The organism is Neorhizobium sp. DAR64860/K0K1 (genome assembly GCF_050500205.1).
GTDB classification, from domain to species: Bacteria; Pseudomonadota; Alphaproteobacteria; order Rhizobiales; family Rhizobiaceae; genus Neorhizobium; species Neorhizobium soli.
Window position 1 is genome coordinate 568917 of record NZ_CP191459.1, and the last position, 57671, is coordinate 626587.

44 protein-coding genes and 1 tRNA gene (2 of these 45 cut by a window edge) are annotated in these 57671 nt (G+C 61.4%); 21 read left to right on the top strand and 24 right to left on the bottom strand.

The window, feature by feature from the left end; all coding sequences use genetic code 11:
• From ACQY1J_RS07315 to ACQY1J_RS07335, 5 genes are all read left to right on the top strand, one after another.
• On the top strand, positions 1-451 hold the end of the coding sequence (locus tag ACQY1J_RS07315) for a sarcosine oxidase subunit beta family protein (RefSeq protein WP_430251079.1). It extends 803 nt beyond the left edge of the window; 451 of the gene's 1254 nt are visible here — the last part of the coding sequence; the start codon falls outside the window, past its left edge; the stop codon is at positions 449-451.
• Positions 452-470: 19 nt separating this feature from the next.
• Positions 471-827, top strand: a complete 357-nt coding sequence (locus tag ACQY1J_RS07320) for a sarcosine oxidase subunit delta (protein WP_062461058.1) — start codon at positions 471-473, stop codon at positions 825-827.
• A complete protein-coding gene (locus ACQY1J_RS07325) occupies positions 824-3799 on the top strand; it encodes a sarcosine oxidase subunit alpha (protein WP_430251080.1) in 2976 nt (991 codons plus the stop codon). Before ACQY1J_RS07320 ends, ACQY1J_RS07325 begins: the two co-directional genes overlap by 4 nt.
• The gene (locus ACQY1J_RS07330; protein ID WP_430251081.1) at positions 3792-4346 is read left to right on the top strand and encodes a sarcosine oxidase subunit gamma; all 555 of its coding nucleotides are present in this window, start codon (positions 3792-3794) and stop codon (positions 4344-4346) included. The genes ACQY1J_RS07325 and ACQY1J_RS07330 overlap by 8 nt, the downstream gene beginning before the upstream one ends.
• Positions 4347-4421: 75 nt before the next feature.
• Positions 4422-4742, top strand: a complete 321-nt coding sequence (locus tag ACQY1J_RS07335; protein ID WP_062461049.1) for a hypothetical protein — start codon at positions 4422-4424, stop codon at positions 4740-4742.
• Between the two features lie 27 nt (positions 4743-4769).
• Here ACQY1J_RS07335 and ACQY1J_RS07340 read toward each other — a convergent pair whose 3' ends face one another.
• From ACQY1J_RS07340 to ACQY1J_RS07405, 14 genes are all read right to left on the bottom strand, one after another.
• Positions 4770-5255, bottom strand: a complete 486-nt coding sequence (locus ACQY1J_RS07340; protein ID WP_062461045.1) for a MaoC family dehydratase — start codon at positions 5253-5255, stop codon at positions 4770-4772.
• A gap of 76 nt (positions 5256-5331) precedes the next feature.
• On the bottom strand, positions 5332-7275 hold the full coding sequence (gene glgX, locus ACQY1J_RS07345) for a glycogen debranching protein GlgX (protein ID WP_430251082.1): 1944 nt from the start codon (positions 7273-7275) through the stop codon (positions 5332-5334).
• 204 nt (positions 7276-7479) lie between these two features.
• A complete protein-coding gene (locus tag ACQY1J_RS07350) occupies positions 7480-9108 on the bottom strand; it encodes an alpha-D-glucose phosphate-specific phosphoglucomutase (RefSeq protein ID WP_062582176.1) in 1629 nt (542 codons plus the stop codon).
• Between the two features lies 1 nt (position 9109).
• Positions 9110-10555, bottom strand: coding sequence for a glycogen synthase GlgA (glgA, locus tag ACQY1J_RS07355; RefSeq protein WP_430251083.1), 1446 nt, complete (start codon positions 10553-10555; stop codon positions 9110-9112).
• 13 nt (positions 10556-10568) lie between these two features.
• Positions 10569-11831 (bottom strand): glucose-1-phosphate adenylyltransferase, encoded by a 1263-nt coding sequence (glgC, locus tag ACQY1J_RS07360; protein ID WP_062461037.1) that lies wholly within the window; start codon positions 11829-11831, stop codon positions 10569-10571.
• An 18-nt stretch (positions 11832-11849) separates the two neighbouring features.
• On the bottom strand, positions 11850-14057 hold the full coding sequence (gene glgB, locus ACQY1J_RS07365) for a 1,4-alpha-glucan branching protein GlgB (RefSeq protein WP_062582180.1): 2208 nt from the start codon (positions 14055-14057) through the stop codon (positions 11850-11852).
• A complete protein-coding gene (locus tag ACQY1J_RS07370; RefSeq protein ID WP_184654406.1) occupies positions 14057-16519 on the bottom strand; it encodes a glycogen/starch/alpha-glucan phosphorylase in 2463 nt (820 codons plus the stop codon). Before ACQY1J_RS07370 ends, glgB begins: the two co-directional genes overlap by 1 nt.
• Before the next feature lie 221 nt (positions 16520-16740).
• Positions 16741-17961 (bottom strand): vWA domain-containing protein, encoded by a 1221-nt coding sequence (locus tag ACQY1J_RS07375; protein WP_430251084.1) that lies wholly within the window; start codon positions 17959-17961, stop codon positions 16741-16743.
• Between the two features lie 136 nt (positions 17962-18097).
• Positions 18098-18976: a transglutaminase-like domain-containing protein gene (locus tag ACQY1J_RS07380; RefSeq protein ID WP_113109739.1), complete on the bottom strand. Its 879-nt coding sequence runs from the start codon at positions 18974-18976 to the stop codon at positions 18098-18100.
• Positions 18977-18995: 19 nt separating this feature from the next.
• Positions 18996-21452, bottom strand: coding sequence for a circularly permuted type 2 ATP-grasp protein (locus ACQY1J_RS07385; RefSeq protein WP_430251085.1), 2457 nt, complete (start codon positions 21450-21452; stop codon positions 18996-18998).
• Positions 21453-21491: 39 nt separating this feature from the next.
• Positions 21492-24851, bottom strand: coding sequence for a DUF2126 domain-containing protein (locus ACQY1J_RS07390; protein ID WP_430251086.1), 3360 nt, complete (start codon positions 24849-24851; stop codon positions 21492-21494).
• A 302-nt stretch (positions 24852-25153) separates the two neighbouring features.
• Positions 25154-25945: an ATP-binding cassette domain-containing protein gene (locus ACQY1J_RS07395; protein WP_062461891.1), complete on the bottom strand. Its 792-nt coding sequence runs from the start codon at positions 25943-25945 to the stop codon at positions 25154-25156.
• Positions 25945-27024 carry an ABC transporter permease gene (locus ACQY1J_RS07400; protein ID WP_062461017.1) on the bottom strand — a complete coding sequence of 360 codons (1080 nt, stop codon included), beginning with the start codon at positions 27022-27024 and terminating at the stop codon, positions 25945-25947. The genes ACQY1J_RS07395 and ACQY1J_RS07400 overlap by 1 nt, the downstream gene beginning before the upstream one ends.
• A gap of 190 nt (positions 27025-27214) precedes the next feature.
• Positions 27215-28240: a sugar ABC transporter substrate-binding protein gene (locus ACQY1J_RS07405; protein ID WP_062461015.1), complete on the bottom strand. Its 1026-nt coding sequence runs from the start codon at positions 28238-28240 to the stop codon at positions 27215-27217.
• Between the two features lie 243 nt (positions 28241-28483).
• Here ACQY1J_RS07405 and ACQY1J_RS07410 point away from each other — a divergent pair, with 243 nt between their 5' ends.
• From ACQY1J_RS07410 to ACQY1J_RS07430, 5 genes are all read left to right on the top strand, one after another.
• Entirely contained in the window at positions 28484-29707 is a 1224-nt protein-coding gene (locus ACQY1J_RS07410; RefSeq protein WP_062461012.1) for an ROK family transcriptional regulator, read from the top strand.
• 137 nt (positions 29708-29844) lie between these two features.
• Entirely contained in the window at positions 29845-31650 is a 1806-nt protein-coding gene (locus ACQY1J_RS07415; RefSeq protein WP_430251087.1) for an ABC transporter ATP-binding protein/permease, read from the top strand.
• The gene (locus tag ACQY1J_RS07420; protein ID WP_092659788.1) at positions 31643-32350 is read left to right on the top strand and encodes a DUF1003 domain-containing protein; all 708 of its coding nucleotides are present in this window, start codon (positions 31643-31645) and stop codon (positions 32348-32350) included. The genes ACQY1J_RS07415 and ACQY1J_RS07420 overlap by 8 nt, the downstream gene beginning before the upstream one ends.
• A 74-nt stretch (positions 32351-32424) precedes the next feature.
• Positions 32425-32688 (top strand): type II toxin-antitoxin system ParD family antitoxin, encoded by a 264-nt coding sequence (locus tag ACQY1J_RS07425; RefSeq protein ID WP_430251088.1) that lies wholly within the window; start codon positions 32425-32427, stop codon positions 32686-32688.
• Positions 32689-32709: 21 nt separating this feature from the next.
• Positions 32710-32823: a type II toxin-antitoxin system RelE/ParE family toxin gene (locus ACQY1J_RS07430; protein ID WP_280136960.1), complete on the top strand. Its 114-nt coding sequence runs from the start codon at positions 32710-32712 to the stop codon at positions 32821-32823.
• Between the two features lie 7 nt (positions 32824-32830).
• Here the strand turns inward: ACQY1J_RS07430 and ACQY1J_RS07435 are convergent, their stop codons facing one another.
• From ACQY1J_RS07435 to ACQY1J_RS07445, 3 genes are all read right to left on the bottom strand, one after another.
• On the bottom strand, positions 32831-33673 hold the full coding sequence (locus tag ACQY1J_RS07435) for a DMT family transporter (protein ID WP_174196783.1): 843 nt from the start codon (positions 33671-33673) through the stop codon (positions 32831-32833).
• Positions 33674-33844: 171 nt separating this feature from the next.
• Positions 33845-34585, bottom strand: a complete 741-nt coding sequence (locus tag ACQY1J_RS07440; protein ID WP_430251089.1) for a pentapeptide repeat-containing protein — start codon at positions 34583-34585, stop codon at positions 33845-33847.
• A 52-nt stretch (positions 34586-34637) separates the two neighbouring features.
• Complete coding sequence (locus ACQY1J_RS07445) at positions 34638-36707, bottom strand: ATP-dependent helicase (protein WP_430251090.1); 2070 nt, start codon at positions 36705-36707, stop codon at positions 34638-34640.
• Between the two features lie 221 nt (positions 36708-36928).
• Between ACQY1J_RS07445 and ACQY1J_RS07450 the strand changes: the two genes are divergently transcribed.
• From ACQY1J_RS07450 to ACQY1J_RS07465, 4 genes are all read left to right on the top strand, one after another.
• Positions 36929-37879 (top strand): iron ABC transporter substrate-binding protein, encoded by a 951-nt coding sequence (locus tag ACQY1J_RS07450; RefSeq protein ID WP_430251882.1) that lies wholly within the window; start codon positions 36929-36931, stop codon positions 37877-37879.
• Positions 37880-37951: 72 nt separating this feature from the next.
• Positions 37952-39532 (top strand): ABC transporter permease, encoded by a 1581-nt coding sequence (locus tag ACQY1J_RS07455; protein WP_430251091.1) that lies wholly within the window; start codon positions 37952-37954, stop codon positions 39530-39532.
• Complete coding sequence (locus ACQY1J_RS07460; RefSeq protein ID WP_430251092.1) at positions 39529-40590, top strand: ABC transporter ATP-binding protein; 1062 nt, start codon at positions 39529-39531, stop codon at positions 40588-40590. Before ACQY1J_RS07455 ends, ACQY1J_RS07460 begins: the two co-directional genes overlap by 4 nt.
• 100 nt (positions 40591-40690) lie before the next feature.
• Positions 40691-40864, top strand: coding sequence for a DUF1328 domain-containing protein (locus tag ACQY1J_RS07465; RefSeq protein ID WP_082471987.1), 174 nt, complete (start codon positions 40691-40693; stop codon positions 40862-40864).
• Between the two features lie 314 nt (positions 40865-41178).
• Here the strand turns inward: ACQY1J_RS07465 and ACQY1J_RS07470 are convergent.
• Together ACQY1J_RS07470 and cpdR1 are read right to left on the bottom strand one after the other, a co-directional pair.
• Positions 41179-41253: transfer RNA gene (locus ACQY1J_RS07470), tRNA-Val, on the bottom strand.
• A 97-nt stretch (positions 41254-41350) separates the two neighbouring features.
• Entirely contained in the window at positions 41351-41713 is a 363-nt protein-coding gene (gene cpdR1, locus ACQY1J_RS07475) for a response regulator CpdR1 (protein WP_062460988.1), read from the bottom strand.
• Between the two features lie 180 nt (positions 41714-41893).
• Here cpdR1 and ACQY1J_RS07480 point away from each other — a divergent pair, with 180 nt between their 5' ends.
• Positions 41894-42781 carry an N-formylglutamate amidohydrolase gene (locus ACQY1J_RS07480; RefSeq protein WP_174196122.1) on the top strand — a complete coding sequence of 296 codons (888 nt, stop codon included), beginning with the start codon at positions 41894-41896 and terminating at the stop codon, positions 42779-42781.
• 377 nt (positions 42782-43158) lie between these two features.
• Positions 43159-43935 (top strand): histidinol-phosphatase, encoded by a 777-nt coding sequence (gene hisN / locus ACQY1J_RS07485; protein ID WP_092659804.1) that lies wholly within the window; start codon positions 43159-43161, stop codon positions 43933-43935.
• Positions 43936-43941: 6 nt separating this feature from the next.
• On the opposite strand, the gene ACQY1J_RS07490 is transcribed toward hisN, so the two are convergent.
• The gene (locus tag ACQY1J_RS07490; protein ID WP_430251093.1) at positions 43942-44940 is read right to left on the bottom strand and encodes an alpha/beta fold hydrolase; all 999 of its coding nucleotides are present in this window, start codon (positions 44938-44940) and stop codon (positions 43942-43944) included.
• Between the two features lie 291 nt (positions 44941-45231).
• Here ACQY1J_RS07490 and ACQY1J_RS07495 point away from each other — a divergent pair, with 291 nt between their 5' ends.
• The gene (locus ACQY1J_RS07495; RefSeq protein WP_062460976.1) at positions 45232-45714 is read left to right on the top strand and encodes an Hsp20 family protein; all 483 of its coding nucleotides are present in this window, start codon (positions 45232-45234) and stop codon (positions 45712-45714) included.
• Positions 45715-45869: 155 nt separating this feature from the next.
• Here ACQY1J_RS07495 and ACQY1J_RS07500 read toward each other — a convergent pair whose 3' ends face one another.
• Positions 45870-46871, bottom strand: coding sequence for a bile acid:sodium symporter family protein (locus tag ACQY1J_RS07500; protein ID WP_062582327.1), 1002 nt, complete (start codon positions 46869-46871; stop codon positions 45870-45872).
• Between the two features lie 97 nt (positions 46872-46968).
• Here ACQY1J_RS07500 and ACQY1J_RS07505 point away from each other — a divergent pair, with 97 nt between their 5' ends.
• Positions 46969-47826, top strand: coding sequence for a LysR family transcriptional regulator (locus tag ACQY1J_RS07505; RefSeq protein WP_062460971.1), 858 nt, complete (start codon positions 46969-46971; stop codon positions 47824-47826).
• A gap of 3 nt (positions 47827-47829) precedes the next feature.
• Here the strand turns inward: ACQY1J_RS07505 and ACQY1J_RS07510 are convergent, their stop codons facing one another.
• A complete protein-coding gene (locus ACQY1J_RS07510) occupies positions 47830-48882 on the bottom strand; it encodes a threonine aldolase family protein (RefSeq protein WP_430251094.1) in 1053 nt (350 codons plus the stop codon).
• Between the two features lie 476 nt (positions 48883-49358).
• On the opposite strand from ACQY1J_RS07510, the gene gltB reads away from it, so the two are divergent.
• From gltB to ACQY1J_RS07525, 3 genes are all read left to right on the top strand, one after another.
• Positions 49359-54095, top strand: a complete 4737-nt coding sequence (gltB, locus tag ACQY1J_RS07515) for a glutamate synthase large subunit (RefSeq protein WP_430251095.1) — start codon at positions 49359-49361, stop codon at positions 54093-54095.
• Between the two features lie 176 nt (positions 54096-54271).
• Entirely contained in the window at positions 54272-55726 is a 1455-nt protein-coding gene (locus ACQY1J_RS07520) for a glutamate synthase subunit beta (protein ID WP_062582335.1), read from the top strand.
• 84 nt (positions 55727-55810) lie between these two features.
• Positions 55811-56269: a hypothetical protein gene (locus ACQY1J_RS07525; RefSeq protein ID WP_249407466.1), complete on the top strand. Its 459-nt coding sequence runs from the start codon at positions 55811-55813 to the stop codon at positions 56267-56269.
• Positions 56270-56290: 21 nt separating this feature from the next.
• On the opposite strand, the gene ACQY1J_RS07530 is transcribed toward ACQY1J_RS07525, so the two are convergent.
• Positions 56291-57211, bottom strand: a complete 921-nt coding sequence (locus ACQY1J_RS07530) for an alpha/beta fold hydrolase (protein WP_430251096.1) — start codon at positions 57209-57211, stop codon at positions 56291-56293.
• Positions 57212-57329: 118 nt separating this feature from the next.
• Positions 57330-57671, bottom strand: partial view of an SGNH/GDSL hydrolase family protein gene (locus tag ACQY1J_RS07535; RefSeq protein WP_430251884.1) — the 3' portion only. Its footprint extends 879 nt past the window's final position; 342 of the gene's 1221 nt are visible here — the last part of the coding sequence; the start codon falls outside the window, past its right edge — the gene reads right to left on this strand; the stop codon is at positions 57330-57332.

The following is a 57671-nucleotide window of genomic DNA, read 5'->3' on the forward strand; positions in this document are numbered from 1 at the left end:
GAAACCCATCTTCCCTTGCGTCGTCATGTCGAACACGGTGCATGCCTATATCTCGCAGTCCGACAAGGGCGAGCTGGTGATCGGCGCCGGTACCGACCAGTATAATTCATACTCGCAGACCGGCGGCCTGCAGATCATCACCCATACGCTCGATGCGATCTGCGAACTGTTTCCGATCTTCCGCAGGGTCAAGATGATGCGGCAGTGGGGCGGCATTACCGACAACACGCCGGACAGGTCGCCGATCCAGGGTGTCACGCCGGTTCCTGGACTTTTCGTCAACTGCGGCTGGGGTACCGGCGGCTTTAAGGCGACGCCCGGCTCGGCCAACCTGTTTGCGCATCTGATCGCCAAGGGCGAACCGCATAAACTGGCGTCGGGTCTCAATCTCGACCGGTTCCGCACGGGCCGGCTGATCGACGAGGCGGCAGCTGCTGCCGTCGCGCACTGATAGTGAGGGGATAGACCAGATGCTTTTGATCCACTGCCCCTATTGCGAAGAAGATCGCTCGGAACTGGAGTTCCGCTGGGCCGGCGAGGCGCATATCGCCCGGCCGGAGAATATCGCGGCAATTTCCGACGAGGAGTTCGCGGAGTTCTTCTTCCTGCGCAACAACGAGAAGGGTCTCACCTATGAACGGTGGCGGCATATTCACGGCTGCGGCCGCTTCTTCAACGCGGCCCGCGATACGGTGAGCGACAGGTTCCTGATGACCTACAAGGCAGGTCTGCCGAAACAGCCGATCCCGGTCGCAAGCAAGGCGGCGGCGATTGCCGAGGAAAAGACCGTCGAAACCTGGGAAGCTACGGAAGGAGACGCAAGATGAGTTCTTCCTCCAACTCGGGCGAATTCCGCATCAAGGGCGCCGGCCGTCATACGCCGGCCCGCACCGCGCGCTTCACCTTCGACGGCAAAAGTTACACGGCGCTGGAGGGCGATACGGTCGCGTCAGCGCTTCTGGCGCATGGCGTGCATCTGCTCGGCCGCTCGTTCAAATACCACCGCCCGCGCGGCATCCTGACATCAGGTCCGGAAGAGCCGAATGCGCTGCTCGACGTGTCGCGCGATGCTGCTCGCCGTCAGCCGAACGTGCGCGCCACGGTGCAGGAAGTGTTCGATGGCGCAAAGATCGCCTCGCAGAACCGCTGGCCGTCGCTTAAATACGATATCGGCGCGTTCAACGACATGCTGTCGCCGTTCTTTGCCGCAGGTTTCTACTACAAGACCTTCATGTGGCCGCGGGAAGCCTGGCACAAACTCTATGAGCCGATCATCCGTCGCGCTGCGGGTCTGGGCGAAGCGCCGAAGGAAGCGGATCCCGATCACTATGCCAGCCGCTACGTGCATTGCGACGTGTTGATTGCAGGCGCCGGTGTCGCCGGCCTGACGGCGGCACTTTCGGCGGCGGCGACGGGCAAAAAGGTCATTCTCGTCGACGAACAGCCGGAAGTCGGCGGTGCGCTGCATTTCGACAGTTCCACGGTGATCGACGGCCAGAACGGTTTCGACTGGGCACAGGCCATGGCTGCAAAGCTGAAGGCGATGCCCAATGTCACGGTGCTCACCCGCACCACTGTGTTTGGCTATTACAACCACGGTTTCCTCGGCCTCGTGGAACGGGTGACCGACCATGTGGCGCTGCCGGGCAGGGATCTGCCGCGTGAGCGTCTCTGGCAGGTGCGTGCCAAAAAGGTCGTGCTGGCGACCGGCTCGATCGAACGGCATATGGTGTTTGCCAACAACGACCGGCCGGGCATCATGCTGGCGTCTGCCGCGCGCAGTTTTCTCAACCATCACGGCGTTGCTGTCGGGCGTAATGTCGGCGTCTATACCGCGCATGACAGCGCCTATGAGGCGGCATTCGACTTGAAGCGGGCGGGTGTCTCGATCGCGGCGATCATCGACAGCCGCAGCCATCCGGGCGATGGTGTGCTGGCCGAGGCACGTGCGCTCGGGATCGACGTGCTGACAGGCCATGCCGTGACCGACACGTCCGGCCGGCTGCGGATCAACTCCATCACCGTCACCCGCAATGGCGGCGCCAATGTCCGCAAGATCAAGGTCGACGCGCTGCTCATCTCGGCGGGCTGGACTCCGTCCGTGCATCTGTTCTCGCAGTCGCGCGGAAAATTGCGGTTCGACGAGGCAAACCAGCGGTTCCTGCCGGATATCTATGCCCAGAACTGTATCTCGGTCGGGGCCTGCAACGGAACGGACGATCTGGCAGATATGATCGACGAGGCGATTGCCGCAGGCGGCGGTACAGCTGTGGTTTCTGGCGAAAACCGGTTCGAATGGACCGGCGGCATGATCGGCGCGGCGGAAGGGGCTGGACCTGATGATGCGGTCAAGGCCTTCGTCGATTTCCAGCATGACGTGACCGCCAAGGACATCCGTCTTGCGGTGCGCGAAGGCATGCATTCGATCGAGCATATCAAGCGCTTCACCACCAATGGCATGGCGTCCGATCAGGGTAAGCTTTCCAACATGCATGGCCTCGCCATCGCGTCGGAAATGCTCGACCGGCCGATCCCGCAGGTGGGCCTCACCACGTTCCGGGCGCCGTATACGCCTGTGACTTACGGCACGCTGATCGCCCATTCGCGCGGCGACCTGTTCGATCCGGCCCGCAAGACGCCGATGCATGCGCTTGAAGCTTCCGAAGGCGCCGAGTTCGAGGATGTCGGCAACTGGAAGCGCGCCTGGTATTTTCCAAAGCGCGGTGAAGACATGCACGCAGCCGTCAACCGCGAGTGCAGAACCGTGCGTGAGGTCGGCGGCGTGTTTGATGCCTCGACGCTCGGCAAGATCGAGGTGGTCGGCCCGGATGCGGCAAAATTCCTCAACCTGCTCTACACCAACGCCTGGGATACGCTGAAACCCGGCAAGAGCCGTTACGGCATCATGACACGGGAAGACGGGTTCATCTATGACGACGGCGTCGTCGGGCGCCTGGCGGAAGACCGTTTCCATGTGACGACCACGACCGGCGGCGCGCCGCGGGTGCTGCAGCATATGGAAGACTATCTGCAGACGGAATTCCCGCATCTCAACGTATGGCTGACATCGACCACCGAACAATGGGCAGTGATTGCGGTTCAGGGTCCGAAAGCGCGAGAAATCATTGCGCCCTTCATCGAAGGGCTCGATATTTCCAACGAAGCCTTCCCGCATATGAGCGTTGCCGAATGCACGATCATGGGCGTGCCCGGGCGGTTGTTCCGCATGTCGTTTACCGGCGAGCTCGGGTTTGAAGTCAATGTGCCCGCCGATTTCGGGGCGGCGGTTTGGAAGGCGATCTGGGAACGCGCGCAATCGATGGGGGCCTGCCTCTACGGCACGGAAACCATGCACGTTCTCCGCGCCGAAAAGGGCTATATCATCGTCGGCCAGGATACGGACGGCACGGTCACCCCTGACGATTCCGGTTATGGCTGGGCTGTCTCGAAGAAGAAGACCGATTTCGTCGGCATCAGAGGGCTGAAGCGTCCGGACCTTGTGCGCGAGGGACGCAAGCAGCTGGTCGGCCTGTTCACCAAGGATCCGAAGGATGTGCTGGAAGAGGGCGCGCAGATCGTTGCCGATCCGAACCAGCCGAAGCCGATGACCATGCTCGGCCATGTGACCTCGTCCTACTGGTCGGAAACTCTCGGCCGATCGATCGCGATCGCGCTGGTTGCCGGCGGACGCGCAAAGATGGGCAGCACGCTCTACGTGCCGATGGCCGACAGGACGATTTCGGTGGAAGTGACCGACATGGTGTTCTTCGACAAGGAAGGAGGCCGCATCAATGGCTGATTTTGCAATGGCTCAGCGCGTAGTCCCGATGACCGGTTTTCACGGCGGATCTTCCGTCGTCCGGCTCGAACCGGCAGCTCCGGCCGGCCGCATTTCGCTGCGGGCGAAGGCGGAGGATGTCTCAGCACTTTCAGGCTCGCTCGGCGTCGATCTGCCGACAAGGCCGAAGACGTCCGCATCCGCCAATGGCCGCACCGCGCTATGGCTCGGACCGGACGAGTGGCTGGTGATCGACGAAAGCGAAAGCGGCCTGATGACCGCTGCCGCAAATTCCGGCGTGCTGCATTCGGCGACCGACGTGTCGCACCGCAACACCGCGATCCTGATTTCGGGTCCGGGTGCGGAGGCCGCGATCAACACGGGTTGCCCGCAGGATCTGTCGCTTTCAGTCTTTCCGGTCGGTGCCTGCTCGCGCACGCTGTTTGGCAAGGTGGAAGTGGTGCTTCTGCGCACGGGCGAGGAGGCGTTCCGAATGGAAGTCTGGCGGTCGTTTTCCGACTACGCCTTCGGCCTTCTCTCGGAGGGCGCGAAAGACGCTGCGCTCTAGCTCTTCGACCATCGCCTCACTTGAACTGGGTTCGACAATACCGCACCCTCCCATTGCAGAATGGGAGGGTTTTTTATGGTGGACGCTGGTTGGCCGGATATTCAGTGGGTCTTGCTCGGGATCGCTGCCGCCATCGCCGGGGGCGCGGTGGCTGCAAAGCTTTCGGGGGTCGAGCTGTGGAAGGGCATTCTGGTCGGCGGAGTAGCGGTCATTGCGGCGCTACTGGCTTCGCTCGTGCCGGGGATCGACCGCAGTCTGTCGATGCCGATCGCCGGGTTGATCGCGGCCGGGGTTTCCGGTTCTGCGCTGGGGCTGACGGCATCCCGGACGGCGCCCCTTCTCATCGGTGCCGCCTTGCCGCCGCTCATCGGGTTGCTGATGCTGGAATTGGGATGACGCGACAGGAGATGAACGGGAGGTAACTCAGGCGTCTTCCGGCCGATCCTTCGGGTCGAACTGGACGATGGTGATCCAGGTGGCGGTCAGTGCCGGCTTTTTCTCGTTCTCGATCTCGATCGAAACCTCGTAGGTGGTCATCAGCATGCCGGCGCCGCGGAATCGGCTGTCGGCCAGCGTGAAGTGGCCGCGGACCCGCGCGCCGCTCTTGACGGGCGACATGAAGCGGACCTTGTCGAACCCGTAGTTGATCCCCATCGTCTGTTCGCGGATTTTCGGCATGGTCTCGTAGTTCATGGCCGACAGCAGCGACAGCGACAGAAAGCCGTGGGCGATGGTGCCGCCGAATGGGCTTTCGGCCTTGGCGCGCTCTGGATCCACGTGGATAAACTGGTGATCGAGCGTCGCATCGGCGAACTGGTCGATCATTGTCTGGTTGACGGTAATCCAGTCGGAAACACCCAGTTCCTGACCGACCAGTCCTGCAACATCGGCGAGGGAAATTTCACGCATGCGCTGCTCTTTCCGTTGGTTGTGATGCGGACTCTTACAGGCTTTGAAGGACTTGGCGACAGGTTTTTGCAGTGCATCAATTTTCGATGCAAAAGCGGACCGACCGGGGGGCAAGTGCCGTATCCCACGGCTGGTTATCAGGATAACAACGCCAGTTCGGGCCGGGAAGGCCGAAGGTTTGCGGGGTGTGGCCGCGGTTGATGATGATGGCGAGCCGCGTGGCTTTTCCGGTCGTTGCATCGTCGGTTTTGAGCATGAAACCGAGGACCTGATTAGCGGGGTTTTCCCAGTCGGACACCTGCATCGGCTGGCCGCTTGGCGAGATCCATTCGATATCGCCATCGCCCGTGAGCAGGCTGGTTTCGGAGAATACGGAGAACCGTTTGCGGAGGGCTGAAAGCATTGCCGTGTGCTCGACCAGCGCCTCGTCGAGCGTTGCCCAGTCCATCCAGGTGATCTCGTTATCCTGCGCGTAGGCGTTGTTGTTGCCGAGCTGGGAGCGACCGGCCTCGTCGCCCATCGTCAGCATGATCGTGCCTCGGCTGGCAAACAGCGTCGAGAGCAGGGCTTCGGCGTCCCTTCGACGGCCGGCGAGGATATCGCGGTCGCGGGTCACGCCTTCGGTGCCGTTGTTCCAGGACATGTTGTCGCCGTGACCGTCGCGGTTGTCTTCGCCGTTCGCCTCATTGTGTTTGTGCTCGTTGGACACGAGATCCATCAGCGTGAAGCCGTCATGGGCGGCGAGGAAATTGACCGTGCGCGTGTGTCCGGAGAAAAGGTCAGACGAGCCGGCAAGCCGGGTGGCGAGCGCGCCTATCGTCCACTCGTCGCCGCGCCAGTAACGGCGGATGTCGTCGCGGGCGCGGTCGTTCCACTCAAGGAATTTTTCCGGAAAATTGCCGAGCTGATAGCCGCCGGGGCCGATATCCCAGGGTTCGGCGATCATGACGCGGTCTTTCAGGACCTCGTCTTCGAGCATCGCGGTCAGCGTTTCGCTATCGGCGTCGAAACCGTTCGAGGTGCGACCGAGGATCGGCGCCAGATCGAAGCGGAAGCCGTCGACGCCTGCATGAATGACGAAATGGCGCAGCGTATCGACGATCAGGCGCCGGACTTCGGGATGGTCGCAGGCGAGCGTGTTGCCGGTGCCGGTGTCGTTGATGAGAAGGCCAGGCTCGTCCTGCGCATGACGATAATAGGAGAGGTTGTCGATCCCGCGCATCGACAGGGTTGCGCCGTAGCGATCGCTTTCGCCCGAATGGTTGAACACGAGATCGAGGATGACGCCGATGCCGGCCTCGTGCAGGGTGGCGACGGTGTCGCGCAGTTCCTCAACCCCGCCCGGGCAAAGGCGCGGGTCGAGCGCCATGAAGGCGATGGGATTGTAGCCCCAGCCGTTGGTGAGACCCAGCGACGGGAGGTGCCGTTCGTCGATCCAGGCGGTGATTGGCATCAGCTCGATCGCGTCGACGCCGATCCTTTTGAGATGGGCGATGATCGCTGGATGCGCGAGCGCCGCGACCGTGCCGCGGATATCTTCCGGCACGTCGGGGTGGAGAATGGTGAAGGGTTTTACGGCGACTTCGTAGATCAGTCCGCCGGCGTTAAACCGCGGCGCCTCGATCTTGGCTGCGACGTGCTCCGTGACGATCGCCTTGGGCACCAGGCCGGCCGTGTCGAAGTTGAACTTCGAGAGGTTCGGATCGTAGACGAAGGGGCGGTCGAGTTCTTTGGCGTAGGGGTCGACAAGCAGTTTCGACGGGTCGAACCAGAGGCCTTTATCCGGATCGTAGATGCCATGCGCACGAAAACCATAGCGCTGGCCGGGTCTGATCGAGGGAAGGTCGATGCGGTAAAGGTTGTCGTCGCCGCGCGTCATCGGGTGGCGGGCGGTTTCGGTCTCGCCATCGGCATCGAACAGGCAGAGTTCGATCTTTTCCGCATGCTGCGACCAGACCGAGAATTCCGCCATCTTATCCAGGAGAACAGCGCCGCGTCTTTGAGCGTGTGCGTGAGACATATCGGGTTCCTTATCGCTCATCCATTTCGCCAGCGACCCTGCGTTCGCGGCTGACAATCAGCCTGCCTTCTCTCCGCTTGGTGGGAAGAAGAGACGTGTCCTATGGAAGTAGGGTCCCGTGTCGCTGCGGCAAATCCTTCTCCCCGAATGCGGGGAGAAGGTTGCTGTCGCCGGATGAGGGGCAATGTCACCCGGCAGCCTCGATCAGGTGATCACCGTCGGGGCATCCCGGCCGGACCGCTTCTTGAGATCCGAAATCTCGTCTGCCACTGCGATCAGGTCGGCGAGCGCCGTCTGGGTCTCGATGTCGTGGCGGCTGGCATCGGGTTCGTAGCGCTCGACATAGACGCGGATCGTCGCACCCGACGTGCCGGTGCCCGACAGGCGGAACACGACGCGGGAGCCACCTTCGAACAGGATGCGGATGCCCTGGTTCTTCGAAACGGAGCCGTCGATCGGGTCGAGATAGGCGAAATCGTCAGCAAATTCGACCTTGAGTGCGCCGAAGGTCTGGCCGGGGAGCGTCGGGAGCTTTTCGCGCAGGGCCGCCACGAGAGCGTTCGCTGCATCCGAATCCACTTCCTCGTAGTCGTGGCGGGAATAGTAGTTGCGGCCGTATTCGGCCCAATGCGACTTGACGATTTCAGCGACGCTCTCGTTTCTGGCTGCCATGATATTCAGCCAGAACAGAACCGCCCAGAGGCCGTCCTTTTCGCGCACGTGGTCGGAACCGGTGCCGAAGCTTTCCTCGCCGCAGACGGTGGCCTTGCCGGCATCGAGCAGATTGCCGAAGAACTTCCAGCCGGTCGGCGTTTCGTACATGCCGATCTTCAGCTTTTCGGCCACGCGGTCGGCTGCCGCACTTGTCGGCATCGAACGGGCAATGCCTGCAATACCCTTGGCGTAGCCCGGTGCGAGCGTCGCGTTTGCTGCGATGATCGCCAGGCTGTCCGACGGTGTCACGAACATGCCCTTGCCGACGACCATGTTGCGGTCGCCGTCGCCATCGGAGGCGGCACCGAAATGCGGGCCGCTCTTACTCATCACGTCGTCATAGAGTTCCTTGGCATGGACAAGGTTCGGGTCCGGATGATGACCGCCGAAGTCGGGAAGCGGGATCGCGTTGCGTACCGAGCCCTCGGGCGCGCCAAGCCGGTTCTCGAAGATTTCCACGGCATAGGGGCCTGTGACGGCGCCCATCGAATCGATAGCAATGCGGACGCCGCTCGCAAGCAGGGCGCGGATTGCCACGAAATCGAATAGCTGCTCCATCAGTTCGGCATAGTCAGCGACCGGATCGATGACCTGGACTTCCATTCCGGAGATCTTGAACGTTCCGACTTCGTCGAGGTCGATATCGGCGGAGTCGACGATCTTGTAGGTGTCGATCACCTTGGTGCGGGCAAAGATCGCGTCGGTGATCTTTTCAGGCGCCGGGCCGCCATTGCCGGTGTTGTACTTGATGCCGAAATCTTCGTTCGGGCCGCCGGGGTTGTGGCTGGCCGACAGGATCAGGCCGCCGAAGGCGTGGTATTTGCGAATGATGTTGGAGGCGGCCGGCGTCGACAGGATACCGCCCTGGCCGACCATGACCTTGCCGAAGCCGGAAGCCGCGGCCATCTTGATCGCCTTCTGGATGACTTCGCGGTTGTAATAGCGGCCGTCGCCGCCGATCACCAGCGTCTTGCCTTCAAACCCCTCGAGGCTGTCGAAGATCGCCTGGATGAAGTTCTCGGCGTAATTTTCCTGAGCGAAGACGGGCACCTTCTTGCGCAGGCCGGAGGTCCCAGGCTTCTGATCCTGATAGGGCGTGGTCGATACGGTTTTGATCATCTCAAATGCCTTTTCTTGCAAGTAGGTCGGAATAGAGCGCGGCGTAGAGGCCAGCACTCCTGTTCCAGGAAACGTCGGATTTCATGCCCTGCTTCTGCATTTCCGTCCAGACATCAGGGTCCTTGTAGAGACGGATGGCGCGGCGCAGGGCGCGGCCAAGATTGTCGGCTGTTGCCGGGCCGAAGGAGACACCGGTTGCGGCCTTCGCAGCGAGTGCGGCGGGGCTAGCGTCGATTACCGTGTCGTTGAGGCCACCGGTGCGGGCAACGACCGGGATGCAGCCGTAACGCAGACCGTAGAGCTGGGTGAGGCCACACGGCTCGAACCGGGAGGGGATAATGATGGCATCGGAGCCGCCCTGAAGCAGGTGAGACAGCGGCTCGTCATAGGTAGTCAGAACCGAAACGCTGCCCGGATGGCGGCCTGCAGCGGCGTGGAATGCGGTTTCGAGTGCCTGATCGCCGGAGCCGAGCACCGCCAGCCTGCCGCCGGCTTCGACAAGGTTGTCGATCTCCTGCGCCAGCAGATCCATGCCCTTCTGCGAGGTGAGGCGGGAGATGACGCAAAACAGCAGACCGTCGCTTTCGACGAGGCCGAACCGCTCCTCGATCGCCCGCTTGTTGGCGGCGCGGCTCTTGAGGCTGCCGGCACCGTAGCGGGTGTGCAGGTTGATGTCGGTTTCCGGGTCCCAGATTTCAGCGTCGATGCCGTTGACGATACCCGTCAGATCCACGGAGCGGCGGGAGAGTAGACCCTCGAGCCCCATGCCGTATTCGCCGCTCAGAATTTCCTCGGCATAGGAGGGAGAAACGGTGGAGATTGCCCAGCTCGTCTCCAGCCCGGCTTTCAGATAGCTGATGCCGCCGAAATATTCGATCCCGTCCATGGCGAAGGCATGGTCAGGCAGGCCGAGAAAGGGGAAGATATCGGCGCCGAACATGCCCTGGAACGCGATGTTGTGAATGGTGATCAGCGTCGGGATTTCAGGCGTTTCCGAGTAGCGCATAAAGGCCGGAAGCATGGCTGCCTGCCAGTCGTGCACATGTGCGATGTCGGGCTTCCAGCCCGCGATGCCGTCCTGCGCAATGATCGCACCCGCCTTGGACAGCGCCGCGAAGCGTCTCCAGTTGTCGGGATGGTCCTTGCCCGTCTGATCGAGATAGGGGCCGCCCGGCCTGTCGAAGAACATGGGGCAGTCGAGCACCAGGAGGTCTAGCCCCTGGTGCGTGACTTCGAGGATATCGGCACTGGCACCGAGAAGGTCGTCGAAACTCATGACGAGTTTTGCATCCTTCAGCACCCGCATGACAGCCGGATAGCCCGGCATCAGGGTCTTCATCGAGACGCCCTGGCTCTTGAGTGCCAGCGGCAGTGCGCCGGCCACATCGGCGAGGCCGCCGGTTTTTACCAGCGAAAAGACTTCGGACGCGACCGACAGAACATTCATCGGAGGATCCCGTTCACAGCTCGAGCTTGTCGATCATCGCCTGGGTGATCAGGCAGATACCGCTCTCGGTGCGGCGGAAGCGCTTGGCATCGAGTTCGGGATCCTCTCCGACGATCAGGCCTTCCGGAATGGTCACGCCGTGGTCGATGATGACGTCGCGAAGCTGGGCGCGTCGTCCGATCCGCACGTTCGGCAGCACAACCGCGCCTTCGAGCTTGGAATAGGAATTGGCACGCACGCCGGTGAAGAGAAGGCTTCGGTTGAGCGACGAACCGGAAATTATGCAGTCGCCGGAAATGACCGAGGATGTTGCGGACCCGCGGCGGTTTTCGTCGTCATGCACGAACTTTGCGGGCGGCGTGATTTCGCCGAAGGTCCAGATCGGCCAGGACTTGTCGTAGAGATCGAGACCGGGGACGATTTCTGTCAGGTCGATATTGGCCTGCCAGTATGCGTCCACCGTCCCTGCATCGCGCCAGTAGGGCTCGCGCTCGAAATCGGACCGGACGCAGCTATCGGCAAAGCGGTGCGCGACGGCCTTCCCGTGCTCGACGATATAGGGAATGATATCCTTGCCGAAGTCCCGGCTGGAGCCTTCGGCTTCCGCGTCGCGCTTCAGCGCTTCGATCAGAAATTTGGTGTGGAAGACGTAGATGCCCATCGAGGCCAGCGCGAAATCGGGATTGCCGGGAATTCCCGGCGGGTCGGCCGGCTTTTCGACGAAATCGATGATCTCGTCCTTCTCGTTGACATGCATGACGCCGAAGCCCGTGGCTTCCATGCGCGGAACCTCGAGGCAACCGACGGTGACGTCGGCGCCGGAGTTCACGTGCTGCTGCAGCATGTACTCGTAGTCCATCTTGTAGACGTGGTCGCCGGCAAGGATGACCATGTATTCCGGCGCGTAGCCTTCGATGATGTCGATGTTCTGGAACACTGCGTCGGCCGTGCCTTCATACCATTGCGTTTCCGAAACGCGCTGGGAGGCGGGCAGGATGTCGAAGCTTTCATTGCGCTCTGAACGCAGGAAGTTCCAGCCGCGCTGCATGTGGCGGATCAGCGAATGCGCCTTGTACTGGGTCGCAACGCCGATGCGGCGGATGCCGGAATTCAGCGCGTTCGACAGCGCGAAATCGATGATGCGCGCCTTGCCGCCGAAGTAGACCGCTGGCTTTGCACGCCGATCCGTCAGTTCTTTCAGGCGACTGCCGCGGCCGCCGGCCAGTACATAGGCCATCGCGTCGCGTGAGAGTGGCTGTATGCGTTTGTCGTTCATGGTTCTCCCTCCCGGTCGTTATTGCAATTCCAGCATGATCGTCGCCAGAGGCGGCAACGTGATGTCGGCGGTGATCGTTCCTCCCGCATTCACCGCCTGCACGCGTCCGCCATTCCCCTTGCCGGTGCCGCCATAGATCTCGGCATCGGTGTTGAGGATTTCCCGCCATCTGCCCTCGCTTGGCAAGGGAATACGGTAATTTTCCCGGTAGACCGGGGTGAAATTCGTGATCACCGCCACCGGCTTTTCCCCCGGCGCCATACGCAGCCAGGCAAACACGGAGTTTTCGGCATCATCGGCAATCAGCCAGCGGAACCCTTCGCTCTCGCAATCGCGGGCATGCAGGGCGGGCTTGGAGCGGTAGCAGAAGTTCAGATCGCGGACGAGACGGCGCATGCCTTCGTGCGGGCTGTATTGCAGCAGGTTCCAGTCCAGCGACCGCTCCTCGCTCCATTCGCTCCACTGGGCAAATTCCTGGCCCATGAACAGCAGCTTCTTGCCGGGATAACCCCACATGAACCCGTAATAGGCGCGCAGATTGGCGAATTTCTGCCAGTCGTCGCCGGCCATCTTGGCGATCAGCGACCCCTTGCCGTGCACGACTTCGTCATGGCTGAGCGGCAGGACGAAGTTTTCGGAATAGGCGTAGACCATGCCGAAGGTGATGGCGCTGTGGTGATGCTTGCGGTGAACAGGCTCGCGCGCGAGATAGCTCAGCGTGTCGTGCATAAAACCCATGTTCCACTTGAACCCGAAGCCGAGACCGCCTTCGTGGACCGGCGCCGAGACTTTGGGCCAGGATGTGGATTCTTCGGCAATGGTCATCACACCGGGATGATTGCCGTAGGAAAGCGAATTCATCTTCTGCAGGAAGCGGACAGATTCCAGGTTCTCGCGGCCGCCATATTCGTTCGGCACCCATTCGCCCTCGCGGCGGGAATAGTCGAGATAGAGCATCGAGGCAACCGCATCGACACGCAGGCCATCGAGGTGGAATTTTTCCGACCAGTAGAGCGCGTTGTTGACGAGGTAGGACAGGACTTCCAGTCGGCCGAAATTGTAGATCGCCGTGTTCCAGTCGGGGTGGAAACCCTGGCGCGGATCTTCATGCTCGTAGAGTGCGGTGCCGTCGAAATGGCGAAGCCCGTGCGCGTCGACCGGGAAGTGGGCGGGCACCCAGTCGAGGATGACGCCGATGCCGACCTTGTGGCAGCCGTTGACGAAGCGGGCAAAGCCTTCCGGCTCCCCGAAACGCGCCGATGGCGCGTAGAGACCGGTGGTCTGGTAGCCCCAGGACGGATCATAGGGATGTTCGGTGATCGGAAGGAATTCGATATGGGTAAAACCCATGTCGGTGCAGTAGGGAATGAGTTCGGCGGCAAGTTCGTCCCAGGAGAGGAACGAACCATCCTGCTTGCGGCGCCATGACCCGGCGTGCACTTCGTAGATCGAGATCGCCTGACGGCGATGATCGGCCTTTTCCCAGAATTCGCGGTGGGCTTCGTCATCCCACTTCTGCACCAGTTCCGGCGTGGTGACGGACGCCGTCTTCGGGCGCATTTCGGCTCGCCGGGCGTAAGGGTCGGCCTTGAGGGGCAGGACCTCGCCGTCGCTGCCGACGATCTCGAACTTGTAGGGGGTGCCAGCCAGGATATCGGGCGCGAAGATTTCCCAGATGCCGGTGTCTTGACGCAGCCGCATGATGTGGCGGCGGCCATCCCAGGTGTTGAAATCGCCAACGACAGAGACGCGCTTGGCATTCGGTGCCCAGACGGCGAAGTGATATCCCTCTACGCCCTCGTGCTTCATCGGATGGGCGCCCATCTTGTCGAACAGGCGCAGATGCGATCCCTCGCGGACGAAATAATCGTCCATCGGTCCCAGAACCGGGCCGAACGAGTAGGGGTCCGTCACCGCCCACTCGTCATCACCGCGGCGGGCGCGGTAACGGACGGGCTGGCGTTGCGAGGCGGAGACGATGCCTTCGAAATAACCGGCTTCGTGGCGGCAGGTGAGTTCCCCCAGTTCCGTGCCGTTCAGCGCCGTGGCCGTGACGGCCTCGGCGCCGGGGATGAAACAGCGGACCCTGTAGACGTCCCCGACCTTGTGCAGGCCGAGAACGGCAAAGAGGTTTGTATGCCTGCCTTCCAAAATCGCCTCGATCTCGGATAACGGGATTTCTCCAGGAGCTCTCCCGTCATCGAGCGTACGCGGCGCTTTTGTCATCAGGCTCTCCAGATTTCCGACGCGTATTGGCGAATGGTTCTATCGGAGGAGAACCAACCCATGCGGGCGGTGTTGAGAATAGTCTTCGAATACCATGATTTAGGGTCCGACCAGATTTGGTCAACGCTGCGCTGCGCTGCTGCATAGGCATCGAAGTCGGCGGCAACCATGAACCAGTCGTGATTGTAGATCCCGTCCATCAGGACCGTGAAACGCGACCGGTCATCCGGCGAAAACACGCCTGTCGCGATGGCATTCAGGGCCTGTGCAAGTTCCGGAGACTGGTCGATAACGGCGCGGGGATCGTGGCCCTCGTCGCGGACCTTCTGCACCTCGTCGGCTTTCAGGCCGAAGATGACGATGTTGTCTTCCCCGACATGGTCGCGCATTTCGACATTGGCGCCGTCGAGCGTGCCGATCGTCAGTGCCCCGTTCAGGGCAAACTTCATGTTGCCGGTTCCCGACGCTTCCATGCCGGCCGTCGAGATCTGCTCGGAAAGATCGGCCGCGGGGACCATGATCTCGGCGAGAGACACGTTGTAGTTCGGCACGAAGACGATCTTCAGGAGGCCGCGCACCGACGGGTCGTTGTTGATGACGCGAGCCACATCGTTGGCGAGCTTGATGATCAGCTTGGCGTTGTGATAGCTCGGCGCCGCCTTGCCGGCGAACAGTTTGACACGCGGCACCCAGTCAAGTTCCGGATGCGAGCGGATCTGGTCGTAGAGCGCTACCGCCTCGATGATGTTGAGGAGCTGGCGCTTGTATTCGTGGATGCGCTTGATCTGGATGTCGAACATGGCCGACGGATCGAGCCTGATGCCCATGCGGCTGCCGACCAGATTGGCAAGTGCGATCTTGTTGGTGCGCTTGATCGCCGCAAACTTGTCCTGGAACGAGCTGTCGCTTGAGAATTTCTCAAGATCTGTCAGCGCCTCGGTGTCATCAAGGAATTTGTCGCCGATGGCGTCCTGGATCAGCGAAGTGAGGCCCGGATTGCACTGCATCAGCCAGCGGCGAGGGGTGATGCCGTTGGTCTTGTTGTTGATGCGGGTGGGATAGAGCGTGTGCAGGTCCTGGAACACAGTGACCTTCATCAGGTCCGTATGCAGGGCCGAGACGCCGTTGATCGAATGCGAGCCGACAAAGGCAAGGTTGCCCATGCGCACGCGGCGCTCGCCGCCCTCGTCGATCAGCGAGATCGAACGGATCTGGGTTTCGGAGAAATTCTTCAGCTTGCGCGCTTCGAGCAAGATCTTGGTGTTGATCGCATAGACGAGCTGCATGTGGCGCGGCAGCAGGCGCTCGAACAACGGTACCGGCCAGCTTTCCAGCGCCTCGGGCAGAAGCGTGTGGTTGGTGTAGGAGAAGGTCTTGCGGACGATTTCCCAGCTCTCGTCGAAATCCACGCCGTGGATGTCGACCAGAAGGCGCATCAGTTCGCCGATCGAGATCGCCGGGTGGGTGTCGTTGAGCTGGATCGCGACCTTGTCGGGAAGATTGGTGAAATCCGGATATTGCTGCAGGTGGCGGCGCAGGATGTCCTGAAGCGAGGCGGACGAGAAGAAGAATTCCTGGCGCAGGCGCAGTTCCTGGCCGGCCGGGTTGGCATCGGCCGGGTAGAGGACGCGGGTCAGGCTTTCGGCCTTGTTGCTCTCGCGCAGCGCGCCGATGTGGTCACCGGCATTGAAGGCATCGAGCAGGATCGGATCGATCGGCTGGGCCGACCAGAGGCGCAGCGTGTTGACGCGCTTGCCGCGCCAGCCGACGATCGGGGTGTCGTAGGCCATGGCGATGACGCGTTCGGCCGGCTTCCAGACATAGCGCGGCGCATCGTCGTAACCGCCGACGGTATCGACCGTGCCGCCGAAGCCGATTTCGTAGGAGCTTTCGCGGCGCTCGAATTCCCAGGGGTTGCCGTGGGCGAGCCAGGTTTCCGGCAGTTCCACCTGCCAGCCATCGGCCATCTGCTGACGGAACAGGCCGTGGACGTAGCGGATGCCGTAGCCATAGGCCGGGATCTCGACGGTTGCCATGCTCTCCATGAAACAGGCGGCGAGACGGCCGAGGCCGCCGTTGCCGAGGGCTGCATCGGGTTCGAGGCCGGCAATGACAGCCACATCGACGCCGAGCGATGTCAGCGCATCGCGAATTTCCGACATCAGGCCGAGATTGCTGACGGCATCGCGCATCAGGCGGCCGATCAGGAATTCCAGCGATAGATAGTAAACGCGCTTCTCGCCTGTCTTGTAGACCTTGCGGGTCGAATCCATCCACCGGTCGATAATGCGGTCGCGCACCACCAGGATCGTTGCTGTCAGCCAGTCATGCGGCTTGGCGACCTGCGCATCCTTGCCGATCCGATAGGTCAGGCGCTCGATGATCTCCTCCGCCATGATTTCAGGCCGGGAGCTGCGTGGTGCCGGAAAGGGGAGTTCGACGTTAGAAGAGGTCTTGTCCATGTCGCGCTAACTTTCTGGTTAAGCGTGAGAATTGCGTCCGATTCGGACCCTCGTTGAAGATCTGGGAAACCAGTTATGCACCGTTACGAAACGCTTGCAACGGGCAATGATATTGGTCTTGAAATATGTCATGGGCATGTAAAATCGCAAAAAAGCAAAACCCCGCCGGTTGGACGGGGTTCTGCAAATAATCAAACGTTCCGAGAGACTTAGACTGCCGCCTAGTTGGTGAGGCGAACCGCGGATTTTGCCGCCTTGTTGGCGATATCGCCGAACGCGTTGACGAGATCGGTCATGTCTTCGGGCTCGTAATAGTAGTCGCTGGCGCTTGCGCAGGTGCTCAGCAGCGACTTGCCCTTGTCCGGCGCCATGAAGGCAACGGTGAAGATCTTGATGCCATCAGCCTTGGCGGTTTCGCACTGGCTGCGCACTGTTCTGTCCAGCGCCGGATTCCAGTTGGCGCTTTTGCCGGTCATCTCGCCATCCGTCATCAGCACGATGTAGCGGTTGAAGGTGGCATTGCCCTTGGCCGTATGCGCCGTTGCCTCGGTCGTGTTGCTCGATTTCAGCGCATTCAGTGCGAGGGTCATCGCGCCGCTGGCATCGGTGCCGCCGGTCGGAACGCTTGGAAGCGCCGCCACGTACTTGGCAACCTCGGTCGTGCCCCATGTCATCGGTGTCGGAGACTGCGTCTCATCGGTGTAGGAAACCGCACCGACACGGATCAGCGTGTTTTTCGGGTCGGACGTCTTCAGCGACGTGAACAGCCCCGTTGCCGCCGTCTGCAGGGCCTCGATCTTGCGGATGTAGCAGGGCCAGTAGAAGGCGACCGACGGCCAGTCAGCGTTGGTGTAGTTGTCACAGTAGGACCGCAGTGTATTCCTGTCGCTGGTGACAAAGGACATCGAGCCGGACCGGTCAAGCGCCAGGTACATCGAGATGCCGTTGGTCGTTTCCGAACTGCTGGATGCCGTGGCCGCAATATTCAGCGTGATGGACTGGCCGCCGATCATGCTGGTGATCGGGTTCAGCTTCATCGTGTACTTGGTGTTGAGCGCCACCGTATAGCCCTTGCTGGAAGCGCTGTTGTTGGTGGTCTTGGCGCTGACGGCGGTGGCCTTGCGGATCGCCTCCTGCTGCGCTGCCTTTTCTTCAGGTGTGGCGTTCGCGTCTATGCCATTGGCAAGGATCTGGCCGGCAAGGTAGTCGGTCGCCAGTTCCTGGGCGTCCTTCTCGTTCATGCCTTTCTGGGCCATCGATGAGGCAGCTGCCAGTGCCGCGGAATCCGCCAGACCCTGCATCTTGCTCTTGATCTGCATGGCATTGGTAAAATCAAGCGCGACGCCCGCCGAACCCAGGAGGATGGGCAGGAGCACCGCTGTCATAAGGCCGAAATTTCCGTCGCGGTTCTTGGCAAACCGCGTCCAAATTGATGCTGTCATCGCACTTACCCCCGTGCCGTAACCGCGCAACTCATTTGCACTAACACGTGGTCTTGATAGCGCGGAGCGGGTGGAGGAACCGCTAAATCAACCCTTAAAAATTGAACCAACACGACGATTCAGCGCCAAAACGGGTCTATCTGACCGGTATCACATCAACCGCCTGGATGATCTTTCGATTTCCGTAACCTTTGAGCACGCCGATGACAGGTGCGATATCGGAATAGTCACGGCCGTAGGCGACGACGATATGGTCGGTGCCGGCCATGATGTCGTTGGTGGGGTCCAGTTCGACATAGCCGACCGCCTCGCCGCACCAGACCTTGACCCAGGCATGCATCGCGTCGGCACCCTCCAACCGCTCCTTGCCCGGGGGCGGGAGCGTGCGCAGGAAGCCCGAAACATAGCCTGCGGGGATGCCGAGGCTGCGCAGCGCGGTGATCATGATATGGGCGAAGTCCTGGCAGACGCCGCGCTTCAGCTTGAAGGCCTCGCGCGGGGTTGTGTCGACCTTGGTCGCCTTGGAGTCATACTTGAAATCGTCGTAGATGCGGGTGCAGAGCTCCTTTGCGATCTCCAGCACCGTCTGGTCCGGCTTCACGACGTCGCGGGCATAGGCGGCAATCTGCGGATCTTCGGGCAGGCGAGGGCTTGCGCCCGTCAGGTTGTGCGGCGAGCTGCCGTCGACGCTAAGATACGCTGCAAGCTCCCGCCTCAAGCCTTCAAGCCGTGGCGACAGATCCGCGGAGATCGTCGGGGTCTCGACCATGACGCGCGCCTGCATACGGATGTCGAACCGTTCATGCGGCGCGCGCAGCAGGATTGAGGTCGCCTGCTGGCCGAAGAAATCGATGAAGGTGGCTTTCTCCTCTGCGTTCGGCGTGACGGTGATCGTGCCTGCAATCAGCCGTTGGCGGCCGGGCAGCGACAGGGGCAGGACCCGGATCACATGCCGTGCGACCGAGGCCGGCTGGTCATAGACATAGCCCATGTGCATGGAGAGGTCGTAAAGCATGGCGTGTCCTCTCTCCCGCTCAGTTGAAATAGGTTCGGGCGAGAATATCGGAAAGCCGTTCAAGCTCTTGCTCGAGCTTGCGATAAACCTCCACATCCATGCCCTCGGGGGTCATGACCGCAAGGCCCGAATGCAGCCGCATCGCTTCCCGGTAGAAGGGCGACATCTGGCCGTTGAGAACGGCATTCGGCAGTTGCTCGACTTCGGTGCGGATCTCGGCCAGCTGGAACAGGATGGAGCGCGGGTTGAGCGGATCGAGCGCCAGGAGGTCGGCGACCGTCAGCCGCGCGGTGTTGACGTTGTAGCGGCGCCGGTGGGTCATGACGCTGTCGCCGATTTCAAGCAGCATGTCGAGCGAACCATCCGGTGCGTCCGGGCCGGACATATGGGCGAGCAGCCGCGTCATATGCAGGCCGCGTTCAAGGTAGCGGCCGATGGAAAGAAAACGCCAGCCGGTGAAACGATACATGTTCTCGTGCACGAGACCGGCAAAACCCGCCAGCTTGCGCAGAAGGATGGTGCTGGCATGGGCGGCATCGTCGCCCGGTTGTGCGGTTTCATGAAAGCGCTTGGTGGTCTTGGCAAGATCCGTGAGGGCCAGCCAGCCATCCGGCGAAAAGCGGTCGCGGATGTTGCTAGCCGAATAGATGGCGCTGTTGAGGTGGGACAGAAGCGGCGCCGGCACGGCCTTCGCCATGTCCATATCGATCGATTTCAGATAACCGGCGACGTCGACCAGAAGCGGCGCGTCGGGATCGGCGGATTCGGCGTATCGCAGGTGCCAGGAGCGCAGGATGCGCAACGCGCCTTCGGAGCGCTCGATATAGCGGCCAAGCCAGAACAGATTGTCGGCGGCGCGCGACGGCAGCGAACCCGGCATGTTGCGGGTAAAGCTTTCCTCCGGCGGCAGCAGCGTCGGCTTGTCGACGGGCTTGTCGGAAACGATCCAGACATCGGCCGCGGTGCCGCCGGCCTGCATGGCGATCGCGGCCACGTCGTCGCCCGAGCCGATACGGGCAAAACCGCCGGGCATGAGCTGCCAGCCATCTTCGGTGCGGGCGGCAAAAACACGTAGCGACATCGGACGCGGTACCAGCTTGCCGTCGACATAAGCGGGTGTTGTCGACAGTGTCACGACTTCCTGGCCGACGAGCTTGGCGCCTTCGCTCGACAGCCACTCGCCGATCGATTCTTTTGCAGTCTCTCTCAGAGCAGAGCCGAGAACCGACTGGCCGTTGTCGTCGAAGAAGGGCAGGCCGGAATAGGCCGGACCGATCACCATCCGACCGATATTCTTGGCCACATGGTCCCGCTCGGCCTTCTGGCCGCACCACCAGGTCGCGATCGACGGCATGATCGGCGCTTCGCCGAGAAGGCGGCGGCAGATGGCGGGCATGAAGGCGAGCAGCGCCCGGGTTTCGAGAATGCCGGAGCCGAGCGCATTGACGAGTGTCAGCGACCCGGACCGCAGCGCCTGCACCATGCCGGGCGTGCCGATATGGGAGCTCTGGTTCAATTCCATCGGATCGGCGTAGGATGCGTCGAGGCGGCGCCAGAGAACGCCGATGGGTTTCAGACCCGCAGCAGTGCGGACCATGACGCGGTTGTTGAGAACGGTCAGGTCCTCGCCTTCCAGCAGCATGAAACCGAGATAGCGGGCGATATAGGCGTGTTCGAAATAGGTTTCGTTGGCGGGGCCGGGGGAAAGAACCGCGATCCGGTCGTCGGGATATTGCTTGTGGCTCTGCAGCGCATCGCGGAACGCGCCGAAGAAGGAGGCGAGGCGGTGGACATGGCTTTCGGCATAGATATCCGACAGCGCGCGTGTGGTGGCGACGCGGTTTTCGAGAGCAAAGCCTGCGCCTGACGGGGCCTGCGTGCGGTCTGCCAGAACCCACCAGTCGCCATCCGGGCCGCGGCCGATTTCGAACGAACAGAAATGCAGGTAGTGGCCGCTGACCGGCTTTATGCCCACCAGCGGACGCAGAAACTCCGGGTTGCCGGCAACAAGCTGCGGCGGCAGGAAGCCTTCCTCGACCAGCTTGTTGTCGCCATAGATATCGGCAAGCATCGCTTCCAGAAGGTCGGCGCGTTGCTTGAGGCCACGGGAAATTTCTTCCCATTCCTTTTCCGCGATCAGGACCGGAATATGGCTGATCGGCCAGGCACGTTCGCCGCTGCCGCTTCCGGCCGTGGAGCCGGGTGCGGCATAGGTTCGGTAGAACACGCCGGCATCGCGCAGGTAGCGGTCGGCGCGGGCAAAGCGTTCATGCAGCTCGGCTTCCGAGAGACGGCTCAGATGCGCGATCAGGTTCTCCCAGACCGGCTTGATACGACCTTCGGCGTCCAGCATCTCGTCGGTGACGCCGGCCAAGGCCGCGTAGCCGAGGATCGGGTCAATGCCGATCTCGCCAACGCCTGTCTCGCCAACGCCCGCTTCCGCCTTGGCGCCCTCTGTTGCCGGTCCGTTGGACATGGCTTGCTGTCAACTCCAGTTAAAACCCAGGTGGTTCAGTTAAATCCCGGGTGGCCGGCGCAGATCGAGTGTCAGCGGAAATTCGGGCGATGGCATTTCCTGCATCAAAGCATAACTGCCCGCCGTGTGTCCCCACGGTTCGAACCGTGCGAGCCTTCGCGCTTCCGCTTCGTTGCCATTGACCGGAAAGGTCTCATAGTTGCGACCGCCCGGATGGGCAACATGATAAATGCAGCCACCGATCGAGCGGCTGGACCATGTATCATAGATATCGAATGTCAGCGGCGTATTGACCGGCAATACCGGATGCAGGCCCGATGACGGCTGCCAGGCCTTGAAGCGCACGCCGGCAACCGAGACCCCGGATATGCCCGTCGGCGTCAACGGCACGGCGCGGCCGTTGCAGGCGACGGTATAGCGCTGCGGATTGCTGGTTTCGAGCCGCACCTGCAGGCGCTCCACGGAACTGTCGACATAGCGCACCGTGCCGCCGATCGCGCCCTGTTCGCCCATCACATGCCAGGGCTCCAGCGCCTGGCGCAGTTCCAGCTTGGCGCCCTCGTACTCGACTTCGCCGAAGAACGGGAAGCGGAACTCGAGCTGTGCCTCGAACCATTCGGGCCTAAGGTCGAAGCCGTTTTCGCGAAGGTCCGCCAGCACGTCCATGAAATCGGCCCAGATGTAATGGGACAGCATGAACCGGTCCGCCAGCGCCGTGCCCCAGCGGGTAAACCTGCCCTGAACCGGGTTTTTCCAGAAGCGGGCGATCAGTGCCCGCACAAGCAGCTGCTGCGCCAGCGACATGCGCGCATTCGGCGGCATTTCGAAGCCGCGGAATTCGACAAGGCCGAGGCGACCGGTGGGTCCATCGGGGGAAAACAGTTTGTCGATGCAGATTTCCGAACGGTGGGTATTGCCGGTGACGTCGGTCAAGAGGTTGCGGAACAGCCGGTCCACGAGCCATGGCAGCGGTGCTGCACCCTGGCCCGGCATCGGCACCTGTGCCATCGCGATTTCAAGCTCGTACATCGAATCGTGGCGGGCTTCGTCGAGGCGCGGTGCCTGGCTGGTCGGGCCGATGAACAGGCCGGAGAACAGGTAGGACAGCGACGGATGGCGCTGCCAGTGCAGCACGAGGCTTTTGAGCAGGTCCGGGCGACGCAGGAACGGGCTGTCGTTCGGGTTGGCGCCGCCGACCACGACGTGGTTGCCGCCGCCGGTGCCGGTGTGGCGGCCGTCGATCATGAACTTGTCGGCGCCGAGACGGCTCTGGCGGGCCTCTTCATAGATCGCCGTTGTGGTCTCGACCGTCTCCTTCCAGCTTGCGGCCGGATGGATGTTGACCTCGATGACGCCAGGATCGGGCGCGACGCGGATGACGTTGATGCGCTCGTCATGCGGCGGCGCGTAGCCTTCGATATGGACCGCGAGACCGAGCTTCGTCGCAGCGTTTTCGGCGGCTGCGATCAGTTCGAGATAGTCCTCGATCTTTTCGACCGGCGGCATGAAGACGCAGAGACGGCCATCGCGCGGCTCGACGGAAATCGCCGTGCGCACCGCGCCGCCGATTTCACCGAGCGTCTGCTCGACGCGGCCGGGATTGACCGGGTCGCCGGCCGTGAACGACTGCTCCGGCATCGCGCGGCCTTCCGTCGCCTCGTCACCGGGCGGGACGATTACGTCGGGCAGGGCGGTGCGGGGGATCGAGGGATCGGCCTCGTGGATATACGGGAATTGCGATGGCGGGATATAGGGAAGCGTACCGAGCGGCAGGCGGTAGCCGACAGGGCTGTCGCCGGGGACGAGGAAGATCTTGCCGCGACGGGTGCTCCATTTTTCGCTGATCCAGCGCTTTGCGCCCATGCCGCCGCCTCTTGCGTGCGACTGCCAAGCCTGCACAGGCAGGATATAGCCGGACGGGTTGGTGAGGCCGCGTTCGAACACGCGGGCAATGCGGTTGCGCTCTTCGGGGTCCTTGAGTTTCGAATTGGACGGATCGACATTATCAGGCAGCGAGCCTTCCTTGATGATCCATTCGGCCGGATCCTCATAGGCTGGCACGACCATCTCTGCGCCGATATCGAGTTCCGCCGCGAGTGCGGTCAGGAACTCCTGCGAGTCCTGTTCGCCGCTGCCATAGTCGCGGCCTTCTTCTGCCACCAGATCCGGGTTGCTCCAGATCGGCTTGCCGTCCTTGCGCCAGTAGAGCGAGAAGGTCCAGCGTGGCAGGCTTTCGCCCGGATACCATTTGCCCTGGCCGTAATGCAGGAAGCCGCCAGGCGCGAACTTTTCGCGCAGCTTGCGGATGAGGACGTCGGCCTTTTCGCGTTTGGTGGGGCCGACGGCGCCGGTGTTCCATTCGTCGGATTCGAAGTCGTCGATCGACACGAAGGTCGGTTCGCCGCCCATCGTGAGGCGCACGTCCTGGGCTTCCAGCACGCGGTCCACCTGTTCGCCGAGATCGTTCAGCGCGTCCCAGCTGTCATCCGAGAATGGCTTGGTGATGCGCGGATGCTCGGCAACACGGGTGATGTTCATGGCGAAATCGAACGACGTGTTCGCCTCACCGAAGTAACCGCCCGATATCGGCGCGGCATTGCGGTAATGCGGCGTGGCGGCGAGTGGAATGTGGCTTTCGCCGGTCAAAAGGCCCGATGTCGGATCAAGGCCGATCCAGCCGGCGCCCGGCAGATAGACTTCGCACCAGGCATGAAGATCGGTGAAATCGACCTCGGTGCCGGAGGGGCCGTCGAGCGCCTTCAGGTCCGGCGTCAGCTGGATGAGGTAGCCGGAGACGAAACGGGCGGCGAAGCCCAGATGGCGCAGGATCTGCACCAGCAGCCAGCTCGAATCGCGGCAGGAGCCCATTGCCGAGGTCAGCGTCTGCTCGGGCGTCTGGACGCCGGGTTCCATGCGGATGACATAGCCGATCGCCTGCTGCAGGCGGGCATTGATGCCGACGACCATGTCGACGGTCGGCTGGCCGGGCGACATGTCCAGCGTCTTCAGGTATTCGACGAGGGCAGGTTCCGGCGGCTCGGGCGTGCGGTAGATCGACAGGTCTTCGATGAGATCGGCCGGGTAGGTGAACGGCCAGGCCTGCGCCTCTTCCTCGACGAAGAAGTCGAAGGGATTGTAGACCGTCATGTCGGCGACGAGGTCGACCTCGATCTTGAATTCGGTCACCGGTTCGGGAAACACGAAGCGGGCCAGGTAGTTGCCGTAAGGGTCCTGCTGCAGGTTGACGAAGTGATTCTCCGGCGTGACCTTCAGCGAATGCGACAGCACTTTTGTGCGGGAATGGGCGGCGGGCTTCAGCCGGATGATCTGCGGCCCCATGCGGACGGGCCTGTCATAGCTGTAATGGGTGAGGTGGTAGATGCTCGCCTTGATCGACATTATGCCCCTTGCCGGCCTTTTTGAACAGGCCGTTACGTCATCGTTGCCGCGAGTTTGTGCAATGCATGAAAAGAATGCAAGGCGGGGCAGGCTGTTTTCCCGCTCACGTCGAAAGGTGAGCTTCGTTCGGTTTTCGATCGTTGTGCCGGGTAAGGGTCATCCGGCTGAGATTGCCCCTTATCCGCCTACCGGCACCTTCTCCCCGCGGGCGGGGAGAAGGACGCAGGCTGCGCGCTCAGAGTCAGATCAGGGTACGTGCCCACTCCCCGCGAGCGGGGAGTGGGCATTCCCAGGTATTTCCGTTAGGCCGCGACGGCTTCCGTCGGGACCTTGGCGCCGGTCATGAAGGCGACGGCGTCGGACATCGTGTAGTCTTTCGGGTTGATGACGGTCAGTCGTTTTCCGAGCCGGTGGATGTGGATACGATCGGCCACTTCAAAGACATGCGGCATGTTGTGGCTGATCAGCACGATCGGAATGCCGCGCGAGCGCACGTCGAGGATCAGTTCCAGCACCTTGCGGCTTTCCTTAACGCCAAGCGCCGCCGTCGGTTCGTCGAGGATGATCACCTTGGAACCGAAGGCCGCAGCGCGCGCCACCGCCACACCCTGGCGCTGACCGCCCGAGAGTGTCTCGACCGCCTGGTTGATGTTCTGGATGGTCATCAGGCCGAGTTCGGAGAGCTTGCCGCGGGCAAACTTCTCCATGGCGCCATGATCGAGCTTGCGCAGGTATTTGCCCATGAAGCCCTTGCTGCGGATTTCACGGCCGAGGAACATGTTGTCTGCGATGGAGAGCGCCGGCGAGAGTGCGAGGTTCTGGTAGACGGTCTCGATGCCCGCATCGCGGGCCTCGATCGGCGAGCGGAACTGGACCGGCTTGCCTTCGAGCGTGATCTCGCCCTCGTCTGGACGGATCGCGCCGGAGATCGCCTTGATCAGCGACGACTTGCCGGCGCCGTTATCGCCGATGACGGCGAGGATTTCGCCCGGATAGAGGTCGAAATCGGCGTTGTCGAGGGCGGTCACGCGGCCGTAGCGCTTGACCAGGCCGCGGGCGGCCAGGATGGGTTGAGTGTTCGGATCGCGTGCCATCAGCCGGCTGCCTTTCTGATCCATTGATCGATTGCGACGGCGGCGATGATCAGCACGCCGATCAGGAGGTAGGTCCACTGGACGTCGGTGCCGAGCATTCGAAGGCCGAACGAGAACACGCCGACGATGAGGGCGCCGAACACCATGCCGAGGATCGAGCCGCGGCCGCCGAACAGCGATATGCCGCCGATCACAACTGCGGTGATGGATTCGATGTTGGCGAACTGGCCCACTGTCGGGGAAACCGAGCCATTGCGGCCGATCGAGACCCAGCCGGCAAGCGCGCAGATGGTGCCGGCGAGAACGTAGACCGAAATCAGCATGCGCTTGACGTTGACACCGGAAAGCTCTGCCGCTTCGGGATCGTCACCGACTGCGTAAAGATGTCTGCCCCAGGCGGTCTGGTTGAGCACGTACCAGAGGACGGCGACCAGCAGCACCATCGCGACAACGCCGAAGGTGAAGACGGCGCCGCCGACCTTGAACGTCGTGCCGAGGAACTGCAGAAGCGGAGCCGTCGCCTCGATTTCCTGCGAGCGGATCGTCTCGTTGGAGGAATAGAGGAAGTTGGTGGCAAGCACGATCTGCCACATGCCGAGCGTGACGATGAAGGGCGGCAGTTTCACACGGGCGATCAGGAAGCCGTTGATGAAGCCGCAAATCGCGCCGACCGCGAAGCCGCAGGGAATGGCGATCTCGACAGGAACCCCGTAGCGGAAGACCATCTGGCCCATGACGACAGAGGAAAGGACCATGATGGCGCCGACCGAAAGATCGATGCCGGCGGTCATGATGACAAGCGTCTGTGCCGCGCCGATAATGCCGGTGATTGCCACCTGCTGCAGGATCAGCGTCAGGGAGAAGGCGTTGAAGAATTTTCCGCCGAGAAGGATGCCGAACACCAGCAGGGCTGCGACGAGGACGATCAGCGAAACCGCCGACGGACTGGTGTGCAGGAAGTGCTGGAATTTCTGGACTGGCGTTTTCTTGTCGCCGTCGAAGGACGCGACGTCGGTCGAACTGTCCTTCAGAACCTTTTCGTAGTCATGATGCGGCGATGCCGCCGTTGGCTCGGTCATGGATGTTCCTCCGAGAAATTCCGTTGTCGCTCGACAGTGAGAGACCCTCTCCGGCCTACCGGCCATCTCTCCCACCCCGGTGGGAGAAGACTTGCGGCGGACGCAGGGATTGTCTGAGCGGTTGCCGCCGGATCAAGCCCTCCCCGTTGCGGGGAGGGTAGTGGTTTGATCTTTCAAATGCAGGTGGGGATCAGCCCCAGCACTTGTTCAGACCTTCCTTGGTGTCGATCGACTTGATCGCGGGAACCGGCTTGTCGGTCACGAGCGTCACGCCTGTGTCGAAGAAATCCTTGCCGGCAGTCGGCTTCGGCTTTTCACCGGTATCGGCGAACTTCTTGATCGCCTCGATGCCGAGCGACGCCATCTGCAGCGGATACTGCTGCGAGGTTGCACCGATGACACCGCCGGCAACGTTCTTGACGCCTGGGCAGCCGCCGTCGACGGAGACCAGAAGCACGTCCTTCTCGCGACCGACGGCCTTCAGCGCTTCATAGGCGCCGGCTGCTGCCGGTTCGTTGATCGTGTGAACGACGTTGATGGTCGGATCCTTCTGGAGAAGGTTTTCCATCGCGGTGCGACCGCCTTCTTCATTGCCGTTGGTCACGTCATGGCCGACGATGCGCGGATCGTCTTCGTCGCCGATCTTGTTCGGATCCTTCGGATCGATGCCGAAACCGATCATGAAGCCCTGGTCGCGCAGGATGTCGACGGAAGGCTGCGACGGGGTAAGGTCGAGGAAGGCCACCTTGGCTTCCTTGGCCTTGTCGCCGAGCGTTTCCTTGGCCCACTGGCCAATCAGCTTGCCGGCCAGAAGGTTGTCGGTCGCAAACGTCATATCGGCCGCATTGATCGGCTCCAGCGGCGTGTCGAGCGCGATGATCAGCATGCCGGCGTCGCGGGCCTTCTTGAGGTTCGGCACGATGCCCTTGGTGTCGGACGCGGTGATCAGAATACCTTTGGCGCCATCGGCGATGCAGGTTTCGATCGCGGCAACCTGGCTTTCGGAATCGCCATCGATCTTGCCGGCATAGGATTTCAGCGTGACGCCGAGTTCCTTGGCTTTCGCAGTCGCACCGTCCTTCATCTTCACGAAGAACGGATTGGTATCTGTCTTGGTGATGAGGCAGGCGGAGACGCCGGCTGCGTGCGCCGGAGCGGAAAACGCAACGCCGAGGACAAGCGCCGCAAAGGCGCCAGAAAGCACAGTCTTTTTCATGATATCTCCTCCCGAGAGATCTTTTCCCCAAGCCTGGGGCGATTGATGCAAATGTTCAGAAACACCGGGTGCCATCGAATTCGACGAGCGCCGTCTCCAAGCCTCCCATGTCCTCTGCAGCCCGGATTAAGACCAGTTTTCCATGAGCTGTCAATAATTAATTCCGATTGAATTATTTATCCACGGTGGCATATTCGGCGTGCGTGGAGCGACGATCCACGGCGAGTTTCGGGAGGAGTTCCAATGTCGATCGCGGGAAGTACCGCGACAGGGTCGATGCCGCTCGGCAGTTTTTCGGGCGGATCGAACCAGGTTCGCGTGCGTGCCTATAACGAGAGGCTGGTCCTTTCGCTTGTTCGCATGCACGGCGAAATGTCGAAGGCGGACATTACCCGCGCCAGCGGACTGTCGGCGCAGACTGTGTCGGTGATCATGCGATCGCTCGAAAAGGACGGGCTTCTGCTGCGCGGCGAACCGATCCGCGGCCGGGTGGGGCAGCCGTCGGTCCCGATGCGGCTCAATCCCGATGCCGTGTTTTCCTTCGGGGTGAAAATCGGCCGGCGCAGCGCCGATCTGGTGCTGATGGATTTCGTCGGGCAGATCCGGATGCATCATCACGAAACCTACGCCTACCCAGTGCCGCAGAAGATCATCGAGATCATCGGCAAGGGGATCGGCAGGCTCGAGGGCCAGCTCAGCATGGTCGAGCGTGAGCGGATCGCCGGCATCGGGATCTCGGCGCCGTTCGAACTGTGGAACTGGGCAGACGAGGTCGGCGCGCCTGCGGGTGCGATGGACCTCTGGCGCGATTTCGACCTGCAGCAGGAGGTCTCCGCCTCGACCAAGCATGCCGTCTACCTGCAGAACGACGCGACCAGCGCCTGCGGTGCGGAGCTGGTGTTCGGGATCGGTCCGTCCTATCCGGACTTTGTCTATTTCTTCATCGGGTCATTTATCGGCGGCGGCATCGTTCTGAACTCCGCGGTGTTTTCCGGCCGAACCGGGACTGCCGGCGCCGTCGCGCCGCTTCCGGTGCGCGGCAGGGACGGTTCAACCCGGCAGTTGCTCGACGTCGCTTCAATTTTCGTTCTTGAAAACATGCTGAAGGAAAAGGGGATCGATCCGGAGCCGCTGTGGTATTCGGCCGACGAATGGATCGATTTCGGCGCGCCGCTCGATCTGTGGATCGGCGAGACGGCGGCAGCGCTTGCGCAGGCGATCATTGCCAGCGCCTCGATCATCGATTTCGGGGCTGCCGTGATCGATGGCGGCTTTCCGTCCTGGGTGCGCAAGCGGATCGTCACCGAGACGATCGAGGCCGTCAAGCGGCTGGACCTGCAAGGTGTCATCATCCCCGATATCATCGAGGGCAAGGTCGGCAGCCACGCCCGCGCCATCGGCGGCGCCAGCCTGCCGATTTTTGCGAAATACCTCACCGATCCGAGTGTGCTGTTCAAGGCGATGTGACGAGCGGACGTCCGCATTCGATCGTGGGACGCTCGACGCTGTTTCCGGTCAGCCGTGAACGGCACGCCTTTCTCGCACCTTCGCAATTCCCTTGTGGTAGTTAGGACTCGACACAGACAGGCAGGAGCCGGCGGCAGATGGTGAATTCGCAAGATAAGGCGGAGCCCTATGAACTTCCTCTGTCTGGCCAGCTCAAAATGATGACAGGGGCGTTCTGGGCGTCCCCGGTGCGCAATCCCGTTCTCGCGCTCACGGCCGCGCTGCTCTGCGTCATCTTTGCGACCACCTACGCCACCTACCGGCTGAATGAGTGGAACGGACCGTTCTACGATGCCTTGGCGCGGCGCGACATGCCCGAATTCCTCCACCAGCTTGTGGTGTTCGGAGTTCTCGCCTCGCTCCTGACACTGCTCAACGTCATCCAGCAATGGCTGAACCAGATCGCCGCGATGCGGATGCGAGAAGGGCTGGCCCGCGATCTCGCCGATGTCTGGCTGACGCCGGGGCGGGCCCTGAAGCTTGCCGGTGCCGGTGCGATCGCCGACAATCCGGACCAGAGACTGCACGAGGACACCCGCATCCTGGCCGAGAACACGACGTCACTGTCGATCGGCCTCGTCAATTCGACCATTCTTCTTGCAAGTTTCATCGGCGTGCTATGGGCGATCTCGACTGATTTTGGCCTGCAGATCGGCGGTCGTACCATCGTCATTCCCGGCTATATGCTGTGGGCGACGATCCTCTACGCCCTTTTCGGATCCGTCATGAGCAACGTCGTCGGCAGCCGGCTGGCGCGACTGAATGCGCAGCGCTATGCCCGCGAGGCTGATCTGCGCGCGACCCTTGTCCGGGCGAACGAGAACATGAAGCCGATCACGCTTGCGCGCGGCGAGGAAAGCGAGCTTTTCCGCGTTCACACCGCAATCGATGGCGTGCTCGGCATGCTGCGCAAGCTTGCCTGGGCGCTCACTAACCTGACCTGGGTGTCGGCCGGTTTCGGTTGGCTGGCGTTGGTGGCGCCGATCATCATTGCCTCGCCGATGTATTTTTCCGGCAATCTTTCGTTCGGCGGTCTGATGATGGCGGTCGGCGCCTTCAACCAGGTCAACCAGGCGCTGCGCTGGTATGTTGCAAATTTCAGCGTCATCGCCGACTGGCGGGCGACGCTCGGCCGTGTCTCCTCGTTCCGCAACGCACTGGTTTCGATGGATACGCCGGCGATGGAAGGCTCCGTCCTCACCTACCGGAAAAGCGATGGGGAGGACGTGCTGTCCGTCACCGACCTTGCGGTCTTCGGCGAACCCGACAAGGGTGGGGACGGCCATGGCATCAGGGTCGCGGAAGGCGCCTTCACGATCCGGCCCGGCGAGCGGGTGCTGATCAACGGCAATCCGGGGACAGACCGGCACCTTCTGTTCCAGGCACTGTCCGGTATCTGGCCCTGGGGCAAGGGCGAGATCAGTCTGCCGGCCGCAGATCGGATGATCATGATGCCTCAGGAAGGTTATTTGCCGACCGCATCGCTGCGCGAGGTCATGACCTATCCGGCGACTGGGCCTGCTGGCATGCGCGATGGCATTCCCGACATGACCGACGCGGCGCTGGCGCAAGCGTTGGAGAAAGTCGGTCTGCATCGGCTCGTCGATAAACTCGACGAGGTGGAGCGATGGGACCGGCTGCTCGACAAGGACGAGGAAGTGGCGCTGCAGATCGCCAATGCCGTGCTTCGAAAGCCGGACTGGCTGATCATGGACGACGTGCTGGAAGGGCTCGAACCGGAGACGCAGGCGCTGTTGCTGGACGTGCTGGCCGGGCTTACCGGCTCGACACTCCTCTATATCGGCCGCTCCGACGTGTTTTCGGACAGATTTTCACCAAAGGTATTTCATCTGGCGCCGCTCCTGGCTGTCGATACGAAGAACGAGGCTTCAGACAATGGGTAAGCATGCTTCTCAAACGACCGGGAGAACCGGGCAATGCCTCATCTGCGGTCGCACGTTTGCGGTATCGAAGCTTCACAAGGCGGGCACTCTCAGGCCGCATCTCTTCGAGATGATCGCGGAGGAGGTAAAGACCTGTAGCGCCGACAGTCTGATCTGCGACGAGGATCTGGCGCGCTTCAGGCGGCGCTACGTGGAGGCACTGCTGGAAGAGGAGCGGGGCGAGATCACCGAGCTTGACGCCCGCGTGCTCGACAGTTTCGAAAAGGGAACGCTGACGGTTCAGGCGGGCGCGCCCGCCGCAATCGACCAGGCGGAAACGTTCGGGGAAAGGGTCGCCGACAGGGTCGCCGCCTTCGGAGGCTCCTGGACCTTCATCCTGTCCTTTTTAGCCGTGCTGGTTCTGTGGATGGCGCTTAACGTGGTTGGTTTGTCCGCCGATCCGTTCGACCCCTATCCGTTCATCCTGCTCAATCTCGTCCTGTCCTCGCTTGCCGCGCTCCAGGCACCCGTCATCATGATGAGCCAGAGGCGGCAGGAGGACAAGGACCGGCTGCGCAGCGAAAACGACTACATGGTCAACCTTCGAGCCGAACTCGAAATCCGCCAGCTGCATGAAAAGATCGATCACCAGATGGCCAAGCAGTGGGAACGGCTCGCGGAACTCCAGCAGATCCAGATCGAGTTGCTGGAGAAACGATGATTAGTCGGGGTGAGGGGTGAGAGGGGACACGCTCTACGTGGATCTCGAAGATTGATAATTTCGGGGAAACAAGGGTGGATCTTGTGCCTTCCAGTTATGAACTCGGCCCCCATTACGAAAGCTTCGTGCGCAGGCCGGTGGAAAGCGGACGCTATGCAAGCGAAAGCGACGTCATGCGCGATAGCCTTCGCCTGCTCGAAGAGATGGAGGAGCATGGCAAGGCCGGCTTCGACGCACTGAAGGCGGATATACGCACCGGGATCGAGAGTGGGCCGGGCATTCCGGCGGATGACGTCTTCGATCGGCTTGAAGCCAGATATGGCGGACGCCGCTCCTGATGCGCGACCGGGCTTCGTTGCATCCACTTCAAACGGTACGTGATGTTCTACACCGTGTCCCAGGATGGTGTGAGAATTGAGCGCATCCTGCACGGCGCGCGCGATATCCCCGCAGCATTCAAGGAACAAGACTAAACCGATCTCACGGCGGCGTCTGTTGGATTCTTCCGGCGTTCGGGCGTCGCAGGTTGAAGAGGTTGCCGGCGAGGATGAGGATTGCGCCGGCGGCGGTCAGGCCGTCGATGGCTTCGGCGTAGAGAAGGTAGCCGATGAGGGCCGAGGCCGGCACGCGGAGATAATCCATCGGCATCGCCACCGTCGCATCGGCATAAGACAGCGCCTTTGCCATGCAGTAATGCGCGAATGTCCCGGTGAACGCGATCAGGAAGATCCACGGCCAGATCCCCGCGGACGGCCAGGTCCATACCCTGATTGCCGGGATCAGCCCGATGATCGACTGGATGATCAGCATCCAGAAGATGATCTTGGTGGCGCTGTCGGTGCGCGTCAGGAGCTTGGTGGTGATGAAGGAGATGGCGAAGAAGAAGGCAGCGCCCAGCACGATCAGGTGGCCGGGGTTGAGCGGGGCGGCGCCTGGCCGCAGGATCAGAAGCACGCCGGCGAGCCCGAAGCCGATCGCCGCACCCTTGCGCCATGTCAGCTTCTCCCCGAGGAAAGCCGCTGCCATCAGCGCCGCCCAGATCGGGGCGGTGAATTCGATGGCGATCACCTGCGCGAGCGGGATCAGCGTCAGGCCCATCAGCCAGGCGAACTGGCCGATATAGTGGGCGACGTTGCGGCCGATATGGGCCGGCAGGATGGTCGTGCGCATGGCTTTGAAGCCACCCTCACGAAACACCAGCGGCAAAAGCATGAAGAAGGCGATGATCGAGCGCATTTCCATCACCTGGAAGACGTCGATCTCGCGGGTGATGATCCGGCCGGAAATCGCCATCAGCAGCAGCAGGCTGATCGACGTCAGCATCCACGCTGCAGCCTTCTTCGTCGACGGGGCCGGCTGGGCTGACGACGTCGCCCGCGAGGCCCTTGCCGATTGATTGCTGTCCACTTCAGTCTCCTTCGACGCAGAACGGTCGCTCTAATGCTTTTTCGGTTTGAAAGGAAAGCCTTTCCGCCCACCGGTTGTGTCTGCTGCTTATCCCGACGTCAGAATTCCCATCGAGCGGAGCAGGTTTTCGTGCTGGTCGCGGCTGACAGTCATGCCCTTGAACGACGCCATGGCTGCAAGATCCATCTCATCGAAGGTCGCCTGCGAGAGGTTGGCGAAATCCAGGGTCGCGCCGGTGAAATCGATATTGTTGAGGCTCGATCCCATCAGGCTGACGCGGCTGAGATTGCTGTCGACAAACGAGCAGTCTCTGAGATCGCAGCTCTCGAACCGGCTCTCTTCGTAGCTTGAGGCCGCAAACACCGCGTATTGCAGCTTGCAACGCTGTAAGACGACGCCGCCAAACATCATGCGCTTGCTGATCTTGCGATGAACCTCGGCATCGAACTGCAGACCGACAGCCGACGAGTCGGTGATCTCGAGCAGGAAGGCTTCGCTTTTGACGATGCGGTTGTTGGAAAGGTTGCAGGCCTTAAACTTCGCCTCGTTGAGGTCGCAGTAATTCCACGCAGATCCTGCCTGCGTTTCGCGATCGACGAAGATGCAGTTGAAAAACTCGGCTTCCTTGAAGGAGCAGTTGGAAAAGCTGCAGCTGATGAATTCGCATTCCCTGATCTTCGCGCCATCGAAGATGCAATCGTTGAACCGGCAATCCGAAAATTTCGATTCGGACGTGATGAAATCGGACAGGTCTTCGGATGCAAATCGGAGGCCGATGACCGGCTCCTTCATCGAGAATGCGGTTTCAAGCGACGATATTTCCAACACGCAATCTCCATTGTCAGGCAGCTTGCCTATACGTTCGCGCAACTTGTGACGGTCAGCGCCACATGCCGCGCATTCTTGCGGTTACGTCGATGCGGATCTGGTGGCGGGCTTGGCGTTCGGCTTCGGTCATTTGCGCCACCACCGGCCAGGCGGTGCTTTCGAAGAACTGCAGCAGCGTTGCCGGGATAAAGCGGGAGCGTGAGGCGTAGACGTGCCTGTCGCCTTGGGAATGCTGGCCGTGGGTAAAGAAACGCTGCGGCGTGATCAGGTGAAGGTGATCCTTCGCGCGCGTCATCGCCACGTAGAGCAGCCGCCGTTCCTCCTCGATTTCGGCTGTCGTGCCGGTGCCGAGATCGGAGGGAATGCAGCCGTCGACACAGTTGAGCAGGAAAACCGAGCGCCATTCCTGGCCCTTGGCGGAGTGGATTGTCGAAAGGATCAGGTAATCCTCGTCCAGCAGCGGCACGCCGGCCTGGTCGCTGGTGGCATCCGGCGGATCGAGCGTCAGTTCGGTGAGGAAGCGTTCGCGCGACGCGTAGCCGGAAGCGATCTGCTCCAGTTGCAGAAGGTCGGCCTTGCGGGTGTCGGCATCTTCGTGGATGCGGCTAAGATGCGGTTCGTACCATTGGCGGGCGAGCCCGATTTCGGAAGGCCAGCCTTCGCTTTTCCTGACGGCGCCGAGCATCTCGACAAAGGCCGGCCAGTCTTCGCCGGACCTTGGAGGCGAGGGAATTTCCTGCAGTGCGGCCAGCGGTTCCGGATCGGCCGCGATCGCATCGAGGATCTTCGCCGCCGTTTGCGGGCCGATGCCTGGAATGAGCTGCAGAAGCCGAAAACCCGCAACCCGGTCGCGCGGGTTCTGGGCAAAGCGCAAAGCCGCCAGCATGTCCTTGACATGGGCGCTATCGAGGAATTTCAGGCCGCCGAACTTGACGAAGGGAATGTTGCGGCGGGTCAGTTCCACTTCCAGCGGGCCGGAATGGTGCGAGGCACGAAACAGCACGGCCTGCTGTTTCAGCAGCATGCCGGTTTCGCGGTTCTCGAGGATCTTTTCCACGATATAGCTCGCCTGTTCGGTCTCGTCCTTGACGGTGACCAGACGCGGCCGCTCCTCCGACTGGCGGTCAGTCCAGAGGTTTTTCGTAAACCGCTCGCGAGCAAGTTCGATGACGCCGTTGGCCGCTGCCAGAATGGTGGTGGTCGAGCGGTAGTTGCGGTCGAGCGTGACGATGTTGGCGGGCGGATCGAAGGTCGCGGGGAAATCGAGGATGTTGCGGATCGTGGCGGCGCGGAACGAGTAGATCGACTGGGCGTCGTCGCCCACCACCGTCAGGCCCCGGCCGCCGGGCTTCATTGCCATCAGGATCGAGGATTGCAGCCGGTTGGTGTCCTGGTACTCGTCGACCATGACGTGATCGAATCGCTCGCCGACATCCTGTGCGATCAGCGGCTCGCTCATCATCTGCGCCCAGTAGAGCAGAAGATCATCGTAATCGAGCACGTTCTGCGCCTGCTTGGCGTCCACATAGGACGCAAACAGGTCGCGCAGCTGTGGTTCCCAGGCAAGGCACCAGGGGAAGGAGGTCTTCAGCACCTCGTCCAGCGGCGTCTCGGAATTGACGGCGCGCGAATAGATGGCAAGGCAGGTGCCCTTGGTCGGAAACCGGCTTTCCATCTTGGAGAAGCCGAGCTCGTGGCGAACGAGGTTCATCAGGTCGGCGGAATCCTCACGGTCGTGGATGGTGAATTCCTGGTCGAGGCCGATCTGTTCGGCATAGATCCGCAACAGCCTTGCGCCGATGCCGTGAAACGTGCCGGCCCAGGCGAGCGCATCGGTCATGACGCCGGACTTTGCACCCATCACTTCACGGCAGATGCGCTGGACGCGGCGGCCCATTTCGGAGGCCGCACGGCGGGAAAACGTCATCAGCAGCAGGCGGCGCGGATCGGCGCCCGACACGATCAGGTGGGCGACGCGATGGGCAAGCGTGTTGGTCTTGCCGGAGCCTGCGCCTGCAATCACCAGAAGCGGTCCCGCCGCGCCGCCATCCGGCACGTCCGAACCATGTTCGACCGCGCGGCGCTGGGCCTCGTTCAATTTTTCCAGATAAGCAACCGACATTCAGCTTCCGAGGCATGTTCTTGATGTGTTCGTTTCAGCTCTACCTGATTCGCCGGCATTTGCCGCAATCGGTCTCCATCCCCGTTCGATTCTTAAACTTGACTACGCAGGTCGGCTTTGGCTATCGATGCGATGACGCTTATAAATTGGAGGCAAACTTGAAAATTCTGTCTGCTCTTTCGGCCGGAGCTTCGCTCGCCGTTTCGCTACTCGCTCTGTCCATGCCGGCCAACGCGCAGGTCGCCGACAGCCTGACGATCTACAACGCCCAGCACGAGGGCCTGACCAAGGAATGGGTCGAGGGCTTCAAGGAAGAGACCGGCATCGTCATTACGGTGCGCAACGGATCCGACCTCGAAATGGCAAACCAGATTGTGCAGGAAGGCGCCAACTCGCCGGCCGACCTGTTTCTGACGGAAAATTCGCCGGCCATGGCGCTTGTCGATGGCAAGGGGCTGTTTGAGCCTGTCGACAAGGCAACGCTTGATCTCGTTCCCGAGCAGTTCCGCCCGGCCAACGGTCACTGGACCGGAATTGCCGCGCGCTCCACCGTGTTTGCCTATGACAAGACCAAGCTCACCGAGGACAAGCTGCCGAAATCGATGCTCGATCTCGCCAAGCCCGAATGGAAGGGCCGTTGGGCCGCATCTCCGTCGGGTGCCGATTTCCAGGCGATCGTCGGCGCGTTTCTGCAGCTGAAGGGTGAGCCGGAAACCGCTGCCTGGCTGAAGGGCATGAAAGAGAACTTCACTGCCGTGCGTGGCAATTCCACCGCCATGAAGGCCGTCAATGCGGGCCAGTTCGAAGGCGCGCTGATCTATCACTACTACTATTTCGGCGATCAGGCGAAGACCGGCGAAAACAGCAAGAACGTTGCGCTGCATTACTTCAAGAACCAGGATCCGGGCGCCTTCGTGTCGATCTCCGGCGGTGGCATTCTGGCCTCTTCCAAGCACAAGGAGCAGGCGCAGGCATTTCTGAAATGGCTTGCCGGCAAGGGCGGCCAGAAGATTCTGCGTGACGGCACCTCGTTCGAATACGCCGTCGGCAAGGACGAGGCTTCCAACAAGGCGCTCGTTCCGATTGCCGACCTTCAGGCGCCGAAGGTCGAGCCTTCGAGCCTCAACAATGCCAAGGTCACCGACATGATGACAGCCGCCGGCATTCTCTAAACACCATCGAATCCTGTTGCGCACGGACATCGCAGGGCGTACCTGCGATGTCTCTTCTTTCTTGAGCACGCGATGACGTTTACCACCGAGAGCATGGTTGCCAGCCGGCCGCGCCGGAAGCCTGCGGGGAAACCCCTTGCCGGATCGTCTTGGACGCTGGCAATCGCCGTTGCGATTGCCGCCCTGACGCTGACGCCGCTCGGGTTCGTGTTCTGGGCAACGGTTGCGACCGGCTGGGAAACGGCATCGCAGCTGATCTTCCGTTCCCGTGTCGGCGACCTCCTGTTCAATACCGTTGCGCTGATCGTCTTCACGGTGCCGATCGCGCTGGTTCTTGCAACGGCGCTTGCCTGGCTGACGGAGCGCACCGACCTGCCGGGTGCAAAGCTATGGGCCTGGCTTGCCATCGTGCCGCTCGCCATTCCCGCTTTCGTGCAGTCCTATGCCTGGATCGGTATGTGGCCGCGGCTGAACGGGCTTGGAGCGGGCGTCGCGATCTCGGTCGTGACCTACTTTCCCTTCGTCTACCTTCCCGTGTCGGCGGCCCTTCGGCTGATCGATCCGGCACTGGAGGATCAGGCGGCCTCTCTCGGTCTTTCGCCCGCTGCTGTCATGCGGCGTGTTGTGTTGCCGCAACTCAGACTGTCACTGTGTGGCGGGGCGCTGCTGATCAGCCTGCATCTCCTGTCGGAATACGGGCTCTATGCGATGATCCGGTTCGACACATTCACGACGGCAATTCTTGACCAGTTCCAGTCCACCTACAACGGCGTTGCAGCGCATATGCTGGCGCTGGTGCTGGTGGCCTGCTGCTTCGTGCTGATCGGCGTCGATGCCGCTGTGCGGGGCCGCCGTCGCTATGCCCGGCTGGGCTCGGGCGTTGCCCGCCATCCGGTGCGCGCCTCGCTTGGCGTCTGGCGATATCCCTGCCTGCTGCTGCCGGTCGTGACTACTGCGGTTTCGCTTGGCGTGCCGGTGCTGACGCTCGGGCGCTGGCTGATCGCCGGTGGTGCTGATATCTGGCAATTCAGCGAGATCGGGTTGGCCCTTTCCCAGACGCTGACGATCTGCGTGATCGGCGGTGTGGCGACGGCTGCTGCCGCCGTGCCGATCGCCTGGCTTTCGGTGCGCCGCCCGACGCGTTCCAGTCGGTTTCTCGAAGGCTGCTATTATCTCGCAAGCTCGATGCCGGGCGTGGTTGTCGCGCTCGCTCTGGTGACGATCTCGATCCGGGTGATGCTGCCGCTTTACCAGACGGTGGCGACGATCGTCATCGCTTACGTCATCATGTTTCTGCCGCGGGCGCTGGTCAGCCTGCGCGCCAGCATCGCGCAGGTGCCGGCAGAGCTGGAACAGGCGGCCGAAAGTCTCGGACGTTCGCCCGCGCGGGCGCTCTGGTCCACCACAGTGCGGCTGGCGGCGCCCGGCGCTGCATCTGCCATGGCGCTTTCCTCGCTCGGCATCATGAACGAGCTGACCGCGACCCAGATGCTTGCGCCCAACGGCACGCGCACGCTTGCCATGGCATTCTGGGCGCTGACCAGCGAGATCGACTATGCGGGAGCCGCACCCTATGCGCTGCTGATGATCCTGTTTTCGCTTCCGCTCACCCTTCTCCTTCACCACCAGTCAAAAAAGATCGCCGGGCGATGACGCTGCTTACCCTTTCCTCCGTTGCCAAGAGCTACGGTTCCGTCGCAGCCGTTGCCGGTGTCGACCTTGCAGCCCAAAGCGGAAGCCGCACGGCCATCGTCGGCCCTTCCGGCTGCGGCAAGACCACTCTGCTACGGCTGATCGCCGGGTTCGAGGTTCCTGACGCCGGCTCGATCACGCTTGGCGGCGAGATCATGTCCAATGCGGACGCGCATGTCGCTGCCTACCGACGTAATATCGGCATCGTGGCGCAGGACGGCTGCCTGTTTCCGCATCTCTCGGTGCTCGACAATATCGGTTTCGGCATGGATGCGGATCGCACGGCCAAACTGGCAAGGGCTGCGGAACTGATGGAAATGGTCGGACTTGACGGGGCGATGCTTGCCCGCAAGCCGGATCAGCTCTCCGGCGGCCAGCAGCAGCGTGTGGCGCTGGCAAGGGCGCTTGCCCGCAGGCCACGGCTGATGCTGCTGGACGAACCCTTCTCGGCGCTCGACATGGGCCTGAGGACCGCCACCCGAAAGGCTGTGGCCGACGTACTGTCGGCTGCCGGCGTCACCACCATTCTCGTGACCCATGACCAGGCGGAAGCGCTTGCCTTCGCCGATGAGCTGGTCGTGATGCGGGCGGGAAAATTCGCCCAGGTCGGCACGCCGCGCGAGGTCTATCTGAAACCCGTCGACCGGGCGACGGCCACCTTTCTCGGAGAAGCGGTCGTGCTGCCGGCCATGGTGAGCGACGGGATAGCCGACAGCCCGATCGGCCGGCTAGAGGTTGCGGACGTCACCTATCGCGGCCGGGCGCAGATCATGATCCGGCCTGAGCAGTTTACCGTCAGCCGGATCGAATACGCGCCGGACAACGGGGTCTCGGCTGTGGTCAGCGACGTGGTTTTCTGCGGGCCATCGCTTGATGCGAGGATAACACTCGCCGGAGACGGTATCGCCGAGGGCGAGATTTCCTTCCGCCTGGATATCCCCGGCCGCGAGCTGCTTGCGTCAGGCGACCGGGTGTCGATCGGCATCTCGGGACGAGTGCATCTGCTTGCCGACGCGTAGTTCACATTTTTGCCGGAATATTTCTTCGCGGCCATCACGGCGCTGGAACCTGGAACCTTTTGTCACGTTGTTCCCGCATCAAATATGAAGGAATAATACCATGTTGAAATGGGCTCTCATCTTTCTCGTCATCTCCGTGATTTCAGGCTTCCTCGGCTTCTCCGGCGTCTCCTCTGCCACCGCGGGCATCGCGAAAATCCTGTTCTTTATCGCTATCGTGATCTTCCTGATCTTCCTGGTTCTGGCACTGACGGCAGGCGCCGTGGTCTTCTAAGAAAGACCCCAAGGATCAACACAGCAAAGCCGCCCTGGAGCTTCCACGGGCGGCTTTTGTTTGCGGTAAATTCGGGAAGTGAAGCGCTATTGAAGCGGCCGGAGCCCCACACGACCCCGGCCGCCTGAGTGCCACTGGCCGAGAGGCCAGCCACAAACTCAGACCCACAAGCTCCCGCATCCGCAAGCCTCGCGCTATTGGTATTGTTACGGATGGAAGAATGGTGACGGGACGTTATGCGGTCGGTTAACGGCTTGAAACGAAAAAGGCTTCCGGTTTCCCAGAAGCCTTTCGTGCCTTGCGGCTAATCAGGATGGTGGGCGTAACAGGGATTGAACCTGTGACCCCTACGATGTCAACGTAGTGCTCTCCCGCTGAGCTATACGCCCATCCGATGGGCGGCTTAAGACCACAGAAACCGATGTGCCGTCAATAGGCTTTTTCCGGTTTTGTGAAGTCTTTTTGAGAGCCGCCGGAAAACCGGGCTTACGCGGCCAGAAGCTTGTTCACTTCGTCCACAAGATCGCGCAGGTGGAAGGGCTTGGAGAGAACCTTTGCATCCTTCGGGGCCTTCGAATCAGAATTCAGAGCGACGGCGGCAAACCCTGTGATGAACATGACCTTGAGATCGGGGTCGAGTTCGGTCGCGCGGCGGGCGAGCTCGATGCCGTCCATCTCCGGCATGACGATGTCGGTCAGGAGCAGCGAGAAAGGCTCTTCGCGGAGCCGGTCGTAGGCGCTGGCGCCGTTGTCGAAGGAAATGACCTTGTAGCCCGCCTTTTCCAACGCTTTCACCAGGAACCGGCGCATGTCGTTGTCATCTTCGGCGAGAAGGATTTTTGGAAGCATCTCGGGGACCGCTATCTGTCTATGAGTCGTGGCTGTATGGCCGTCTACACTCTCAATTGACGGTAAACATCCGTTTAATAAGAGCCGAAGCAGCCTTGGTGGGATTACATAGTATGGACTTCCCGCCGGGCAACTGGCAACATACCTCATCCGACTTGTTCATGACATGGTAAAAACGGAATGGATTTCAACGCCGGCGATCCTGAGCATTTCGAAGTAAGGGAACCCGCCAGGCAAACCATTCCCTTCGTGTACAACTCTCCCCATAGCGGCCGGTGCTACCCGGAAAGCTTTCTTGCCGACAGCAATCTCGACTCGATGGCGATTCGCCGTTCGGCAGATCATTATGTCGACGATCTCTTTGCCGATGCGCCGGAACTTGGCGCGCCTCTGCTTGCCGCGCATTTTCCGCGGGCTTATCTCGACGTCAATCGCGAGCCGTTCGAACTCGATCCGCGTATGTTCGATGGTCCGTTGCCGCCTTACGCCAATATCGGATCGATGCGCGTTGCCGGTGGGCTCGGCACCATTCCGCGCATCGTCGCCGAGAACATGGATATCTACCGGCGCAAGCTTTCGGTGGCGGAGGGCCTGTCCCGGATCGAGGCAATCTACAAGCCATACCATGCCTGCCTGCGCCGGCTGATCGCGGCCACGCATGCCCGGTTCGGCATCTGCGTGCTGATTGATTGTCACTCGATGCCTGGCAATATCCGGCTTTCGGGTTCGAACGTGAAGCCCGACTTCATCATCGGCGATCGTTACGGCACAAGCGCGTCTGCCGAAATTTCGCGCGCGGCGCTCAGCTTCCTGAGCGAGATGGGTTTTGCCGCCGTGCGCAACAAACCCTATGCTGGCGGCTTCATCACCGAACATTACGGCCGGCCCGTGCGCGGCCTGCACGCGCTGCAGATCGAGATCAACCGCGGGCTTTACGTGGATGAGGGGACGCTTTCGAAGCGGCCGGAATTTGATGCGATCGCCGCCGCACTCTCGCTGTTCATGCGCCAGATGGCCGACTTCGTCGCTGATTTTTCGGCCAGCGACACTGCGCTCGCAGCGGAATAGTATCCCCGCATCAGGCTGACTTCGATCGCCGAGGTAGCCGACTTCCCTGACAGAGCGCATTCGATGCCGCAGCATGCAGACATCTGCGTGCTCATCGCGATACCCTTCCACCCCTGTATTTCGGACAAAAAAAACCGCGCTTACAGCGCGGCTAAGTCTAGGGAGGAAACACCCAAGGAGGGTATTTACAGTCAAAGACTGTAGGAAGACGCTACGTCCGTTATGCACATTTGTCAATCAATTAATTTGCGTGATGAAAATTGCATCATTATTTGGCGAAGTGACCGCGTTTTGGTCAGTCCAAGAGCGGTTCAGGCCTTTCTAAGCGCCAAGACCTGCTTTAGAACAGGGGCAGCTTTTCTGGGACGGAGTTTTTGATGCTGCCTGATCGCGCCTTTTTCGATACGCTCGCCGATGCCGCCCGCGAGCAGACGCTTCCGCGCTTCCGCACCGGTGTCTCCGTCGTCAACAAGCTGGCCGGCGGTTTCGATCCGGTGACCGAGGGCGACAGGGCGGCGGAAACCGCCATCCGGGCCCTGATCGAGGCGCGGTTTCCCGAACACGGCATCTTGGGCGAAGAGCATGGAAATGTCGGGCTCGACCGCGAGCATGTCTGGGTCATCGATCCGATCGACGGGACGCGGGCCTTTATCTCAGGCGTGCCGCTGTGGGGCACGCTGATCGGCTTGCAGTCGAATGGTCGGGCCACGATGGGCATGATGGACCAGCCGTTTACCGGCGAACGCTATTTTGCCGATGGCAAGGTCGCAACCTATCGCGGCCCGGGTGGTGAGGCCGTGCTTTCGGTGCGTGACTGCGGACAGCTGTCCGACGCCGTTCTCTTCACCACGTCACCGCATATTTTCGAGGGCGAGGATCTGGCCCTTTACCGGTCGATCGAAGAGAAGGTGCGGCTGTTCCGTTATGGCTGCGATTGCTACGCCTATTGCCTTCTGGCGGGCGGGCATATCGATCTCGTGGTCGAGAATAATCTGCAGCCCTATGATGTCGGTGCGCTGATCCCGATCATCGAGCAGGCGGGCGGCATCATCACCGATTGGGATGGTGGCCGGCCGGAGAACGGCGGCAATATCATCGCCGCCGGTTCGCGTAGCGTGCACGCCGAAGCGCTTGCGCTGCTGGCGCGCCGATAAGACGGGTCAGGCCGCGGTTTCGCTGAGGTCTATGCCGCCATCGAGCCCAGGCATGAAGGCCTCGAGCGCCGCCATCACCTGGGCCCGGTAGATATTCTTTTCCTGCAGCAGCTCATGGCGGCCGCCGGTGATGGTGATGAGCTGTGCCGCCCGGAAATTGCGCGAGAGTTCCTCCTGGGCCGAATAGGGCACGACGCCATCGAGGACAGGCGCGATGATCAGCGTCGGAATGGTGATCCGTGTCAGATGCGCCTGCGACGAGACGCGCCGGCCTGCGCGAAGGGTCTCGTGAACCCAGCCGGCCGTCGGTGCGCCGACTGTCAGTTCCGGATAGGCAGCGTAGAGGCCGAGATTTCGCTCGAAGCGGGTGCGATCGCCGGTCAGGCCGTTTCGTTCGAAGGGTATGAAGCGCTTGTCTCCGCCAAGCTGGATCTTGCCGAACCCGGTCCAGCGCATGACCGTCGAAAGCGGCCAGACGATGCGTTCCGGCAGGGCCTGGCCCTGAAAGCCGATATAGGGCGACAGCAGCGCCATGCGGCTGATCCGGTTGGCGAGTTTCGGCGCCGACGACAGGGCGATCAGCGCGCCGGTGGAATGGGCGATCAGAAAAAACGGCAGGCGCGCATCCGGAAGCACGATCTGCTCGAGAAAGATGTCGAGGTCTTTCTGGTAGTCAGAGAAATGTCTGACATGGCCTTTTTTCAGATGCCGTGTCTCGCGGTCGGAACCGCCCTGGCCGCGCAGATCGTAGGTCGCGACCCACAGGCCCATCGCGTTGAGCTCGCGGATAGTCTCGAAATATTTCTCGATGAACTCATTGCGCCCCTGCAGCAGCACGATCGTGCCGCGGGCCGGTGAGACCGGTGAGACCGGTGAGCGGAAAAGCGCGTAACGCAGCTTCGTGCCGCGGTGACCGGTGAAATGGCCAGCGGTGTAATCGGCCGGCGCCGGATTTTCCGGGGTCGATCGCAACAGGGTCTGTGAGGCGTGGGGCGTGTCAGTCATGCCGACAGGCTCAAGCGATCCGGGCCGCCACGTCAAGTGAAATCATCTGAAATGGTGGATGCGGATAGAGGCGAGGCCGGAGCGGAGAACTCTGACCTGTCGGCCTATAACCAGGAAGCCGAGCCCGTCACGGGATGAATTTCCCCAATGAAAAAACCTCTTGAATGACGGAAAATCAATTCCCATCTTTCCTCTGCAGGCGCCGAAAGGGCCTGCAGAACGGGGTCTTCATCGCCAGAACGGGGTGAGACACCAAAGCTAAACCGCAACGTCGCTTCAATGGAGGACTTTATGCGTCACGTCGATTTTTCCCCCCTGTACCGCTCCACCGTCGGTTTCGACCGTCTCTTCAATCTGCTCGACAATCGCAACCTTGGCGATCAGGCGCAGAGCTATCCGCCCTACAATATCGAGCGGACCGGCGACAACACCTATCGCATCACGATGGCTGTCGCGGGATTTGACGAGAAGGAACTCTCGATCGAATTCCAGGCCCATTCGCTGACCGTGAAGGGCGAGAAGAGCGATGACGAAGCCGGTGCCGAGACCGAATATCTCTACCGCGGCATCGCCAAGCGCGCCTTCGAGCGCCGCTTCCAGCTCGCCGATCACGTGGAAGTCGAAACCGCTTCGCTGAAGAACGGTCTCTTGCACATCGATCTGGTGCGCAACATTCCGGAAGCGCTGAAGCCACGCCGTATCTCGATTGCGGCCGATGCGTCCGACAGCGTCAAGACGATCGAAGCACAGATCGCTCCGCAGCAGGTCAACTGACCCGCCACAGAGAGTAATGACAGCCCAATGACCTCCAGTCACGGGTAGCATACAGACGCCTCTTCCCTTGCCGGGGAAGGGGCGTTTTTGCGTGGGATTGATCAGGGCCAAAGCTTCGGCCCTGATTGGCACACCTTAAGGTCTGCACGCCGGTTTCAGGCTGCGGCGACCTTGGCGAGGGCTTCTTCCTTGGCCCTGGCGCGATCGGCGTATTTCTGGGCGATCGCGGCGCAGGCCATCAGCTGGATCTGATGGAACAGCATGATCGGCAGTACGATGGCGCCGATCGAGGCCGACTGGCCGGAGAAGATGGCGTTGGCCATCGGTACGCCGCTTGCCAGCGATTTTTTCGAGCCGCAGAAGGTGATGGTGATCTCGTCTTCTTTCTTGAAGCCGAGCAGTCTGCTGCCGAACATAGTGATGCAGATGACGACGGTCAGAAGCAGCATGTCGATGACGACGACTGCCGCGATGTCGCTCACCGAAAATCGGCTCCAGATTCCTTCGATGACCGCTTCCGAGAAGGCGAGGTAGACGACCATCAGGATCGAGCCGCGGTCGACGGGCGAGAGGATCTTCTTCTTGGAGCGGATCCAGTTGCCGATCCACGGCTGCAGGATCTGGCCGGCGATGAACGGTGCCAGAAGCTGAAGACCGATCTTCTGGATGGCATCGGTCGAAACGCCGGCGTCGCCGGTCGTCGACAGAAGCAGGCCGACCAGAAGCGGGGTCAGGAACATGCCGAGAATGTTGGAACCGGATGCCGCAACGATTGCCGCCGGCACGTTGCCGCCCGCCATCGAGGTAAAGGCGATCGACGACTGCACGGTGGACGGCAGCACGCAGAGGAAGAGGATGCCCATGTAAAGCGGTGCCGGCAGGATGTCTTCTGGAACGAACCCGATCATGAGCCCAAGGATCGGGAAGATCGCGAACGTCGTCAAAAGAATCGTCAGATGCAGGCGCCAGTGCAGGACGCCTGCGACCACCACATCCCGCGACAGGCGAGCGCCATGCAGAAAGAAAAGCAGGCCGATGGCGATGTCGGTCGCCACCCCGAACCATTCCGCCCATACACCCTGGATCGGCAGGAAGGAGGCGAGGATGACGGTGCAGACGAGCATGACGGTGAAGCGATCCGGCAGGTAGCGGCGCATGGAAAATCCTTCGACGATTTCATTGTTTGTCGAGGCTGTCTTCGCTTATCATGAATTTGAATGCAAACACTAACAGCTATCGTGAAGTCGGATAACCATGCTCAACCTGCATCACCTGAACAGTTTTCTCGTGCTGGAGCAGACGGGAAGTTTTACCGATACGGCAGCGCGGCTGGGGCTCGGACAATCGACCGTTACCCAGCATATCCAGCGGTTGGAAAAGTCGCTCGGGCGTCAGCTCGTTTCGCGGGATACGCACCACGTGCGGCTGACGACGGAAGGGGAGGCGCTGCTGGGCTATGCGCGCGGAATGCTGGATCTGAACAGCAAGGTGTCGTCGCTGTTCGGCGAAAGCCGGCTGCGTGGCAGATTGCGGCTCGGCGTTTCCGAGGATGTGGTTGCGAGCCGGCTGACGGGCATTCTCGAAGATTTTATTCGTCTGCATCCACTGGTCGATCTGGAGCTGACCGTGGCGCTGTCGGCCGTGCTCAACCAGATGCAGGACGCGGGCGATCTCGATCTGGTTCTCGCCAAACGGCATGTGGGGGAAACCCATGGGCGTCTGCTCTACCGCGAGCCGCTTGTGTGGCTGGCGCGGGATCCGGAGCGCATGATCGACCGGACCGATGCTCTGCCGCTGATCGCCTTCCCGTCGCCCTCGATCACGCGGCGGGTGGCGCAGGAGGCGCTGGATGGAGCCGGTATGTCCTGGCGGATCGTCTGCACCTGCGGCAGTCTCAGCGGTCTGACGGCTGCGGCGCGGGCGGGAATGGGCGTGCTCGTGCAGCCGCGCAGCATGGCGCCCGAAGGCCTCAAGGAGATCACCGGGGACCGTTTGCCAACGCTGCAGGATGTCGAGTTCGTGCTGATTTCCAGGCGCGGCGCAGATGCCGCGCTGGTCGAGGCCCTGTCCAGCCTGATTACGGCGCAGATTGCGCCGCAAAAGCAGGGCTGACGATCAGGCGGAAGCGCAGATCGACAGGAACTGGTCGACGTCCTCTTCCGTGGTCGCAAACGATGTGACCATGCGGATGAGCACTTCGTCTGCCTTGACCTTTTCCGGAATGTCGCGGGGTGCCGGCCAGTTGTAGAAGCGTGCGCCCTGTTCTTCGGCGGCCTTGGCTGAGGCTTTCGGCAGGACCGCGAACACTTCGTTCGATGTCGTCGGCCAGGCAAGCCTTGCGCTGTTGAGCGCGCCGAAGCCAGTGCGCAGGCGATCGGCCATGGTGTTGGCATGGCCGGCGAGACCCATCCACAGGTCGTCCTTCAGATAGGCGTCGAACTGGGCTGCGATAAAGCGCGATTTCGAAAACAGCTGTGCGCTGCGCTTGCGCAGGAATGCGAAATCCTTGGCGAGATCAGGATTGAAGAACACGATCGCTTCCGCGCACCAGCAGCCGTTCTTGGTGCCGCCGAAGGACAGCACGTCGACGCCGCGCTTCCATGTCATCTCGGCGGGCGAGCAATCGAGCGCCACGAGTGCGTTGGCGAAGCGGGCGCCGTCCATATGCAGCGGCAGACCGTTGTCCTTGGCGATCTTTGCGATCGCGTCGATTTCATCGAGCGTATAGATCGTGCCGACTTCTGTTGCCTGCGTCATGGTGATGGCGGCGGCGCGGCCGTGGTGAATGGCGTCCTGCGGGTAGCGTGAAATACGCTCCACGAGGTTTTCCGGCAGCATTTTGCCGGCCGGGCCCTCGACCGCGACCATGCGCATGCCCGAGAAGAAGTCGGGTGCTCCGCATTCGTCCTCGATCACATGGGCTTCTGAATGGCAGAAGGTGAGGCCGCCGGCGCGGGCGACGCTCGCAAGCGCTAGCGAATTGGCTGCCGTGCCGGTCGCGACGAAGAAGACGGCGACTTCGCGCTCGAACATCTCGTTGAAGCGCGCCTCGATCGAGCGGTCGAGCTCGCTATTGCCGTAGGCCGCGGCAAAGCGGGTGGATTCCTTCGACAAGCGTTCATTGATTGCGGGATGGGCGCCAGCCCAGTTGTCCGAGGCGAAGAACATGACGGTACCTTGCAAGCGATGTGGGATAAGATGCGGGGCTTTGAGCGAGGCGGACCATAAGCCTTTTGGACCGTTGATCAATCCGGAAACGTGCCGAAGGGCGGTGTCTGCTCGTGCAGCGTAATCAAAGCCGAGTTTTTCCATTCGCGACGCAAGATTATTTCAACCTTGCATCGCAAGCAGCAATCAAGTGTCGTTTAGCTTTAACTTTTTCGTGGCCCGGGGATTGAAGATAGGCGGCACATATGTCATAGAATTTGCGAATTAGGACAGAAATGTTGTCCTAATTTTTGAACTGAAGGCGGTTTTTCGTGTCTGAGCGGTGACCGTCGACGTGTTCAAGGGTATGCTTCGTGCTCTCAAGGGCTTGCTGCTCCAGCAGTCTGCCACCTGAAAGGACGAGGCATTTCTTCGGGTGAAATGAAGAATACGCCGTTTGCAAGCTCGATCGTGAGTGGCCAACAGGAGGAATAGCAATGACGAAGAATGTTCCTGAAGTGCACTGTCTGCCCGCCACCGCGACCGCGGCGGAAGCTGGCTCGGGCGTCGAACAGCGTCTGCCATTCATTGCCTCCGGTATTCCGGCAGCACAAGGTCTTTACAACCCGCGCAACGAGCACGATGCCTGCGGCGTCGGCTTCATCGCCCATATGAAGGGCCAGAAGTCGCACCAGATCATCAAGGATGGCCTGTTCATTCTGGAAAACCTCACCCATCGCGGCGCCGTCGGCGCTGATCCGCTGATGGGCGATGGTGCCGGCATTCTGCTGCAGATCCCCGACAAGTTCTTCCGCGAGGAAATGGCAAAGCAGGGCATCACCCTGCCCAAGGCTGGCGAGTATGCGGTGGGTCACTTCTTCCTGCCGCGCGACCCGGATCAGATCGAGCACTTCAAGAAGGTCATCGTCGATGTGACGGCCGAAGAGGGCCAGCAGTTCATCGGCTTCCGCGAAGTGCCCGTCGACAACTCCTCGCTGTCCAAGGCGCCGGATATTGCCGGTACCGAGCCCTATCACCTCCAGGTGTTCATTGGCGCCGGCCGCGATGCCGCGACCAATCAGGATTTCGAGCGCAAGCTCTTCCTCATTCGCAAGGTCATCTCCAACCGTATCTACGATCAGTTCGGCGGTCAGGAAACCGGCTTCTATCCGGTATCGCTGTCATCGACGACGATCGTCTACAAGGGCATGTTCCTCGCCTATCAGGTCGGCGCCTATTACAAGGATCTGGCCGACCCGCGGTTTGAAAGTGCTGTCGCCCTCGTGCACCAGCGGTTCTCGACCAACACGTTTCCGTCCTGGAAGCTCGCGCATCCATACCGCATGGTTGCCCATAACGGCGAAATCAACACGCTGCGCTCCAATGTCAACTGGATGGCGGCGCGTCAGGCGTCGGTGTCATCGCCGCTGTTCGGCGACGACATTTCCAAGCTCTGGCCGATCTCCTACGAGGGCCAGTCGGATACGGCCTGCTTCGACAACGCGCTCGAATTCCTGCTGCGCGGCGGCTATTCGCTGGCGCATGCGATGATGATGCTGATCCCCGAAGCCTGGGCCGGCAACCAGTCGATGTCGAAGGAGCGCAAGGCTTTCTACGAATACCATGCGGCTCTGATGGAGCCATGGGATGGTCCGGCTGCCGTGTGCTTTACCGATGGCCGCCAGATCGGCGCGACGCTCGACCGCAACGGTCTGCGCCCGGCCCGTTATCTCGTCACCGACGACGACCGCATCATTCTGGCATCCGAAGCCGGCACGCTGCCGGTGCCGGAAGAAAGCATCATCAAGAAGTGGCGTCTGCAGCCTGGCAAGATGCTGCTGATCGACATGGAAAAGGGTCAGATCATCTCCGACGAGGAGTTGAAGACCACGCTTGCAACCCGCCACCCTTACGAAAAGTGGCTGGATCGCACGCAGCTGATCCTCGAGGACCTGAAGCCGGTCGAACCGCGCGCGCTGCGCCGCGACGTGTCGCTGCTCGATCGCCAGCAGGCGTTCGGCTACACATCCGAAGACACCAAGATCCTGATGTCGCCGATGGCGACGACCGGTCAGGAAGCCGTGGGCTCGATGGGCACCGACACGCCGATCTCGGCGATGTCGCAAAAGTCGAAGCTGCTCTACACCTATTTCAAGCAGAACTTTGCGCAGGTGACGAACCCGCCGATCGATCCGATCCGCGAAGAGCTCGTCATGAGCCTCGTCTCGTTCATCGGGCCGCGCCCGAACATTCTCGACCATGAAGGTGCTGCAAACGCCAAGCGGCTCGAAGTTCGCCAGCCGATCCTTACCAATGGCGATCTGGAAAAGATCCGCTCGATCGGTCACACGGAAGACCGCTTCGACACCAAGACGCTCGATTTCACCTACGATATCGAGCGTGGCGCCGAAGGCATGCCGGAAATGCTCGATCGCCTCTGCGAGCGTGCGGAAGCGGCGGTCAAGGGCGGCTATAACATCATCGTCCTCTCCGACCGCCAGATCGGACCGGACCGGATTGCCATCCCGGCGCTTCTGGCGACTGCTGCCGTGCATCACCACCTGATCCGCAAGGGTCTTCGCACCTCGGTCGGTCTCGTCGTCGAATCGGGCGAGCCGCGCGAGATCCACCATTTCTGCCTTCTCGCCGGTTATGGTGCAGAAGCCATCAACCCCTATCTCGCCTTCGATACGCTGACCGACATGCACATGCGCGGTGAGTTTCCGAAGGAAGTGGACAGTTCCGAAATCGTCTCGCGCTATATCAAGGCGGTCGGCAAGGGCATTCTCAAGGTCATGTCCAAGATGGGCATCTCGACCTACCAGTCCTATTGCGGCGGCCAGATCTTCGATGCCGTCGGTCTGAACACGGAGCTGGTCAACCAGTATTTCTTCGGCACAGCGACGTCGATCGAAGGTATCGGTCTCGATCATATCGCCGAGGAAACCGTCACCCGCCACCGCGCAGCCTTCGGCAAGGATCCGGTTCTGGCCTCCTCGCTCGATATCGGCGGCGAATATGCCTACCGCATGCGTGGCGAAAGCCATGCCTGGACGCCGGATGTGGTCGCCACCCTGCAGCACGCCGTGCGCGGCAACAGCCAGGATCGCTACCGCGAGTTTGCCGAAATGGTGAACGAGAGCGCGGTGCGGATGAACACCATTCGCGGCCTGTTCAAGATCAAGTCGGCGGAAAGGTCCGGCCGCAAGCCGGTGTCGCTCGACGAAGTCGAACCGGCAGTCGATATCGTCAAGCGGTTCTCGACCGGCGCCATGTCGTTCGGCTCGATTTCGCGTGAGGCGCATACGACGCTGGCAATCGCCATGAACCGCATCGGCGGCAAGTCGAACACCGGCGAAGGCGGCGAGGAAAGCGATCGCTATCTGCCGCTGGCCGACGGTTCCATGAACCCCGAACGCTCGGCGATCAAGCAGATCGCATCCGGCCGTTTCGGCGTAACGACCGAGTATCTGGTCAATGCCGATATGCTGCAGATCAAGGTGGCGCAGGGCGCAAAGCCCGGCGAGGGCGGTCAGCTGCCCGGCCACAAGGTGGATGCGACCGTTGCCAAGACCCGTCACTCGACGCCGGGTGTCGGCCTCATCTCGCCGCCGCCGCATCACGACATCTATTCGATCGAAGATCTGGCGCAGCTGATCTACGACCTGAAGAACGTCAACCCGACCTCCGACATCTCCGTCAAGCTGGTCTCTGAAGTGGGCGTCGGCACGGTTGCGGCAGGCGTTGCCAAGGCACGCGCCGACCATATCACGGTCGCAGGCTTTGACGGCGGCACGGGTGCTTCGCCACTGACATCGCTGAAGCATGCGGGTTCGCCTTGGGAAATCGGCCTTGCCGAGACCCAGCAGACGCTGGTGCTGAACGGTTTGCGGTCGCGCATCGCGCTGCAGGTCGATGGTGGCCTGAAGACCGGCCGCGACGTCATCATCGGCGCGCTGCTTGGAGCCGACGAGTTCGGCTTTGCGACGGCACCTGTCATTGCCGCCGGCTGCATCATGATGCGCAAGTGCCATCTCAACACCTGCCCCGTCGGTGTCGCCACGCAGGATCCGGTTCTGCGCAAGCGCTTCAAGGGCACGCCGGAACACGTGATCAACTACTTCTTCTTCGTGGCCGAAGAAGTGCGCGAGATCCTCGCATCGCTTGGCTTTACCAAGTTCGACGAGATCATCGGCCTTTCCGAGCTGCTCGAGAAGGACGACATGCTGGCGCATTGGAAGTCGCAGGGCCTCGATTTCACCAAGCTGTTCCACAAGGTGCCGGCTCCAAAGTCTGCGACCTACTGGACCGAGCGGCAGAAGCATCCGATCGACGACATCCTCGACCGCAAGCTGATCGAGAAGTCGCAGGCAGCCCTTGATAGCAAGGAGCCCGTCGTCTTCGAAGTGCCGATCAAGAACGTCGACCGGTCCGTCGGAGCGATGCTCTCTGGCGCGCTGGTCAAGCGCTGGGGCCAGAAGGGCCTGAAGGACGACACGATCCATGTGTCGCTGCGCGGCACGGCCGGACAGTCGTTCGCGGCGTTCCTCGCACGCGGCATCACGTTCGACCTGATCGGTGACGGCAACGACTATGTCGGCAAGGGCTTGTCGGGCGGACGTATCATCGTGCGGCCGCCGGAAAACTCCAACATCGTCGCCGAGAACTCGATCATCGTCGGAAACACCGTGCTTTACGGCGCAACCACCGGCGAGTGCTATTTCCGCGGCGTTGCCGGCGAGCGTTTCTCGGTGCGCAACTCGGGCGCCATCGCGGTGGTCGAGGGCGTGGGCGACCATGGCTGCGAATACATGACCGGCGGCATCGTCGTCGTGCTTGGCGAAACCGGCCGCAACTTCGCAGCCGGCATGTCGGGTGGCGTGGCTTACGTGCTGGACGAGACGGGCGATTTCGCCAAGCGCTGCAACATGGCGATGGTGGAACTGGAGCCGGTTCCGGAAGAAGACGACATGCTGGAAAAGCTCCACCATCACGGCGGCGACATCATGCACAAGGGACGTGTGGACGTTTCCGAAGACATGACGCGTCACGACGAGGAACGGCTCTACCAGCTGATCTCCAACCACATGCACTACACGGGCTCCACCCGCGCCAAGGACATTCTCGACCGCTGGAGCGAGTTCCGTCCAAAGTTCCGCAAGGTCATGCCGGTCGAATATCGCCGCGCGCTGGTGGAAATGGAACGGATGCGGATGGGCGTGGCTGCGGAGTAAACCGCAGCTGCCCCTCACCCCGCCTCCGCTTCGCTCGGCGCACCCTCTCCCCGTAAACGGGGCGAGGGGACATCGAGACGGTGCGGCGCCACCCTTCGCCCCGTTTACGGGGAGAAGGTGCCGGCAGGCGGATGAGGGGCATTTCGACAAGAACAACGAGATTGAGGGAAGTAGACATGGGCAAGGTCACTGGATTCATGGAAATCGACCGGCAGGTTGGCAAGTACCAGCCGGCGTCCGATCGTATCCGCCATTTCCGCGAATTCACCATTCCGATGTCGGATGCGGAAGTGACGAAACAGGCGGCGCGCTGCATGGACTGTGGCATTCCCTATTGCCACGGTCCGACCGGCTGCCCGGTTCATAACCAGATTCCCGATTGGAACGACCTCGTCTACAACAACAAGTGGGAGGAGGCGATCCGCAACCTTCATTCCACCAACAACTTCCCGGAATTCACCGGTCGCGTTTGTCCCGCGCCGTGCGAGGAAGCCTGCACGCTCAATCTCGAAGATGCGCCGGTCGCGATCAAGACCGTCGAGCAGGCGATTGCCGACAAGGCCTATGAGCTCGGGTATATCGTGCCGCAGCCGGCGACCGTGAAGAGTGGCCGCAAGGTTGCCGTGATCGGTTCGGGTCCTGCCGGCATGGCGGCGGCCCAGCAGCTTTCGCGTGCCGGTCACGATGTGCATCTGTTCGAGCGTGAGTCCAAGGCCGGCGGCCTGCTGCGTTACGGCATTCCTGACTTCAAGATGGAGAAGAATTTCATCGACCGCCGCGTCGAGCAGATGACCGGCGAAGGCGTGACCTTCCACTACGGCGTCAATATCGGCGTCGACAAGAAGGTCGAGGAACTGACCGCGGAATTCGATGCCGTGCTCTATTGCGGCGGTTCCGAAACCCCGCGTCCGGCCGGCATTCCCGGCACGGAACTGCACGGCGTCTATGATGCGATGCCGTATCTCGTGCAGCAGAACCGCCGTATCGGCCGCGAGAATATCGATAGCGTCGCCTGGGCCGCCGAGCCGATCCTTGCCGGTGGCAAGCATATCGTCGTCGTCGGCGGTGGCGATACGGCGTCCGACTGCGTCGGTACCGCGTTCCGCCAGGGCGCCGTCAAGGTGACCCAGCTCGACATCCGCCCGCAGCCGCCGGAAAAGGAAGACAAGCTTGCCGTCTGGCCATTCTGGGCCACCAAGATGCGCACCTCGTCCAGCCAGGCCGAAGGCGCGATCCGCGAGTTTCAGGTAGCAACGCTCGAATTCGTCGGAGAAGACGGCCAGCTGACCGGCGTTCGCTGCTGCGAAGTGGATGATCGCCGCCAACCGATCGCGGGCACCGACTTCATCATCAAGGCCGATCTCGCCTTCATCGCCATCGGCTTCTCCGGTCCGGCAACCGACAGCGTTCTGTCCGAACTCGACGGCAAGCTGGCGCTCAATGTCGATCGTCGCGGCTCGACCAACGTCATCGCCAACGAGCGCGACTACAAGACCTCGGTCGACAAGCTGTGGACCGCCGGCGACGTTCGCCGCGGCCAGTCGTTGGTGGTGTGGGCGATCCGCGAAGGCCGTCAGGCAGCAAGAGCCATCGACGAAGCGCTGATGGGATCGAGCGTCCTGCCGCGCTAACTGATATGTCAAAATGAACGGCCTCTCTCCGTTTCGCGGGGAGGGGCCGTTTTTGTTTCGGCAGAATCAGGTCATGCTTGCCGAATGTACATCCTGAAAAGCGGCATCAAGAAAGACCCCGTGCGTCGTTGGATGCTGCCCGACCGAATTTTCTTCGGGCATGGAGCATGCCATATTCTGGCCGGTACCTATCTGCTTCACCCGCCCGTCGCGGGTTTTTATGCGGAACGGATTGTTCCGGCGGATGGATTTCCTGGCGCGCATGTCTATGTGACGGATGGCACTGTCGCTTTCGACTACCATGGCTACAGCTTGCGAGCACGCCTGCTCGCCCATCACAAAAAGGGATGGTCCCGTCATCGCGCTGGCTGGACTTGCGAAATGGTAGCGGTCAATTTCGATCTGCTCGATACGCTGGAACTGAACCTCCGCAAAATGCTGGGGCCGGATCAGTATCTTCACGATCCAATCCCAAGGGCGCAGACGTTCATCAGAACGATCGACCATAACGACTGCTACGCGGACACTTGCGTTCCACGATAAGCGTCTGGTCTAACGATCGCATCACTCGCTGCTGGAGAGAAACGCGTCGATCATCTTGACGGTGGCATCCGGCTGTTCTTCCATCAGCCAGTGGCCGGCATCGGCGATTACGCCTTCGCTGACCTGCGTGGCTGCGGTGCGCATGACTGCCGCCATGCCCGGCCCGAAGGACTTTTCACCGCCAACGGCCAGAATGGGCATTTCCAATTTTGCGCCCGTGGCTGCCCAGGCGCGGTTGTCGATCGCATCCTGGTCGAAGGCCGCGAACTGGGCGAAGCCTGAGTGCATGGCGCCGGGCAAGGCATAGAGGGCGGCATAGTGTTTGCGGGATGCTTCGTCGAACCGCTTTGGATCGGCGGAAAATTCGTTCCAGAACCGGTCCAGATAGATCCGCTCGCGCCCGGCGACGAGACGCTCCATGTCCGGCCCCCCGAAGCGGAAATGCCAGAGAAGCGGGTTTTTCAGGATCTCGTCCCATGGGCCGATACCGGGAACGGGCGCATCGAGCAGCGCGAAGCGGGTCACGCGGGCGGGTTGCTGCGTCGCGAGGGCAAAGCCCACCATGTTGCCGATATCGTGCGTGACCAGCGAGAAACGATCAATGTGCAGTCCGTTCAGAATGGTGGCCAGGTCGCGGGCCTGGCTTGCCTTGTCGAAGCCGCCTTCGGGGTGTGATGACAGACCCATGCCGCGAAGATCGGGAACGATGACCAGATGATCCATCTCGAGCTTTGCAGCCAGCGGCGCCCACATGTCGCCGGTTTCGCCGTAGCCATGTAGCAGAACGACGGCAGGTCCCTTGCCACCAATCCGAAGATGGATGTCTACGTTGCCGACATGGACAGTTTGGGTCCTGAAGGTGGATGGAAACGGCGGAACCTCTGCAAGGACCGGCGTCGCAAGCAGAATCGTGGATACGATAACGCGAAAAAGCAGGTTCATGCGGGCACTCCGATAAAAGAGATCAGCTAGGCCATGCACGTCTGAACTGGGAATTTATGACTATGTAGCACGTTTTTTCACGAAGCTACAGGCGAGAGCTCGCGCTCGTGTCAAAGACCTACTGGGTCGTGAGCCGGTAGTCGTCGATCCGACCGGCCGGGGCGGGCTCGAGTTCGCCGCGTTTGACCAGTTTGTCGCGCGGCGTTTCCGTTAGACGGGCCGGTGGCGCATTGCCGCCCAGAAGCTCCTGGCCGCCGTCCAGCTCCGGGTCAACCAGGCTGATCGGCCGTACGGGCACTTCGGGGTTGGCAGGAGATTCGAGTGTCTGGAGCGGCGGGAGAGTGCTGCTGTCGAATTTTGCGAGATCGGGGCTTGCCATGTCACCCAGATGCCGGCGCAGGACCTTGTCGACATAGAAGGCGAGCTTTTCCTTGCCGGGCTTGGTGAGCGTGATGCCGTC

Coding starts and splice junctions, on each gene's coding strand:
- ACQY1J_RS07330 (WP_430251081.1), top strand. CDS start 3,792: ATGGCTGATTTTGCAATGGCTCAGCGCGTAGTCCCGATGACCGGTTTT.
- ACQY1J_RS07480 (WP_174196122.1), top strand. CDS start 41,894: ATGGATTTCAACGCCGGCGATCCTGAGCATTTCGAAGTAAGGGAACCC.
- ACQY1J_RS07510 (WP_430251094.1), bottom strand. CDS start 48,882: ATGTTCTTCGCCTCGGACAACTGGGCTGGCGCCCATCCCGCAATCAAT.
- ACQY1J_RS07530 (WP_430251096.1), bottom strand. CDS start 57,211: ATGAACCTGCTTTTTCGCGTTATCGTATCCACGATTCTGCTTGCGACG.
- ACQY1J_RS07350 (WP_062582176.1), bottom strand. CDS start 9,108: ATGATCAAAACCGTATCGACCACGCCCTATCAGGATCAGAAGCCTGGG.
- ACQY1J_RS07415 (WP_430251087.1), top strand. CDS start 29,845: ATGGTGAATTCGCAAGATAAGGCGGAGCCCTATGAACTTCCTCTGTCT.
- ACQY1J_RS07460 (WP_430251092.1), top strand. CDS start 39,529: ATGACGCTGCTTACCCTTTCCTCCGTTGCCAAGAGCTACGGTTCCGTC.
- ACQY1J_RS07500 (WP_062582327.1), bottom strand. CDS start 46,871: ATGCGCCGCTACCTGCCGGATCGCTTCACCGTCATGCTCGTCTGCACC.
- ACQY1J_RS07395 (WP_062461891.1), bottom strand. CDS start 25,945: ATGGCACGCGATCCGAACACTCAACCCATCCTGGCCGCCCGCGGCCTG.
- glgC (WP_062461037.1), bottom strand. CDS start 11,831: ATGAACGACAAACGCATACAGCCACTCTCACGCGACGCGATGGCCTAT.
- ACQY1J_RS07455 (WP_430251091.1), top strand. CDS start 37,952: ATGACGTTTACCACCGAGAGCATGGTTGCCAGCCGGCCGCGCCGGAAG.
- ACQY1J_RS07405 (WP_062461015.1), bottom strand. CDS start 28,240: ATGAAAAAGACTGTGCTTTCTGGCGCCTTTGCGGCGCTTGTCCTCGGC.
- ACQY1J_RS07335 (WP_062461049.1), top strand. CDS start 4,422: ATGGTGGACGCTGGTTGGCCGGATATTCAGTGGGTCTTGCTCGGGATC.
- ACQY1J_RS07505 (WP_062460971.1), top strand. CDS start 46,969: ATGCTCAACCTGCATCACCTGAACAGTTTTCTCGTGCTGGAGCAGACG.
- glgX (WP_430251082.1), bottom strand. CDS start 7,275: ATGTCTCACGCACACGCTCAAAGACGCGGCGCTGTTCTCCTGGATAAG.
- ACQY1J_RS07420 (WP_092659788.1), top strand. CDS start 31,643: ATGGGTAAGCATGCTTCTCAAACGACCGGGAGAACCGGGCAATGCCTC.
- ACQY1J_RS07435 (WP_174196783.1), bottom strand. CDS start 33,673: ATGCTGACGTCGATCAGCCTGCTGCTGCTGATGGCGATTTCCGGCCGG.
- ACQY1J_RS07495 (WP_062460976.1), top strand. CDS start 45,232: ATGCGTCACGTCGATTTTTCCCCCCTGTACCGCTCCACCGTCGGTTTC.
- cpdR1 (WP_062460988.1), bottom strand. CDS start 41,713: ATGCTTCCAAAAATCCTTCTCGCCGAAGATGACAACGACATGCGCCGG.
- ACQY1J_RS07370 (WP_184654406.1), bottom strand. CDS start 16,519: ATGGACAAGACCTCTTCTAACGTCGAACTCCCCTTTCCGGCACCACGC.
- ACQY1J_RS07390 (WP_430251086.1), bottom strand. CDS start 24,851: ATGTCGATCAAGGCGAGCATCTACCACCTCACCCATTACAGCTATGAC.
- ACQY1J_RS07400 (WP_062461017.1), bottom strand. CDS start 27,024: ATGACCGAGCCAACGGCGGCATCGCCGCATCATGACTACGAAAAGGTT.
- ACQY1J_RS07325 (WP_430251080.1), top strand. CDS start 824: ATGAGTTCTTCCTCCAACTCGGGCGAATTCCGCATCAAGGGCGCCGGC.
- ACQY1J_RS07380 (WP_113109739.1), bottom strand. CDS start 18,976: ATGCTTTACGACCTCTCCATGCACATGGGCTATGTCTATGACCAGCCG.
- ACQY1J_RS07465 (WP_082471987.1), top strand. CDS start 40,691: ATGTTGAAATGGGCTCTCATCTTTCTCGTCATCTCCGTGATTTCAGGC.
- ACQY1J_RS07525 (WP_249407466.1), top strand. CDS start 55,811: ATGTACATCCTGAAAAGCGGCATCAAGAAAGACCCCGTGCGTCGTTGG.
- ACQY1J_RS07320 (WP_062461058.1), top strand. CDS start 471: ATGCTTTTGATCCACTGCCCCTATTGCGAAGAAGATCGCTCGGAACTG.
- glgB (WP_062582180.1), bottom strand. CDS start 14,057: ATGACAAAAGCGCCGCGTACGCTCGATGACGGGAGAGCTCCTGGAGAA.
- ACQY1J_RS07340 (WP_062461045.1), bottom strand. CDS start 5,255: ATGCGTGAAATTTCCCTCGCCGATGTTGCAGGACTGGTCGGTCAGGAA.
- ACQY1J_RS07385 (WP_430251085.1), bottom strand. CDS start 21,452: ATGTCCAACGGACCGGCAACAGAGGGCGCCAAGGCGGAAGCGGGCGTT.
- ACQY1J_RS07375 (WP_430251084.1), bottom strand. CDS start 17,961: ATGACAGCATCAATTTGGACGCGGTTTGCCAAGAACCGCGACGGAAAT.
- gltB (WP_430251095.1), top strand. CDS start 49,359: ATGACGAAGAATGTTCCTGAAGTGCACTGTCTGCCCGCCACCGCGACC.
- ACQY1J_RS07450 (WP_430251882.1), top strand. CDS start 36,929: ATGCCGGCCAACGCGCAGGTCGCCGACAGCCTGACGATCTACAACGCC.
- hisN (WP_092659804.1), top strand. CDS start 43,159: ATGCTGCCTGATCGCGCCTTTTTCGATACGCTCGCCGATGCCGCCCGC.
- ACQY1J_RS07490 (WP_430251093.1), bottom strand. CDS start 44,940: ATGACTGACACGCCCCACGCCTCACAGACCCTGTTGCGATCGACCCCG.
- ACQY1J_RS07520 (WP_062582335.1), top strand. CDS start 54,272: ATGGGCAAGGTCACTGGATTCATGGAAATCGACCGGCAGGTTGGCAAG.
- ACQY1J_RS07410 (WP_062461012.1), top strand. CDS start 28,484: ATGTCGATCGCGGGAAGTACCGCGACAGGGTCGATGCCGCTCGGCAGT.
- ACQY1J_RS07445 (WP_430251090.1), bottom strand. CDS start 36,707: ATGTCGGTTGCTTATCTGGAAAAATTGAACGAGGCCCAGCGCCGCGCG.
- glgA (WP_430251083.1), bottom strand. CDS start 10,555: ATGAATGTTCTGTCGGTCGCGTCCGAAGTCTTTTCGCTGGTAAAAACC.